This is a genomic window from Paracoccus laeviglucosivorans (assembly GCF_900182695.1).
In the GTDB taxonomy this organism is placed as follows: Bacteria; Pseudomonadota; Alphaproteobacteria; order Rhodobacterales; family Rhodobacteraceae; genus Paracoccus; species Paracoccus laeviglucosivorans.
In genome coordinates this window covers 165,322-220,209 of the sequence record NZ_FXTK01000001.1, presented here as the reverse complement: position 1 = coordinate 220,209, position 54,888 = coordinate 165,322, and the positions used below count along the sequence as shown (strand labels likewise).

Annotated in this window: 58 protein-coding genes (2 of these 58 cut by a window edge); 23 read left to right on the top strand and 35 right to left on the bottom strand. The window is 64.0% G+C overall.

Annotated features, from left to right (window positions below; translation table 11 throughout):
- Positions 1–213 carry the 3' end of a class II glutamine amidotransferase gene (locus tag FN835_RS01160; RefSeq protein ID WP_142661346.1) on the top strand. Its footprint begins 582 nt before the window's first position, so 213 of the gene's 795 nt are visible here — the last part of the coding sequence; its start codon lies beyond the left edge, outside the window; its stop codon occupies positions 211–213.
- 63 nt (positions 214–276) lie between these two features.
- Here FN835_RS01160 and ureG read toward each other — a convergent pair whose 3' ends face one another.
- The 9 genes from ureG to FN835_RS01115 form a co-directional block, all read right to left on the bottom strand.
- Positions 277–891 carry an urease accessory protein UreG gene (ureG, locus tag FN835_RS01155; RefSeq protein ID WP_142661345.1) on the bottom strand — a complete coding sequence of 205 codons (615 nt, stop codon included), beginning with the start codon at positions 889–891 and terminating at the stop codon, positions 277–279.
- A complete protein-coding gene (locus tag FN835_RS01150) occupies positions 888–1,514 on the bottom strand; it encodes an urease accessory protein UreF (protein WP_185958541.1) in 627 nt (208 codons plus the stop codon). The genes ureG and FN835_RS01150 overlap by 4 nt, the downstream gene beginning before the upstream one ends.
- Positions 1,511–1,978 carry an urease accessory protein UreE gene (locus tag FN835_RS01145; protein WP_142661343.1) on the bottom strand — a complete coding sequence of 156 codons (468 nt, stop codon included), beginning with the start codon at positions 1,976–1,978 and terminating at the stop codon, positions 1,511–1,513. The genes FN835_RS01150 and FN835_RS01145 overlap by 4 nt, the downstream gene beginning before the upstream one ends.
- 22 nt (positions 1,979–2,000) lie before the next feature.
- Positions 2,001–2,219, bottom strand: coding sequence for a DUF1127 domain-containing protein (locus FN835_RS01140; protein ID WP_142661342.1), 219 nt, complete (start codon positions 2,217–2,219; stop codon positions 2,001–2,003).
- 105 nt (positions 2,220–2,324) lie between these two features.
- Positions 2,325–4,025 (bottom strand): urease subunit alpha, encoded by a 1,701-nt coding sequence (gene ureC, locus FN835_RS01135; RefSeq protein WP_142661341.1) that lies wholly within the window; start codon positions 4,023–4,025, stop codon positions 2,325–2,327.
- Complete coding sequence (locus FN835_RS01130) at positions 4,025–4,330, bottom strand: urease subunit beta (RefSeq protein WP_142661340.1); 306 nt, start codon at positions 4,328–4,330, stop codon at positions 4,025–4,027. Before FN835_RS01130 ends, ureC begins: the two co-directional genes overlap by 1 nt.
- A complete protein-coding gene (locus FN835_RS01125; RefSeq protein WP_142661339.1) occupies positions 4,327–4,875 on the bottom strand; it encodes a HupE/UreJ family protein in 549 nt (182 codons plus the stop codon). Before FN835_RS01125 ends, FN835_RS01130 begins: the two co-directional genes overlap by 4 nt.
- Before the next feature lies 1 nt (position 4,876).
- The gene (locus tag FN835_RS01120; RefSeq protein WP_142661338.1) at positions 4,877–5,182 is read right to left on the bottom strand and encodes an urease subunit gamma; all 306 of its coding nucleotides are present in this window, start codon (positions 5,180–5,182) and stop codon (positions 4,877–4,879) included.
- A gap of 15 nt (positions 5,183–5,197) precedes the next feature.
- The gene (locus tag FN835_RS01115; protein ID WP_142661540.1) at positions 5,198–5,998 is read right to left on the bottom strand and encodes an urease accessory protein UreD; all 801 of its coding nucleotides are present in this window, start codon (positions 5,996–5,998) and stop codon (positions 5,198–5,200) included.
- Between the two features lie 189 nt (positions 5,999–6,187).
- On the opposite strand from FN835_RS01115, the gene FN835_RS01110 reads away from it, so the two are divergent.
- From FN835_RS01110 to FN835_RS01100, 3 genes are read left to right on the top strand one after another with little or no spacing between them, the layout of a single operon-like run.
- Positions 6,188–7,480: an adenylosuccinate synthase gene (locus tag FN835_RS01110; RefSeq protein ID WP_142661337.1), complete on the top strand. Its 1,293-nt coding sequence runs from the start codon at positions 6,188–6,190 to the stop codon at positions 7,478–7,480.
- Between the two features lies 1 nt (position 7,481).
- The gene (locus FN835_RS01105) at positions 7,482–7,694 is read left to right on the top strand and encodes a DUF2842 domain-containing protein (protein ID WP_142661336.1); all 213 of its coding nucleotides are present in this window, start codon (positions 7,482–7,484) and stop codon (positions 7,692–7,694) included.
- Positions 7,691–8,365, top strand: coding sequence for a thiamine diphosphokinase (locus FN835_RS01100; protein ID WP_142661335.1), 675 nt, complete (start codon positions 7,691–7,693; stop codon positions 8,363–8,365). Before FN835_RS01105 ends, FN835_RS01100 begins: the two co-directional genes overlap by 4 nt.
- On the opposite strand, the gene FN835_RS01095 is transcribed toward FN835_RS01100, so the two are convergent.
- Genes FN835_RS01095 through FN835_RS01085 form a run of 3 tightly spaced genes read right to left on the bottom strand, consistent with a single transcriptional unit; the run spans position 8,331 to position 11,762 of the window.
- A complete protein-coding gene (locus FN835_RS01095) occupies positions 8,331–9,125 on the bottom strand; it encodes an ABC transporter permease (RefSeq protein WP_246098618.1) in 795 nt (264 codons plus the stop codon). The two genes, FN835_RS01100 and FN835_RS01095, sit on opposite strands and share 35 nt — an antisense overlap.
- On the bottom strand, positions 9,118–10,116 hold the full coding sequence (locus FN835_RS01090; RefSeq protein ID WP_142661333.1) for an ABC transporter permease: 999 nt from the start codon (positions 10,114–10,116) through the stop codon (positions 9,118–9,120). Before FN835_RS01090 ends, FN835_RS01095 begins: the two co-directional genes overlap by 8 nt.
- Positions 10,068–11,762, bottom strand: coding sequence for a peptide ABC transporter substrate-binding protein (locus tag FN835_RS01085; RefSeq protein WP_142661332.1), 1,695 nt, complete (start codon positions 11,760–11,762; stop codon positions 10,068–10,070). The genes FN835_RS01090 and FN835_RS01085 overlap by 49 nt, the downstream gene beginning before the upstream one ends.
- 149 nt (positions 11,763–11,911) lie before the next feature.
- On the opposite strand from FN835_RS01085, the gene FN835_RS01080 reads away from it, so the two are divergent.
- Positions 11,912–13,081 carry a M20 aminoacylase family protein gene (locus tag FN835_RS01080; RefSeq protein ID WP_142661331.1) on the top strand — a complete coding sequence of 390 codons (1,170 nt, stop codon included), beginning with the start codon at positions 11,912–11,914 and terminating at the stop codon, positions 13,079–13,081.
- A gap of 45 nt (positions 13,082–13,126) precedes the next feature.
- On the opposite strand, the gene lpdA is transcribed toward FN835_RS01080, so the two are convergent.
- From lpdA to queA, 4 genes are all read right to left on the bottom strand, one after another.
- A complete protein-coding gene (gene lpdA, locus FN835_RS01075; RefSeq protein ID WP_142661330.1) occupies positions 13,127–14,518 on the bottom strand; it encodes a dihydrolipoyl dehydrogenase in 1,392 nt (463 codons plus the stop codon).
- Between the two features lie 42 nt (positions 14,519–14,560).
- On the bottom strand, positions 14,561–15,145 hold the full coding sequence (locus tag FN835_RS01070; protein WP_142661329.1) for a DUF924 family protein: 585 nt from the start codon (positions 15,143–15,145) through the stop codon (positions 14,561–14,563).
- 72 nt (positions 15,146–15,217) lie between these two features.
- Positions 15,218–16,468 carry an MFS transporter gene (locus FN835_RS01065; RefSeq protein WP_142661328.1) on the bottom strand — a complete coding sequence of 417 codons (1,251 nt, stop codon included), beginning with the start codon at positions 16,466–16,468 and terminating at the stop codon, positions 15,218–15,220.
- Between the two features lie 12 nt (positions 16,469–16,480).
- Positions 16,481–17,530, bottom strand: coding sequence for a tRNA preQ1(34) S-adenosylmethionine ribosyltransferase-isomerase QueA (gene queA, locus FN835_RS01060; protein WP_142661327.1), 1,050 nt, complete (start codon positions 17,528–17,530; stop codon positions 16,481–16,483).
- Between the two features lie 122 nt (positions 17,531–17,652).
- Here queA and FN835_RS01055 point away from each other — a divergent pair, with 122 nt between their 5' ends.
- Together FN835_RS01055 and bfr are read left to right on the top strand one after the other, a co-directional pair.
- The gene (locus FN835_RS01055; RefSeq protein ID WP_142661539.1) at positions 17,653–17,943 is read left to right on the top strand and encodes a (2Fe-2S)-binding protein; all 291 of its coding nucleotides are present in this window, start codon (positions 17,653–17,655) and stop codon (positions 17,941–17,943) included.
- Positions 17,891–18,376, top strand: a complete 486-nt coding sequence (bfr, locus tag FN835_RS01050; protein WP_142661326.1) for a bacterioferritin — start codon at positions 17,891–17,893, stop codon at positions 18,374–18,376. The genes FN835_RS01055 and bfr overlap by 53 nt, the downstream gene beginning before the upstream one ends.
- Here the strand turns inward: bfr and FN835_RS01045 are convergent, their stop codons facing one another.
- Entirely contained in the window at positions 18,377–19,051 is a 675-nt protein-coding gene (locus FN835_RS01045; protein WP_142661325.1) for an HAD-IA family hydrolase, read from the bottom strand.
- Between the two features lie 103 nt (positions 19,052–19,154).
- On the opposite strand from FN835_RS01045, the gene glmU reads away from it, so the two are divergent.
- Both glmU and glmS read left to right on the top strand, forming a co-directional pair.
- Positions 19,155–20,495, top strand: a complete 1,341-nt coding sequence (gene glmU / locus FN835_RS01040; protein ID WP_142661324.1) for a bifunctional UDP-N-acetylglucosamine diphosphorylase/glucosamine-1-phosphate N-acetyltransferase GlmU — start codon at positions 19,155–19,157, stop codon at positions 20,493–20,495.
- A gap of 2 nt (positions 20,496–20,497) precedes the next feature.
- Complete coding sequence (gene glmS, locus FN835_RS01035; RefSeq protein ID WP_142661323.1) at positions 20,498–22,315, top strand: glutamine--fructose-6-phosphate transaminase (isomerizing); 1,818 nt, start codon at positions 20,498–20,500, stop codon at positions 22,313–22,315.
- A 35-nt stretch (positions 22,316–22,350) separates the two neighbouring features.
- On the opposite strand, the gene aqpZ is transcribed toward glmS, so the two are convergent.
- The 6 genes from aqpZ to FN835_RS01010 form a co-directional block, all read right to left on the bottom strand.
- On the bottom strand, positions 22,351–23,094 hold the full coding sequence (aqpZ, locus tag FN835_RS01030; protein WP_142661322.1) for an aquaporin Z: 744 nt from the start codon (positions 23,092–23,094) through the stop codon (positions 22,351–22,353).
- Positions 23,095–23,328: 234 nt separating this feature from the next.
- Complete coding sequence (locus FN835_RS21140; protein WP_185958540.1) at positions 23,329–23,481, bottom strand: hypothetical protein; 153 nt, start codon at positions 23,479–23,481, stop codon at positions 23,329–23,331.
- Between the two features lie 147 nt (positions 23,482–23,628).
- On the bottom strand, positions 23,629–25,146 hold the full coding sequence (locus tag FN835_RS01025; protein WP_142661321.1) for a tripartite tricarboxylate transporter permease: 1,518 nt from the start codon (positions 25,144–25,146) through the stop codon (positions 23,629–23,631).
- A gap of 3 nt (positions 25,147–25,149) precedes the next feature.
- Positions 25,150–25,644, bottom strand: a complete 495-nt coding sequence (locus tag FN835_RS01020; RefSeq protein ID WP_142661320.1) for a tripartite tricarboxylate transporter TctB family protein — start codon at positions 25,642–25,644, stop codon at positions 25,150–25,152.
- Positions 25,641–26,582 (bottom strand): Bug family tripartite tricarboxylate transporter substrate binding protein, encoded by a 942-nt coding sequence (locus tag FN835_RS01015; RefSeq protein WP_142661319.1) that lies wholly within the window; start codon positions 26,580–26,582, stop codon positions 25,641–25,643. Before FN835_RS01015 ends, FN835_RS01020 begins: the two co-directional genes overlap by 4 nt.
- Positions 26,583–26,774: 192 nt before the next feature.
- Positions 26,775–27,842 (bottom strand): ABC transporter substrate-binding protein, encoded by a 1,068-nt coding sequence (locus FN835_RS01010; RefSeq protein ID WP_142661538.1) that lies wholly within the window; start codon positions 27,840–27,842, stop codon positions 26,775–26,777.
- Between the two features lie 70 nt (positions 27,843–27,912).
- On the opposite strand from FN835_RS01010, the gene FN835_RS01005 reads away from it, so the two are divergent.
- From FN835_RS01005 to FN835_RS21135, 5 genes are all read left to right on the top strand, one after another.
- Entirely contained in the window at positions 27,913–28,584 is a 672-nt protein-coding gene (locus FN835_RS01005; protein ID WP_142661318.1) for a response regulator transcription factor, read from the top strand.
- Positions 28,581–29,954, top strand: a complete 1,374-nt coding sequence (locus FN835_RS01000; protein ID WP_142661317.1) for a sensor histidine kinase — start codon at positions 28,581–28,583, stop codon at positions 29,952–29,954. The genes FN835_RS01005 and FN835_RS01000 overlap by 4 nt, the downstream gene beginning before the upstream one ends.
- 177 nt (positions 29,955–30,131) lie before the next feature.
- The gene (locus FN835_RS00995; RefSeq protein WP_142661537.1) at positions 30,132–31,211 is read left to right on the top strand and encodes a DUF475 domain-containing protein; all 1,080 of its coding nucleotides are present in this window, start codon (positions 30,132–30,134) and stop codon (positions 31,209–31,211) included.
- Positions 31,212–31,325: 114 nt separating this feature from the next.
- Complete coding sequence (locus tag FN835_RS00990; RefSeq protein WP_142661316.1) at positions 31,326–32,348, top strand: hypothetical protein; 1,023 nt, start codon at positions 31,326–31,328, stop codon at positions 32,346–32,348.
- Between the two features lie 79 nt (positions 32,349–32,427).
- The gene (locus tag FN835_RS21135; RefSeq protein WP_185958539.1) at positions 32,428–32,595 is read left to right on the top strand and encodes a hypothetical protein; all 168 of its coding nucleotides are present in this window, start codon (positions 32,428–32,430) and stop codon (positions 32,593–32,595) included.
- On the opposite strand, the gene FN835_RS00985 is transcribed toward FN835_RS21135, so the two are convergent.
- From FN835_RS00985 to FN835_RS00960, 6 genes are all read right to left on the bottom strand, one after another.
- Positions 32,592–33,425: an alpha/beta fold hydrolase gene (locus tag FN835_RS00985; protein WP_142661315.1), complete on the bottom strand. Its 834-nt coding sequence runs from the start codon at positions 33,423–33,425 to the stop codon at positions 32,592–32,594. The genes FN835_RS21135 and FN835_RS00985 overlap by 4 nt on opposite strands.
- Positions 33,426–33,444: 19 nt before the next feature.
- Positions 33,445–34,233 (bottom strand): enoyl-ACP reductase FabI, encoded by a 789-nt coding sequence (locus FN835_RS00980; protein WP_142661314.1) that lies wholly within the window; start codon positions 34,231–34,233, stop codon positions 33,445–33,447.
- A gap of 6 nt (positions 34,234–34,239) precedes the next feature.
- Positions 34,240–35,469 carry a beta-ketoacyl-ACP synthase I gene (fabB, locus tag FN835_RS00975; protein WP_142661313.1) on the bottom strand — a complete coding sequence of 410 codons (1,230 nt, stop codon included), beginning with the start codon at positions 35,467–35,469 and terminating at the stop codon, positions 34,240–34,242.
- Between the two features lie 40 nt (positions 35,470–35,509).
- Positions 35,510–36,019 carry a bifunctional 3-hydroxydecanoyl-ACP dehydratase/trans-2-decenoyl-ACP isomerase gene (gene fabA / locus FN835_RS00970; RefSeq protein ID WP_142661312.1) on the bottom strand — a complete coding sequence of 170 codons (510 nt, stop codon included), beginning with the start codon at positions 36,017–36,019 and terminating at the stop codon, positions 35,510–35,512.
- Between the two features lie 173 nt (positions 36,020–36,192).
- Complete coding sequence (locus FN835_RS00965) at positions 36,193–37,068, bottom strand: glycosyltransferase family 2 protein (protein WP_142661311.1); 876 nt, start codon at positions 37,066–37,068, stop codon at positions 36,193–36,195.
- On the bottom strand, positions 37,065–37,715 hold the full coding sequence (locus FN835_RS00960; protein WP_246098617.1) for a hypothetical protein: 651 nt from the start codon (positions 37,713–37,715) through the stop codon (positions 37,065–37,067). The genes FN835_RS00965 and FN835_RS00960 overlap by 4 nt, the downstream gene beginning before the upstream one ends.
- 158 nt (positions 37,716–37,873) lie before the next feature.
- Here FN835_RS00960 and infC point away from each other — a divergent pair, with 158 nt between their 5' ends.
- From infC to FN835_RS00935, 5 genes are read left to right on the top strand one after another with little or no spacing between them, the layout of a single operon-like run.
- Positions 37,874–38,473: a translation initiation factor IF-3 gene (infC, locus tag FN835_RS00955; protein ID WP_185958538.1), complete on the top strand. Its 600-nt coding sequence runs from the start codon at positions 37,874–37,876 to the stop codon at positions 38,471–38,473.
- 2 nt (positions 38,474–38,475) lie between these two features.
- Positions 38,476–38,937 (top strand): dUTP diphosphatase, encoded by a 462-nt coding sequence (gene dut / locus FN835_RS00950; protein ID WP_142661310.1) that lies wholly within the window; start codon positions 38,476–38,478, stop codon positions 38,935–38,937.
- 22 nt (positions 38,938–38,959) lie between these two features.
- Complete coding sequence (locus tag FN835_RS00945; RefSeq protein WP_142661309.1) at positions 38,960–39,934, top strand: HesA/MoeB/ThiF family protein; 975 nt, start codon at positions 38,960–38,962, stop codon at positions 39,932–39,934.
- A gap of 30 nt (positions 39,935–39,964) precedes the next feature.
- Positions 39,965–42,001 carry a M3 family metallopeptidase gene (locus FN835_RS00940; protein WP_142661308.1) on the top strand — a complete coding sequence of 679 codons (2,037 nt, stop codon included), beginning with the start codon at positions 39,965–39,967 and terminating at the stop codon, positions 41,999–42,001.
- A gap of 19 nt (positions 42,002–42,020) precedes the next feature.
- Positions 42,021–42,458 carry a hypothetical protein gene (locus FN835_RS00935; protein WP_142661307.1) on the top strand — a complete coding sequence of 146 codons (438 nt, stop codon included), beginning with the start codon at positions 42,021–42,023 and terminating at the stop codon, positions 42,456–42,458.
- A gap of 55 nt (positions 42,459–42,513) precedes the next feature.
- On the opposite strand, the gene FN835_RS00930 is transcribed toward FN835_RS00935, so the two are convergent.
- Positions 42,514–43,002 carry an SH3 domain-containing protein gene (locus FN835_RS00930; protein ID WP_246098628.1) on the bottom strand — a complete coding sequence of 163 codons (489 nt, stop codon included), beginning with the start codon at positions 43,000–43,002 and terminating at the stop codon, positions 42,514–42,516.
- Between the two features lie 219 nt (positions 43,003–43,221).
- On the opposite strand from FN835_RS00930, the gene FN835_RS00925 reads away from it, so the two are divergent.
- The gene (locus tag FN835_RS00925) at positions 43,222–44,223 is read left to right on the top strand and encodes a 2-hydroxyacid dehydrogenase (RefSeq protein WP_142661305.1); all 1,002 of its coding nucleotides are present in this window, start codon (positions 43,222–43,224) and stop codon (positions 44,221–44,223) included.
- 162 nt (positions 44,224–44,385) lie between these two features.
- Positions 44,386–46,881 carry a GcvT family protein gene (locus tag FN835_RS00920; protein WP_142661304.1) on the top strand — a complete coding sequence of 832 codons (2,496 nt, stop codon included), beginning with the start codon at positions 44,386–44,388 and terminating at the stop codon, positions 46,879–46,881.
- Between the two features lie 48 nt (positions 46,882–46,929).
- Here the strand turns inward: FN835_RS00920 and FN835_RS00915 are convergent, their stop codons facing one another.
- On the bottom strand, positions 46,930–47,346 hold the full coding sequence (locus FN835_RS00915; protein WP_142661303.1) for a hypothetical protein: 417 nt from the start codon (positions 47,344–47,346) through the stop codon (positions 46,930–46,932).
- Here FN835_RS00915 and FN835_RS00910 point away from each other — a divergent pair.
- The gene (locus FN835_RS00910; RefSeq protein WP_142661302.1) at positions 47,339–48,640 is read left to right on the top strand and encodes a mechanosensitive ion channel family protein; all 1,302 of its coding nucleotides are present in this window, start codon (positions 47,339–47,341) and stop codon (positions 48,638–48,640) included. The genes FN835_RS00915 and FN835_RS00910 overlap by 8 nt on opposite strands.
- Positions 48,641–48,672: 32 nt before the next feature.
- Here the strand turns inward: FN835_RS00910 and FN835_RS00905 are convergent, their stop codons facing one another.
- From FN835_RS00905 to lipB, 4 genes are all read right to left on the bottom strand, one after another.
- Entirely contained in the window at positions 48,673–49,101 is a 429-nt protein-coding gene (locus tag FN835_RS00905) for a DUF2244 domain-containing protein (RefSeq protein ID WP_342778569.1), read from the bottom strand.
- A 47-nt stretch (positions 49,102–49,148) separates the two neighbouring features.
- Positions 49,149–50,825: a cytochrome c oxidase subunit I gene (gene ctaD / locus FN835_RS00900; RefSeq protein ID WP_142661300.1), complete on the bottom strand. Its 1,677-nt coding sequence runs from the start codon at positions 50,823–50,825 to the stop codon at positions 49,149–49,151.
- A gap of 169 nt (positions 50,826–50,994) precedes the next feature.
- Positions 50,995–51,492 (bottom strand): c-type cytochrome, encoded by a 498-nt coding sequence (locus tag FN835_RS00895; protein ID WP_142661299.1) that lies wholly within the window; start codon positions 51,490–51,492, stop codon positions 50,995–50,997.
- Positions 51,493–51,645: 153 nt separating this feature from the next.
- Positions 51,646–52,302, bottom strand: a complete 657-nt coding sequence (lipB, locus tag FN835_RS00890; protein ID WP_142661534.1) for a lipoyl(octanoyl) transferase LipB — start codon at positions 52,300–52,302, stop codon at positions 51,646–51,648.
- 145 nt (positions 52,303–52,447) lie between these two features.
- Here lipB and metH point away from each other — a divergent pair, with 145 nt between their 5' ends.
- On the top strand, positions 52,448–54,888 hold the 5' portion of the coding sequence (metH, locus tag FN835_RS00885; RefSeq protein ID WP_142661298.1) for a methionine synthase. 1,297 nt of this gene lie beyond the right edge of the window; 2,441 of the gene's 3,738 nt are visible here — the first part of the coding sequence; its start codon is at positions 52,448–52,450; its stop codon lies beyond the right edge, outside the window.

Sequence of the window (54,888 nt, the reverse complement as noted above, 5' to 3'; positions counted from 1 at the left end):
CTTTATGCGCTGCGCTATGCCAGCGACGAATTCGCCCCGACGCTTTATCACCGCTGGTCAGATACGCGCGGCGGCAGGGCGGTCGTATCCGAGCCGTTGGAAAGCGACGAATCTGACTGGCAGGAAATCCCGGCACAAAGTTTCTGCGTCTTTGATGGTGCCGATCTGAATATCACACCCTTTTTGCCCGCCAGTCTGCGGTCCGCGGCCTGACGGGGCACGGCCCCGCGCTTTCCCGGCCCCTAAATGGGGTGGGGAAAGCGGACCTTGGCGGGCCTAAAGGTTCAATCCGCCCTCGGCCATTAGGAAATCGACGACCTCGGCCACGCCTTTGCCATGCCGCAACTGCGCCATGACGAAGGGTCGTGCGCCCCGTGCGGCGCGGGCATCGCTTTCCAGCAGCGTGACATCGACGCCCACATGCGGCGCAAGGTCGGTCTTGTTCACCACCAGCAGGTCGGAACGCGCCAGCCCCGGCCCGCGCTTGCGAGGAATGTCCTGCCCGGCGGCGGTGTCGATGACATAGATCGTCAGATCCGCCAGTTCGGGTGAGAATGTCGCTGCAAGATTATCGCCGCCGGATTCGATCAGGATCAGCTCCAGATCCGGAATGGCCGTCCGCAGATCCGCAACTGCGGCAAGGTTGATGCTGGCATCTTCGCGGATCGCGGTATGCGGACAGCCGCCTGTTTCCACGCCCCTGATACGTTCGACGGGCAGCACCTGCGCGCGCATCAGCGCTTCGGCATCTTCGCGGGTATAGATGTCATTGGTGATGACGGCCATCGACAGGCGCGGCGCAAGGGCGCGGGCCAGTTGCTCGGTCAGGGTGGTTTTTCCTGCGCCGACGGGGCCGCCGATGCCGACGCGGAGGGGGCCGTTATGGCTCATGTGCGGAAAATCCTTACATCCAGTGTTTCGTGCCGCATCGCCGCAAGATCGGCGGAAAAGGTGGCGGTTTCCAGCGATGTTTCTGTAGCTTGGGCGGCGTGGTTGGCCAGTTCTGCGATCAGTCCGTGAAGCCCGGCCAGCGCCGCTTGCGATTGCGCCTGACCCAAAGGCAGGAAACGGGTCGCTGCCGAAATCAGGTTGGCTGCAAATGCGTGCAGGTAATGCGCGATCACCTCGGGCACGGGCAGGCCCAGATCCCGCGCGGCCACGCCGACCGCGACGGGCAGGGGACGCGGGGGCATGGTATGGCCCAAAGCGGAAAGGGTGGCGGCCAAGGCGCGGCCCTGATCCATCGTCTCGGCCAGCCGCTCGGACGTGCCGGACATGGCACGACAGGTATCGGCCAGCGCATCTGCATCGCCGCCGCGCAAGACCAGCGACAGCAGCACCGCGTCGGTCCAGCCGCCGCCGTGACGCAGCACCTGCGCGACCCAATCGGCCACCGCATCGGCATCGCGCAGCCCATCGGACATGGCCTGTTCAAGCCCATGGGAATAGGCAAAGCCCCCGGTCGGGAACGCGGGGGAAAGCCATTGGATCAGGGAAAGCCGTGCCTGCATCAATGCGAATGGAAGCCGGGGCCGTGGTCGTGGCCCATCGTGCGCCCATGTCCGTAGGCGCCGCATTCGGGGGCGAAAGCGGCCATGGTCGGGGTCACCCGCGCACCAAGGCCGCGCAGCATACCTTCCAGCACGTGATCAGCGCGGATCAGCAGATGATCGGCACCGATCTGGCAGGGTGTGTGGCGGTTGCCAATATGCCATGCCAGCCGTGGCAGCGGGCCTTCGATGCGCAGGCAGGGTTCCATCGCGGCTGTGACGCCGATCAGGCGACCATCATCCAATTGGAACGCATCGCCGGGATCAAGGCTGACCGTTTCGGCCAGATCGACAAGGAATGACACGCCCCCGCGCGATGTCAGGCGTTTGCGCCGCAAAAAACGGCCTTCGTAATCCAGCACGACCGAATCATCGGCGGCTGTCGCACGCAAGACGGTGCCCGCGCGCAGGCTGAGAAGGGCGGTCATACCCGCCCCCCCTGCGCTGAAATCAGATCAGGTCGCGAAAGACGTGATGCACGATCCGGTCGCGGGTCAGGCCCATTTTGGCCAGTTGTTCGTCGGATTTCGCCTGAAGCTCTTCGACTTGTTTCCGGCGCGATTGCGCATCGACGCAAGCTGAAAAGACGGTGCGCACGGCGCCGAAGAATTTGTCGAACAGCGTCGGAACGGAAAGCGCCGGGCTGAATTCGGTGGTTTGTAGTGCCATTGGAAACCCTTTCGGTATTGGCGAACGGTTTCCCCCCATGCATTTCAGGATATATCATCCAATCCTCTGGAACCATTTCGGAATCTGCAACGCTGCATTGCAGCGTCAGAAAAGGAAGTAGCGCTGCGCCAGCGGCAATTCGGTCGCGGGCTGGCAGGTCAGCAATTCGCCGTTCGCGCGAACCTCGTAGGTTTCGGGATCGACCTCGATCACGGGGGTCGCGGCGTTCAGGCGCATGTCAGCCTTGCCGATGCCGCGCGTGCCGCGCACGGCGACCGCAGCTTTCAGCATGCCGTCACCGACCCCTGCATCCAGCCCCGCCTGCGACAGGAACGTCACGGATGATGCGTGACGCGCGCGTCCCATCGCCCCCCACATTGGCCGCATATACATCGGCTGAACAGGGATTGAGCCGTTCGGATCGCCCATCTGCGCCCATGCGATCATGCCGCCGACCAGCACCATTTCGGGCTTCGCGCCGAACATCGCAGGATCCCAGATCACCAGATCGGCGCGTTTGCCCGGCTCGATCGAGCCGATCTCATGGGCGATGCCATGCGCGATGGCCGGGTTGATGGTGTATTTCGCAACGTATCGCCGGGCGCGCAGATTGTCGTTTTCGCCGGTTTCATCCGCCAGCCGCCCGCGCTGGACCTTCATTTTGTGGGCGGTCTGCCATGTGCGGGTGATGACCTCGCCGACGCGGCCCATGGCCTGACTGTCCGAGGAGATCACCGAAAACGCGCCCATGTCGTGCAGGATGTCTTCGGCTGCGATGGTCTCGCGGCGGATGCGGGATTCGGCAAAGGCCACGTCTTCGGGCACGCGCTTGTCCAGATGATGGCAGACCATCAGCATGTCCAGATGCTCCTCCAGCGTGTTGCCGGTAAAGGGGCGCGTGGGGTTCGTGGAACTGGGGATGACGTTCGCCGCACCCACCAGCTTGATGATGTCGGGGGCATGGCCGCCGCCCGCGCCCTCGGTATGGAAAGCGTGGATTGTGCGGCCCTTGATCGCGGCAAGGGTGTTTTCGACAAAGCCGGATTCGTTCAGCGTGTCTGTATGGATCGTGACCTGCACGTCCATCGCGTCCGCCACCGTCAGGCAGCAGTCGATGGCGGCGGGGGTGGTGCCCCAATCCTCGTGCAGCTTCAGGGTCGATGCCCCGGCGCGGACCATCTCCTCCAGCGCCTCGGGGCGCGAGGCATTGCCCTTGGCCGAGATCAGCATGTTCACCGGCACATCATCCATCGCCGCGATCATGCGCCCGATATGCCATGGCCCCGGCGTGCAGGTTGTGGCCAGCGTGCCATGCGCCGGACCCGTGCCGCCGCCCAGCATGGTGGTGATGCCGGATGCGATGGCGTCCTCGACCTGCTGGGGGCAGATGAAATGGATATGCGCGTCGAAGCCGCCGGCGGTGACGATACGGCCTTCGCCTGCGATGATCTCGGTTCCCGGCCCGATGATCAGCGTGACGCCGGGCTGAGTGTCGGGGTTGCCTGCCTTGCCGATCCCGGCGATGCGGCCGTCGCGCAGGCCAATGTCGGCCTTGTAGATGCCGGAATGGTCAAGGATCAGCGCATTGGTGATGACCGTATCCATCGACCCGCCCGCACGGCTGATCTGCGACTGGCCCATGCCGTCGCGGATGACCTTGCCGCCGCCGAACTTTACTTCCTCGCCATAGGTGGTCAGGTCGCGTTCGACCTGAACGATGATTTCGGTATCGCCCAGACGGATACGGTCGCCCGTGGTCGGGCCATACATCTGCGCGTAATCGCCGCGCGAAATGGTCGTTGCCATTACAATGCCCCCATGACCTTGCCGTTGAAGCCCCAGATTTCGCGCTTGCCCGCAAAGGGGATCAGCCGCACCTCGCGCATCTGGCCGGGTTCGAACCGGACCGCCGTGCCCGCCGCAATGTCCAGCCGCATCCCCCGCGCCGCATCGCGGTCGAATGACAGGCCGGGATTGGTTTCGGCAAAGTGGTAATGGCTGCCGACCTGCACCGGACGGTCGCCGGTATTGGCGACCATCAGCGTGATCGCCTGCCGGTCGGCGTTCAGGGTGATGTCGCCAGCCGCGGGAAACACCTCTCCGGGGATCATGGCATCACCGCCAGCGCGATGCCCGCCGCCGCCGTCATGCCGCCCAGCACCCGTGCCATGCCCATGCGGCCAAGGCCGATGCCCGCCAGATGCAGCGCCCCTGTCGCCAGAACGAAGCCCGCTGCATAGGCGACCAGCCCATGCGCCGGACCTTCGACCCCATGCGCATGGCCGTGCATCAGACCGAACATCGCCACCACCGGCAGCGCAAAGCCCAGCGAAGGCCGCAGAGCCAAGGCCACCGCCAGCCCCAGCACGATGCCGGATGCCAGGATCACCGGCTCGACCCCCGGCAGATGCAGGCCCGCGGCACCCATCGCGCCGCCCGCCACCATCGCCGCGACAAAGGCCAAAGGCAGCGCCCAAAGGCCACGCTTGTCCGCAGCGGTCGCGGCCCACAGGCCCACCGCGACCATCGCCAGCACGTGATCCGCGCCGCCCAAGGGGTGCATCCACCCTTCGGCAAAGGGGTTGCCGTGGCCGTGATGGCCGGGATGGGCAAAGGCGGCCGTGGGCATCAGAAGGAAGGGGAGAATGCGTTTCATCTTAGCCTCGGATAGGGTCGTGAACGGTGACAAGTTTCGTGCCGTCGGGAAATGTCGCCTCGACCTGCACAGAGTGGATCATCTGAGGAATGCCGGACATGCACTGATCGCGGGTGATGACATGCGCGCCCGCCTCCATCAGGTCGGCGACACTGCGACCGTCGCGGGCGCCTTCGACCACGAAATCGGTGATGATCGCGATGGCTTCGGGGTGGTTCAGCTTGACGCCGCGCGCCAGCCGCCCCCGCGCCACCATGGCGGCGACCGAAATCAGCAGCTTTTCCTTTTCGCGTGGGCTTAGGTTCATGCGTTCCTCATGGTTTCAGATTTGCCAGACGCGGGGCAGGGGGCCGGGGCGCAGCGCCCGGATCAGCCGCATCAGGGCTTGTCGCAAAGGCCAGCCGTCGCCCGCCATCAGCCGCGCGACCAGCTTGCCGTCAAAGGCGCTGGCCGCACCCGCATCCCCCAGCGCCGCGCGGGCCGTGCCAAGGCGGTCCGCGGCATCGGGCGCGACCAGAACCAGCGTGGCAAAGGCCCGGCATCCCGCCAGCGTGGCCAAGCCACCCGGCAGCAAAGCGTCGTCCAGTCGTAGGTTTTCGATGAACACCGGGCGACCATCGCGGGTCACACGGCGGCGGTCGTTCACGTCCAGCCGTGTCACCACCTCGCCCATGGCGGCGCGGCCAAGGATCAGGGTTTCCGCCCAAAGGCAGGTGGCGGTCCCCGTCAGCGCGATTTCCTGTTCCCGCAGCAAGGCGGCGCGGTCGAACAGGATGGTTTCCTGCGGCAGCAGGTCCAGATGCGCCGCGTCCGCCACCTCATACCGGGCGGTGACATGGGCCTGTCCCGTCACGCTGCGATAGGCGCGTTCTGCCGTCTGCGTCGTGGCGGTCAGATGCGTGCCGGGGTCCTGGGTCACCGAAATCTGCATCCGGTCGCCGCCGGTCAGCCCGCCCGAGGTGTTCAGCATCACCAGCTCGCACCCCGCGCCCGGCGGCAGCATCGCCTTGGTGCTGCCGGCCTGATGCAGTCGCGCCAACCGCGTCTCGTCGCCCGAATATGCGAATCCGGCGCGCAAAACGCCATGCGCGCGGGGCAGTGAAAGGGGCGACGGGTTATCCAACATGCCCGAACCATGGGCAAATCAGGGATAGATGCGCAATCTTGCAGCCGCATTTGCCGCACGCCATGCACAAACAGCCTGTAACGGCAGCATATGCTTAAAATTACGGCAGCACCAATTCAGCTTTCCCCGCGCGGCTTCGCCCATTATACCGTGGGCGGCATTCAATGACGGCGGAAGGGAAGCAATATGGCCAATGTGGTGGTCGTCGGCGCGCAATGGGGCGACGAAGGCAAGGGCAAGATCGTTGACTGGCTCAGCGAACGTGCCGATGTGATCGCGCGTTTTCAGGGCGGCCATAATGCGGGCCACACGCTGGTCATCGGCAATCAGGTGTTCAAACTGTCGCTGCTGCCCTCGGGCATCGTGCGCAAGGGCAAGATGGCGGTGATCGGCAACGGCGTCGTGCTGGACCCGTGGGCGCTGTTTTCGGAAATCGACAAGCTGTCGGCGCAGGGCGTGGAAATCAGCCCGGAAAACCTGATGATCGCGGAAAACACCCCGCTGATCCTGCCGCTGCATCAGGATCTGGACCAGCTGCGCGAAGCGGCTGCCGGTGCCTCGAAAATCGGCACGACCGGGCGCGGCATCGGTCCGGCCTACGAAGACAAGGTGGGCCGTCGCACCATCCGCGTCGCCGATCTGGGCGATGAGGAGACGCTGGACGCCCGTCTGGACCGCCTGCTGGCCCATCACGAGCCGCTGCGTCAGGGTCTGGGCGCAACGCCCATCGACCGCGATGAGCTGAAAGCCAAGCTGATGGAGATCGCCCCCAAGCTGCTGCAATACGCGCAGCCGGTCTGGAAGGTGATGAACGACTATCGCAAGGCAGGCAAACGCATCCTGTTCGAAGGCGCGCAGGGCAGTCTGCTGGACATCGACTTTGGCACCTATCCCTATGTTACCAGCTCGACCACCATGTCTGGTATGGCCGCGTCGGGCACGGGCATGGGGCCGTCGGCGATCGGCTTCGTTCTGGGTATCGTCAAGGCATATACGACCCGCGTGGGCTCCGGCCCGTTCCCGTCCGAACTGGACGACGAAGACGGCCAGCGTCTGGGTGAGCGGGGCCATGAATTCGGCACCGTCACCGGGCGCAAGCGTCGCTGCGGCTGGTTCGACGCGGTTCTGGTGCGTCAGACCTGCGCGATCTCGGGCGTGGACGGCATCGCGCTGACCAAGCTGGACGTGCTGGACGGCTTCAAGACGCTGAAGATCTGCACGGGCTACGAAATCGACGGCAAGCATTACGACCACCTGCCGACCGCCGCCGCGCTGCAGGAAAAGGTCAAGCCGATCTATGAGGAGATGCCGGGCTGGGAACAATCGACCCAAGGCGCGCGCAGCTGGGCCGATCTGCCCGCCGAGGCGATCAAGTATGTCCGCCGCATCGAGGAGCTGATCCAGTGCCCCGTCGCGCTGCTGTCCACCAGCCCCGAGCGTGACGACACGATCCTTGTCACCGACCCGTTTGCGGACTGACATGGACCTGAAGACACGCAAACGCTGGTCTTTGGTCATCCTGCTGATCGGCCTGCCGCTTTACATCGTGGTAGCCGTGACGCTGATGAACTGGCTGGACGCCCGTTTCGGGCGCCAGCCGATCCTGATCGAGCTTGCCGTCTATGCGGGTCTGGGCATTCTTTGGGCCGTGCCGTTTCGCCGGATGTTCACCGGCATCGGCAAGGGCGAATGACCGCCCCAGCACCGGCTCTGACAAGCGACCGGCCCGTGACGCTGATTGGCGGCGGGCCGTTTTCGCAAGCCGATCTGGAACTGGCCCTGCCGCTGGCGCCGCTGGTCGTGGCGGCGGATGGCGGCGCAGATGCGGCGCTGGCACATGGGCTGGACCCCAGCGCGGTGATCGGCGATTTCGATTCCCTGTCCGAGGCCGCGCGCAATGCCATCCCCGATGCGCGGCTGCACCGCGTTAAGGAACAGGAAAGCACGGATTTCCAGAAATGCCTGTCACGGATCGCCGCGCCTTTGGTGCTCGCGGTGGGGTTTTCGGGTGCGCGTCAGGATCATTTCCTTGCGGCGCTGAACGCGCTGGCGCGACGGATCGGACCGCCCTGCATCCTGATCGCTGGGTCTGATCTGATCGCGCTATGCCCGCCGGACATGGCGCTGGACCTGCCTGCCGGTGCGCGGGTGTCGTTGTTTCCGATGGGCGCGGCGCGTGGACGCTCGACCGGGTTGCAATGGCCGATCGATGGACTGGAATTCGCGCCAGATGCGGCAGTCGGCACGTCGAACCGGGCGACGGGGCCGGTGACGCTTTCGATTCAGGGGCCGATGTTGATCTGCCTGCCGCGCGATTGTCTGGCGGCGCTTATCGCGGCACTTTCACCTGCGCCAGCGCGTTGACGGCCAGCACGGTCAGCAGGATCAACCCGCCGGGCAGCAGGACGCGCGCCGGGTAAAGCTGCATCTGTTCGACGCCTTCGGCCAGCATCCGGCCCCATGTGGGCAGGTCGGGCGGAAAGCCGAAACCCAGAAACGACAGCGCGCTTTCGGTCATGATGGCCGAGGCAAAGCCCAGCGACGCCGCCACGCCGATCTGCGGCGCGATGTTGGGCAGCAGGTGCCGCACGATCAGCCGTCCCGACCCATTGCCGACCATCCGCGCCGCGACGATGAATTCGCGCCCCCGCAAGGCCATCACCTCGGCCCGGACGACGCGGGCAAGCTGCATCCACGAGGTCAGGCCGATCGCCCCCACGATCAGCACGAATGCCCCCGCCGCAGGCCCGATGGCGCGCGCCAGCGGTTCGCGAAACAGCATGACGCCCAGCAGAAGCAATGGCAGCAGCGGCAGCGCCAGAAACAGATCGACCAGCCGCATCAGCGCCCCGTCCAGCCGCCGGAACCAGCCCGCGGCAACGCCGACGCCCGTGCCCAGCACCACCGCCAGAACGCTGGCGCAAAAGCCCACGGCCAGCGACACGCGCCCCCCGGCCATCAGGCGCGCCAGCATGTCGCGGCCCAGTTGATCGGTGCCTAGCGGATGGCCCAAACCCGGCCCCAGATTGCGCGCGCGCATGTCCAGCAGGCCGGGGTCGATCCGCCATAACAGCGGACCCAGCAGCATCAGCGCCAGGATCAGGACCAGCACCCGCTTAGCCAAGGCGCGGGTCCAGCCAGCGATACAGCGCATCGGCCACAAGGTTGCACAGGACGATCAGCGCGCCGAACAGGAATGTCAGCGTCAGCACCATCGGCAGGTCGTTGGCCTGCACCGCGCCGATCAGCAATTGCCCCAGCCCGTTCACACGAAACACCTGTTCGGTGATGATCGCGCCGCCAAAGACTCCGGGCAATCCCAACGCCACGACCGTCACCACCGGCAGCAGCGCATTGCGCAGCATGTGCCACAGCACGACGCGCGTGGGCATCCCCTTGGCCCGCGCGGTGCGGATATAGTCCTGCGCTGCGGCCTGAACCATCGCGGCGCGCAGGACGCGGCTCAGCTGCCCGGCGTTGTAAAGGGCCAGCACGGCCACGGGCATGACCATCTGCCGGGCCTGCTGGGCAAGCCCCTCCCACCCCTGAACCCGCAGGGTCGTGTCATAGACCGAGGGCAGCCAGCCCAGCCACACGCCGAAGATCAGGACCAGCAGCACCCCGGTCAGGAATGTCGGCAACGACCAGCCCAGCATCGCCAGCCCGGTGCAGGCGCGGTCCAGCCAGCCGCCTGGACGCCAGCCCGCGATCAGCCCCATGGGCAGGGCCAGCGCCGCGCCCGCCAGATAGCCGCCGCCCACCACCCACAGCGTCTGGGGCAGGCGTTCCGCGATCACGTCGAAAACCGGCGCGCGGCTTTGGTAGCTGATCAGACGCTGGCCCGCATCAATGCCCAGCCAGTGCAGCGGCTCGATCCAGAAAAGCTGCTTCAGCCACAGCAGATAGCGCAGATGCCACGGCTGATCCATGCCAAGGGCGGCGCGCATCCGGTCGCGCACCTCGGGCGAAAGCGTCAGCGGCACTTGCCCCAAGGGATCGCCGGGCGCGGCCTCGATCAGCAGAAAGATCACGCCCGAGATGACCAGCAGCAGCGCCAGCCGTCCGATCAGCGTGCCCGCACCCAATCCGCCGCGTTCCACAATTCGCTGTCCCATGCGTTCATCACCACGCCGCCAAGCGCGTTGGAATGGGCCGAGACGCGGCCGCGATCAACCAGCGGCACGACCACCATGCCATCCTTGGTCAGCATGTCATTCAGCTTTTTGGCAATCGCCCCCCGCGCCTGCACCCCCGAGGTCCGGCCCAGTTCCGCCAGCAGCTTGTCGAATTCGGCATTGCAATAGCGGTTGATGTTTTCGCCCTGCCACTGCGTGTCCGGCGACGGTGCCTTGTCGCAGGTATAGCGCGCCAGATAGGGCTCGGGATCGGTGCCGTCGAAGTTGTTGGCGAACATTTCGACATCGGCGTTGAAGCGGATGAAGGTGTCAGGCGAGTTGGCATCCGCGCCAAAGAAGACCGCAGGCTCGACCACCTTCAATTCGACCGAGACGCCGATATTCTGCCACCATTGCTTGATCAGCGCCTGATAATCCTGCCGGATCGGATTGGCCGAGGTCTGAAACAGCAGATGCAGCTTGCGCCCATCCTTTTCGCGCACGCCGTCCGTGCCGGGAACCCAGCCCGCCTGATCCAGCAAGGCCATCGCGCCCTCGCTGTCCTGCGCGATGCAGCCGGTATTGTCCGAGGCGAATACCTCGGGCGCGGGGACCAGATTGCAGGTGGCGCGGCCCGTGGGCCCGTAACCCACATCGCTGAGAAGCTGCCGGTCCAGCGCCATCGACAGCGCCCGCCGCACCCTTTCGTCCGACAGGATCGGGTGGGGGTGTTTGATCGTCGCACGCTCGGTCTCGGGCAGGTCGGGCGAGGGGTCGGACAGGTTCATCTCGACCCGTTCGACCAATGTGCCGAATGCGGTGACAACGCGACCCTTGCCCGCCGCCTCCATGCTTTTCAGCAGATCGGGCGGCACTTGGGTGTTCCACGCATAGTCGAATTCGCCGGTTTCCAGCACCGCCGTCGCCGCGCCTGCCGCATCGCCGCCGCCCTTGACGGTGACCGTCGCGAAAGCGGGCTTGGCCGGGTCGCGGTAATTCGGGTTCGCCTCAAGCGTCAGGGCGTCATTGGTGCGAAATTCGGTCACGCGGAACGGGCCGGTGCCGATGGGGCGGAAATTCTGGTCGGTGCAGGTCGATGCCGCAGCGCCCATGCAACCCGCGAATTGGGCCTTTTGCAGGATCGGGCTTTGCGCCCCCGTGAATGCCGTGAAGGGATTGGGGCGCGGCGCGGCGTAATGGATCACCACCGTCAGCGGGTCCGGCGCTTCGACCCGGTCGATGCCTTCGTAACGGCCAAGCTGGGCGCAACCGCCATCGGGGTTCATGCAATAATCGGCAGTGAATTTCACGTCCTCGGACGTGACGGGCGTGCCGTCGGACCATTTCAGGCCGGGCTTCAGCCGCCATGTCACGGTTTTCAGATCCGCCGAGATACCGCCGTTTTCAGCACTGGGAATTTCGGCGGCAAGGCGGGGGAAAACGTCACCCTTTTCATCGAAGCCCGCCAACGGCTCGATCACCAGGGATGACGGCTCAAGATCCTTGGTCCCCGAGGACAGATAGGGGTTCAACGTCGATGGGGCCTGCCAATAAAGGATATTCAACTGCCCATCCGCGCCCCTTTCGGCATGTGCCATAGGCGCAAGGACCGTGCAAAGCGCGGAAATCATTGCCACGTTTCTCATCAAAACCGCTCCTTAAGGGAACCTGATTTCACAGAATCGTGAGGGATTTTCCGAAGCAACGCTAATGAAAGCAAGCGCGATCTTGCGCGCCGCGCGGCCTTGCGGCGGCATGGCAAAACAGCCAATCTTCCGCGCGAAGGAGATGTCACATGCCCGTCAAGAACCGCTTCGCCGAAATGTTGCCAGAAATCACCGCCTGGCGACATGACTTTCACCAGCATCCCGAACTGCTTTACGAAGTGCATCGCACGGCGGGAAAAGTGGCCGAATTGCTGCGCAGCTTTGGGCTGGACGAGGTGGTCGAGGGGATAGGCCGCACCGGCGTCGTGGGCGTGATCCGCGGTCGCAGCGACAAATCGGGCCGCGTGATCGGGCTGCGCGCCGATATGGACGCGCTGCCGATCCGCGAGGCGACGGGTCTGGACTATGCCTCGGTGACGCCGGGGGTGATGCATGCCTGCGGCCATGACGGGCATACGGCAATGCTGCTGGGCGCGGCGAAATATCTGTCCGAGACGCGGAATTTCGACGGCACGGCCATCGTCATCTTCCAGCCCGCCGAGGAGGGCGGCGGCGGCGGTCTGGCGATGATCGAGGATGGGCTGACTGACCGCTGGCAGATCGACGAATATTACGGCATCCACAACATGCCCGGAATGCCGACCGGCCAGTTTGCCATCAAGCCCGGTGCGATGATGGCCGCGACCGATCAGTTCGACATCGTGGTGACGGGCAAGGGTGGTCACGCCGCCAAGCCGCACGAGGGGATCGACACCACGCTGGTTGCGGCGCAGATCATCGTGGCGTTGCAATCTATCGTGTCGCGCAACGTGGACCCGCTGAAAAGCGGTGTCGTCTCGGTCTGCGTGGTCGAAACGGACAGCACGGCGCATAATGTCATCCCCCAGACGGTGCTGCTGAAAGGCACGGCGCGCAGCCTTGATCCCGGCGTTCGCGACCAGCTTGAGGACGGGGTAAAGCGCGTGGTTGACGGCATCGCTGCGGCGTTCGGCGCGCAGGCCACCGTCGAATACGATCGCGGCTATCCCGTCACGATGAACCATCCCGACGAGACGGGCTATGCGGCGGATGTCGCGCGTCGGATCGCGGGCGATGTCGATCTGGACATGCAGCCTTTGATGGCGGGCGAGGATTTCAGTTATATGCTGGAAAGCCGTCCGGGGGCCTATATCTTCATCGGCAACGGCGATTCAGGCAGGCTGCATTCCGCGAATTACAATTTCGACGACAATGCCATTCCGGCAGGATCAAGCTGGTTTGCCGGCATGGTCGAGGCGCGGCTGCCTGCGGCGGGATAACGGGCCGGGACCGAAAAAAGGGGGCCATTCCGGCCCCCTTTCGCATCAGAAGTGGATGGCGCGGCCATAGGCCGAAAGCGTGGCTTCGTGCAGCATTTCCGAAAGCGTCGGGTGCGGGAAGACGGTTTCCATCAGCTCGGCCTCGGTCGTTTCCAGCGTGCGGCCGACGACATAGCCCTGGATCAGTTCGGTGACTTCCGCGCCGATCATATGGGCGCCCAGCAACTCGCCCGTCTTGGCATCGAAGACCGTCTTGATCAGCCCTTCGGCTTCGCCAAGCGCGATGGCCTTGCCGTTGCCGATGAAGGGGAAGCGGCCGACCTTGATGTCGTAGCCGGCGGCCTTGGCCTTTTCCTCGGTCAGGCCGACGGATGCGACCTGCGGGTTGCAATAGGTGCAGCCGGGGATCGAGTTCGGCTTGATCGGGTGGGGGTGACCGCCCGCGATCAGTTCCGCCACCATGACGCCTTCATGGCTGGCCTTATGCGCCAGCCAGGGCGCGCCCGCCACGTCGCCGATGGCAAACAGCCCTTCGACGCCGGTGCGGCAATATTCGTCGGTCACGACATGGGTGCGGTCGATCTTGGCGCCCAGCTTTTCAAGACCCAGATTTTCGACATTGCCGACGATCCCCACGGCCGAGATCACGGTGTCGAATTCCTGCGTCTCGGTCTTGCCGTCCTTTTCGATATGGGCGGTGACCTTGCCCTGACCGCGATCCAGTTTCTTGACCGTGGCCTTTTCGATGATCTTCATGCCCTGCTTGACGAATTGCTTCTTCGCATGGGCCGAGATTTCCGCATCTTCGACCGGCAGCACGCGGTCCATCACCTCGACCACGGTGGTATCGGCGCCCAGCGTGTTGAAGAAGCTGGCGAATTCGATGCCGATCGCGCCCGAGCCGATGACCAGCAGGCGTTTGGGCATCCGCGGCGGTTGCAGCGCGTGCTTGTAGTTCCAGACCAGATCGCCATCCGCCTCAAGGCCGGGCAGGTTGCGGGCGCGCGCGCCGGTGGCCAGCACGATGGACTTGCCCACGACTTCCTCGGTGCCCTTGTCGGTCTTGACGCTGACCTTGCCGGGGGCGGTCAGGGTCGCTTCGCCCATGATGACGGTGACCTTGTTCTTTTTCAGCAGATGGCCCACGCCGCCCGCCAGTTGCTTGGCAACCCCGCGTGAGCGTTTGACGACTTCGCCCAGATCATAGCCGATGCCGTCGGCCTTCAGGCCGAATTCCTTGGCGCGGTGCATCAGGTGGAACACCTCGGCCGAACGCAGCAGCGCCTTGGTCGGGATACAGCCCCAGTTCAGGCAGATGCCGCCCAGATGTTCGCGTTCGATCACCGCGACTTTCAGACCAAGCTGGGCACCGCGAATGGCGCAGACATACCCCCCCGGCCCAGAGCCGATCACCACCATGTCGAAGGACTGCGCCATGGAATTCTCCCTCTCGCAAAAGATAGTTCAGCGTTAAACCAATTACCCGAGGTCAGCAAGCAACAGCTTGCCCGAGACCAGCGCACCATAGCCGCCAGCCTGCATCACGCGGTTTTCCGCCTCGGTCGGGGTGCGGCCAAGGGCGGCGTTGCGCCACGGAAAGCGCCCGAACAGGGCGATGGTGTCGCGATGCAGTTCGGCATGGCGCAGGTTTTCGCCGGGCATGAATTCGGCGAACAGCTCGACCGCGCGGTTCTGGTCGTCGATATTCTCGCTATGCTCGAATGGCAGGTAAAAGAACTGCCGGGCAGGCGGGTCGATGCGCAGATCGAAGCCTGCGGCTATCGCGTCATTCGCAATCGCGCGGGCCAGGTCGTCGGTCGCAAAGGCGCGGGCATCTTCGCGGAACATATTGCGCGGGAACTGATCAGTCAGGATCAGCGACGCAAGCGCGCCTTCGGGCGTTGTCTGCCATTCGCCGACCAGCCGCTCGGCCTGTTGCCAACTGGGCATGAAACGGTCGCGGATTTTCTGGTCCAGCGCGTCCGAGCGTTCATACCAGCCTTTTTCTCCAACCTCGTCCAGCCAGAAACGGTTGATTTCCTCGGGTGTCTTGCTTTGCGGCATCAGACGCCTCCTGTTCCCTTTGTGTTGCGGGGATGCTGGCAGAGCCGGCGCGGGGCTGCAAGGCGCTTCGGGTCAGGGCGCAGGCTTGGCGGTGATGTCGTCCGAACCGGCATTTTCCAGCGCGGCTTCGACCGCGATGGGCGTGGCCGAGGGCGCGATGACGGCGAAGTTCTGATCCTGCACGGGTGTCGGGCGCCGCGTCCGACGCCAGCCGGTATAGATGGCCAGCATGATCAGCAGCGCTGCCAGATAGGCCCAGAAGCCGTCCGGTCCCATGACCGACATCAGCCAGCCCGTGATCAGCGGCCCGGTGATCGCGCCGACGCCGTTGATGAACAAAAGCCCCGCCGAGGCCGCAGCCATGTCGGATTGTTCCAGAAAATCGTTCGTATAGGCCAGCAGCAAGGAATAGACGGGATTGGCCACACCGCCGACGATTGCCGCCGTTGCCAGCAGCCCCCAGATTCCGGGTTGCGCGAAGAACGTGAACAACGCGGTCAGAAACCCCAGCGCGGACAGGCCCATCACGATAAAGCGCCGGTCGCTGTGATCCGACAGCCAGCCAATCGGATATTGCAGCACCAGCCCCCCGGCATAGATCGCCGCCACGAAGGCCGAGATTTCGGTCACCGTCAGCCCCTTGGTCGATCCCCAGACCGAAGCCATGCCGAACAGCGCCGAAAACACCCCGCCCATCAGAAATATCCCGACGCAACCCAGGGGCGAGACGCGGTAGAGCTTGGCAAAGCTCATCGGTTTGATGGTCGAGAATTGCGGTGCAGGCTGGCGCGACAGCAGGATCGGCAGGAACGACACGCTGACCAGAACCGAAGGGATCACGAACAGCAGATAGCCTGCCGGGTCCGCCGTGTTCATCAACAGCTGTGCGCCGATGATACCCAGCATCTGCACGATCATATAGGCTGACAGCGCCTGCCCGCGCGTTTCGTTGCGGGCACTGGCGTTCAGCCAGCTTTCGGCCGTGATATACACCCCCGAGAAGCAAAAGCCGATCAGCAGCCGCATCACCGCCCACAAGATCCAGTGCGGGGCCACCGCATAAAGGATCAGCACGGACGAGATGATCGACCCCAGCGCGGCAAAGACGCGGACATGGCCGACCTTCTGGATCATGTTCGGCACGATCCGCGATCCCAGCAGGAATCCCCCGAAATACGAGGACATGACCACGGACATATGCGTCGTGGAAATCCCCTCGATCTTGCCGCGGATGCCCAGAAGCGTTCCCTGCATCCCGTTGCCGACCATCAGCAGCAAGATACCCAGAAGCAGCGGCCAGGTGGTGCGCAGCACGGTCAGCATGATCTCTCCCCCTTAGGGTATCAGCAGCGAGGCATCGCCATAGCTGAAAAAGCGATAGCCCGAATTCACGGCGTGGCGATAGAGGGTGCCGATCCGGTCCTGCCCCATCAATGCGCTGACCAGCATCAGCAGCGTCGATTTCGGCAGGTGGAAATTGGTCATCAGTGCATCGGTCACACGGAAGCGATAGCCGGGATAGATGAAGATTTCGGTAACGCCCTGATAAGGGGCGATGGTCCCGTCTTCGGCCGCAGCCGATTCAATCAGGCGCAGGGCGGTGGTGCCCACGGGGATGATGCGGCCACCATTGGCGCGGGTGGCGTTGATGGCCTCGGCGGCCTCGGGCGTGACCTCGCCCCATTCGCCGTGCATCTTGTGGGTGGTCACGTCCTCGACCTTGACGGGGAGGAAGGTGCCCGCGCCGACATGCAGCGTGACATGGGTAAACCGCACGCCGCGGTCGCGCAGCGCCTGCAGCAGGGCGTCGTCGAAATGCAGGCTGGCCGTGGGGGCAGCGACAGCGCCGGTCTTTTCGGCCCAGACGGTCTGGTAATCCTGCCGGTCGGCCTCATCCGGGGGGCGCAGGGCGGCGATATAAGGGGGCAGGGGCATTGCACCGACCTGTGCCAGCGCGGCATCGAACGCCTCGCCCACCGCGTCAAAGCGCAGCGACAGATCGGTGTCCGACATCGCCGCGACTTCGGCGGAAAGCGTGTCGCCAAAGCGGATCACTTCGCCCGGCTTGAGCTTGCGCAGGGGCTTTGCCAGCGCCCGCCACGTGCCATCGGCCTGCGGCTCCAGCAGTGTGATTTCGACCTTGGCCGTCGCATCGCCCTGCGGGGTGTGGCGCGTGCGGTGCCCGGTCAGGCGCGCGGGGATCACCTTGGTGTCGTTCAGCACCAGCAGATCGCCAGGACCCAGCAGGTCGGGCAGGTCGCGCACGTGCAGATCGCGCAGGTCGTCCCCCTTGGCCACCAGAAGGCGGGCCGATGTGCGCGGGCGCGCGGGACGGGTGGCGATCAGCCCTTCGGGCAGGTCGAAATCGAAATCATCAAGCTTCATGGCCGGGTTGTCGCGCCGCCACCGTGCAGCGTCAAGCCGCCCAGTAATCACAAAGTGAAAACGTCAGGCTTTACTTGTCCAACGAAAATGCTAAGGCACTAGGGCGAGCCATGGGTGATTCAATGATCGTCTGCCACTGCACACAGATTTCCGACCACGACATCCGCGCGGCTGTCGATTGGATGCGTGCAGCCGATCCCGACACCATCATCACCCCCGGCAAAATCTATCACGCCCTTGGCAAGCGCGCCGATTGTGGCGGATGTATGCCCTTGTTTCTGGACACGATGCGCCGATGCGATAATCTGGCAGTGCCCCCCATCCTTCGGGGTCTGAAAGCCAACCGCATCGAGGTGAGCCATGAAGGGCGACGCAAAGGTCATAGAATATCTCAACGCAGCGCTACGGTCTGAACTTACGGCCGTCAGCCAGTATTGGCTGCATTACCGGCTGCAGGAAGACTGGGGCTATGGTCGCATTGCCGACAAGTCCCGCGCTGAGTCGATCGAAGAGATGCACCACGCCGACCGGCTGATCCAGCGCATCATCTTTCTTGAGGGCCATCCGAACCTGCAAAAGCTGGACCCGCTGCGCATTGGCCAGAACCTGAAAGAAACGCTTGAGGCCGATCTGGCCGGCGAACACGATGCCCGCACGCTGTATATCGAGGCGCGCGACCATTGCGAAAGCGTCGGCGATTACGTCAGCAAGCTGCTGTTCGAGGATCTGATCCAGGACGAAGAAGGTCATATCGACTTTCTGGAAACCCAGTTGCAGCTGCATGACCAGATCGGCGCCCAGAACTATGGCCATCTGAACGCCAAGCCGGCGAGCGAGGCCGAGTAATCAGGCCAGCCAGTCGGCGGCAAGCGCGGGCAGGTCGTCGAAATGGGCCAGCATCGCTTCGGGGGCAAGGCGCGTCAGCGCCTCGCCTTCGGGACCGAAAGCAACCAGCGCAACTGGAACGCCCGCCGCTGTCGCCGTCTTGCGGTCGGTTTCGGTGTCGCCCACCAGAAAACTGCGCGTGACAATGCCGCCCGCGCGTTCCACCGCTGCCTGATAGGGGCGGGGATCGGGTTTGCGGACGGGCAGGGTGTCTGCGCCGATCATCGCGGCAAAGCGGTCGCGGATGCCCAATTCGCGCAGCAGGGTTTCGGCCAGCGCCTCGGGCTTGTTGGTGCAGACCGCCAGAATATGGCCCGCATCTGCCAGGGCGTCCAGCGCCGCTTCGGTCCCCGGATACAGCTTGGTGTGAACGGCAATCGCCTCGCCGTAATGGACCAGCAAGCGGGCGTAATCCTCGTCCTCGGCACCCGGTGGCAGAAGCGTATCGGCGGCCATCCGCGCATAGCCCGCACGCAGCATGGCCCGCCCGCCGTGAAATGCGATCAGCGCATCGGCCACGGGGTCCAGCAGCGGATCAAGGCCGCGCCCGGTGAAACAGGCGTTTGCCGCAGCGATCAGGTCGCCCGAGGTATCCGCCAGCGTCCCGTCCAGATCGAACACAACCGTGCCTGCCATGCTGTAACCTTCCGTCAAGATGTTTGATCCGCCGGGGCCTTTCCCCGGTCACGGCCCCTAGGTAGAACGCGAACGACAGATAAGAAACAGGCAAGAGGCAGTCATGTCGGATAATCCCGCCGCCCTCATCGTTCTGGCAGCCGGGCAGGGCAGCCGGATGCAATCCGACCTGCCCAAGGTGCTGCACCGTCTTGGCGGCGTGCCGCTGGTCGGTCATGCGCTGGCCGCCGGGCGCGCGCTGGAACCTGAACGCATCGTCGTCGTTGCTGGGCACGGTGCGCAAGCGGTCGAAAAGGCCGTAGCCAAGCTGGAACCCGATGCCGCCATCGCGCTGCAGACCGAACAGCTGGGCACCGGCCACGCGGTTCTGCAGGCCATGCCGCTGCTGGAAGGTTTCGACGGCCGGGTGATCGTGCTTTATGGCGACACCCCCTTTATCGGCGAAGACACGCTGCTGGCGCTCTCCAGCCATCCCGCCGATGTGGTCGTGCTGGGCTTTGAAGCCGCCGATCCGGGCCGCTATGGCCGCTTGGTCGTCGGCCCCGAGGGGCTGGAGCGGATCGTCGAGTTCAAGGACGCCGATGCCGCGACCTGCGCGATCAGGCTGGTCAATTCCGGCGTGCTGGCGGCGGATGCGGCCTTGCTGCGCGAATTGCTGCCGCATGTCGGCAATGAAAACGCCTCGGGTGAATATTACCTGACCGACATTCCGGCGCTGGCCCGTGCCGCGGGTCGCCGGGTCGAGGTCGTCACCTGCGACGAATCTGAAACGCTGGGCATCAACACCCGCGCCGAACTGGCGGCCGCCGAAGCCGCGTTCCAGTCTCGCGCCCGCGAATTGGCGCTGGAGGATGGCGTGACGCTGACCGATCCCGCGACCGTGTGGTTCGCACTGGACACGGTGATCGGCCGCGATGCGATCATCGGGCAGAACGTGGTCTTTGGTCCCGGCGTCACCATCGAGAGCGGCGCCGAGATCCTGCCCTTCTGCCATCTTGAGGGCTGCCATGTCAGCGCGGGCGCAACCGTCGGCCCCTTTGCCCGCCTGCGCCCCGGCGCGGAACTGGGCGGCGATGTGCATGTCGGCAACTTCGTTGAAATCAAGAACTCGGTTTTGGACGAAGGCGTGAAGGTCGGTCACCTGACCTATCTGGGCGATGCCCATGTGGGCGAGCGCACGAATATCGGCGCGGGCACGATCACCTGCAATTATGACGGCGTGTTCAAGCACAAGACCGAAATCGGCGCGGATGCGTTCATCGGTTCGGACACGATGCTGGTCGCGCCGGTCCGGGTGGGCGCGCGTGCCATGACCGGATCGGGTTCCGTGGTCACCGAAGACGTGCCCGATGACGCCTTGGCCATCGGCCGTTCGCGTCAGGTCACGAAGCCGGGTCTGGCCACGCGCCTCATGCAGGCACTGCGCCAGAAGAAAGGGAAATAACCATGTGCGGCATCATTGGCATTCTGGGCAATCACGAAGTCTCGCCGCAACTGGTCGAGGCGCTGAAGCGGCTGGAATATCGCGGCTACGACAGCGCGGGCGTGGCGACGGTGGATGCGGACGGCAAGCTGTCGCGCCGCCGTGCCGTGGGCAAGCTGGTCAACCTGTCCGACCGTCTGGTGCATGAACCGTTGGCGGGGCACGCGGGCATCGGCCATACGCGCTGGGCCACGCACGGCGCCGCGACCGAGGCGAACGCCCACCCCCATAAACGCGGCCCCGTCGCCGTCGTGCATAACGGGATTATCGAAAACTTCCGCGAATTGCGCGATGAGGTGATTGCCCTTGGCATGACGCCGGAATCCGAGACCGACACCGAAACCGTAGCACTGCTGACCGCTTGGCACATGTCGCAGGGCCTTGGTCCGGTTCAGGCCGCCCGCGAGACGCTGGCGCGGCTGCATGGCGCGTTTGCGCTGGCGTTCCTGTTCGAGGGCGAGGGCAATCTGATGATCGCCGCCCGCAAGGGCAGCCCCCTGGCCGTGGGCACCGGCGATGGCGAGATGTTCATCGGCTCGGACGCGGTGGCGCTGGCACCGTTCACGGACCGCATCACCTATCTTGAGGATGGCGATCATGCCGTCATCACCCGCGCAGGCGCCGAGATTTTCGACGCCGAAGGTCTGCCTGCCAATCGCGAGATCCAGCAGATCGACGTGGGCGCGACGCGGATCGACAAGGGCGGTTTCCGGCACTTCATGGCCAAGGAAATCGCCGAACAGCCCGTCGTGCTGGGCGATGCGCTGAACCATTACATCAAGGGCGACCGGATCGTTCTGCCCGACGCCATCGACTTTCGCGACGTGGACCGCCTGACGCTGGTGGGCTGCGGCACCGCCTTTTACGCGGGCTATGTCGCGCGTTACTGGTTCGAGACCTTGGCGGGCATCCCCTGCGATCTGGATGTGGCGTCGGAATTCCGTTACCGCGAGCCGCCGCTATCGCCCAAAAGCTGGGCGATGTTCGTCAGCCAGTCGGGCGAAACCGCCGATACGCTGGCAGCCCTGCATTACGCCCGCGACAAGGTGGCGAAAACCGTGGGCGTGGTGAACGTGGGCACCTCGGCCATTGCGCGGGATGCCGATATTGCGCTTCCGACGCTGGCGGGGATCGAGGTGGGGGTGGCCTCCTCCAAGGCGTTCACCTGTCAATTGGCCGTGCTGGCCGTGCTGGCCCTGAAGGCCGCGCATGATCGCGGGCGGCTGGACGATGCCGGCCTTGCCGCGCATCTGGCCGATCTGCGCGCGATTCCGGGCCTGCTGAATCAGGCGCTGGCGGTCAGCGACGGCTGCCGGAAGCTGGCGGGCTGGCTGTCCGAGGCGCAGGACGTGCTGTATCTGGGGCGCGGCTCGTTCTATCCGGTCGCGCTGGAAGGCGCGCTGAAGCTGAAAGAACTGAGCTATATCCATGCCGAAGGCTACGCCTCGGGCGAGTTGAAGCACGGCCCCATCGCGCTGATCGACCGAAATGTGCCGGTCGTGGTCGTGGCCCCGCGCGATGCGCTGTTCGAAAAGACCGTCTCCAATATGCAAGAGGTCATGGCCCGTCACGGTCAGGTCTTGCTGATTTCGGATGTCGAAGGGATTGAGGCGGGCGGCGACGGCGTTCACGCCAGCCTTGCGATGCCGCAGGGGGGCGGGTCGTTCCAGCCGATCCTTTATGCGGTGCCGATGCAATATCTGGCCTATCACACGGCAGTCGCCAAGGGGACTGACGTGGACCAGCCCCGCAATCTGGCGAAGTCGGTGACGGTGGAATAAGCAAAGGCCCGGCCATGACGGCCGGGCCTTTCATTTCAGTGATTGGGGCTAAGCGGCGGCTGCGGCGTCGGAAGATCACCGATGATCGCCGCGTCATCATGTTCGCCCACCGCGTTCCAGACCATCGCGCCGATGATCGCGCCAAGGATCGGGGCCGCCCAGAACAGCCAAAGCTGCTGGATCGCCGCGCCGCCTGCAAACAGCGCCTGACTTGTCGAACGCGCCGGGTTGACCGAGGTATTGGTCACCGGGATCGAAATCAGGTGGATCAGTACAAGAGCCAGCCCGATGGCGATGGGCGCAAAGCCCTTGGGCGCGCGGCCATGCGTGGCGCCCAGAATCACGATCAGGAAAAAGGCGGTCAGGATCACCTCGATCAGAAAGGCCGACATCATCGAATAGCCGCCGGGCGATTGCGCGCCATAGCCGTTCGACGCAAAGCCCCCCAACTGGAAGTCCGCCTTGCCCGAGGCGATCAGGTAAAGCGCGCCCGCGGCCACGATGGCACCGGCAAGCTGCGCAAGGATATAGGGCACGACGCGCGCACCCGGAAAGCGGCCCGCCACGGCCAGCCCGATCGAGACGGCGGGGTTGAAATGCCCGCCCGAAATCCCGCCCACCGCATAAGCCATGGTCAGCACAGTCAGACCAAACGCGATCGAGACGCCGACAAAGCCGATACCCAGATCCGGGAAGGCAGCGGCCAGAACCGCGCTGCCGCATCCGCCAAAGACAAGCCAGAAGGTTCCAAGGGCCTCAGCGGCCAATTGCTTCTGCATGACGACAACTCCACAACATGCTCATTAACCACGCCTGCGGAAACGGCCGCAGCGTGATTTCCTTATGCCATGCAGTGGGTTGTCCCAGAAATGAAATCGCTGCGGCGCGGGCGATGGCAGCGATTGCACTGTGGCAGAACCGCTTCACGGATGCGTGATCACCTGGTCTTGGTGCAAAGAAAAAGGCGAAGGGGCCAGCCCTTCGCCTTTTGACAGGGTGGTCCGTGCCGGGACTTAAAGCTGGATGGCGCGGAAATCGGCTTCGCGGATACCCAGCTTTTTCAACGCGCCGGTTTCCGGCATGCGGTGCTGGCGAACCGCCGAGGTTGCGGCGATGGCAGCGTTCAGGATGCTGAAGACGTTGCGGATAAAGCTATAAGCGGTCATGTCCTTGCCTATGGGATGAATGTTTCGTCCCGTTAGACATGGGCCTGCGCCGCTCTTTCTGCAACGCAGCATTACGTCATTGCCGCCATGCAGTGCCCGCATGGCGATCCCGGCCCAAGGGGGAGACGAGGGCCGGGACCGCTTGCGTCAGTCTTCGTCGCCCGCCATCTGCGTCAGCACCTGACCCTTGCCGCGCGCGCGCAGGATCAGGGGCACGATCAGCGCCAATGCGGCCAGCGCCAGCAGCGTCGCGGCGATGGGGGACTGCACCAACACCGTCCAGTCGCCCTGGCTGATCGAAAGCGCGCGGCGCAACTGCTGTTCGGCCATGGGGCCAAGGATCAGGCCGACGACGATGGGCGCGATGGGATAGCCGAACAGGCGCATCACATAGCCCAGCACGCCAAAGCCCAGCAGCATCCCCAGTTCGAAGCTGGAGGGGTTGGCCCCGATGGTGCCCAGCGTGGCGAACAGCAGGATGCCCGCATACAGCCACGGCTTCGGCACGGTCAGCAGTTTGACCCACAGCCCGATCAGCGGCAGGTTCAGGATCAGCAGCATCGCGTTCGCGATCAGCAGCGATGCGATCAGACCCCAGACCAGCGTCGGGTTGGTGGCGAACAGCAGCGGCCCCGGTTGCAGGCCGAATTGCTGGAAGCCCGCCAGCATGATCGCCGCCGTGGCCGAGGTCGGCAGGCCCAGCGTCAGCAGCGGCACCAGCGTGCCTGCGGCGGATGCGTTGTTCGCAGCCTCGGGGCCGGCGACGCCTTCGATAGCGCCATTGCCGAATTCCTCGGGGTGCTTGCTCAGTTTCTTTTCAGTGGCATAGGACAGGAAGGTGCCGATCTCGGCCCCGCCTGCGGGCATGGCCCCGATGGGGAAACCGATGGCGGTGCCGCGTAGCCACGGCTTCCACGACCGCGCCCAGTCCTTGCGGCTCATCCAGACCGAGCCCTTGACCGCCGTGACCGATTCGTCGGCCTGAACGCGGGTTCCGGCAATCGCCAGCGCCTCGCCCACGGCGAACATGGCGACGGCCATGGTCGTGACCTCGATGCCGTCCAGAAGTTCGGGCACGCCAAAGGACAGGCGCGCCTGACCCGTCAGCTGGTCGATGCCCACGCAGGCCAGCGCAAGGCCCAGAAACAGCGATGTCAGACCGCGCAGCGCCGAATCCCCCAAAGCGGCAGAGACGGTGACGAAGGCCAGAACCATCAGCGCAAAGTTTTCGCGCGGCCCCATCTTCAATGCGATCTGCACGATGCTGGGCGCAAGAAAGGCCAGCAGCAGCGTGGCGATCAGACCGGCGACGAACGACCCGATGGCGGCGGTGGCAAGTGCCGGACCGCCGCGCCCCCGGCGGGCCATCTTGTTGCCTTCCAGCGCTGTGATGATCGAGGCGCTTTCGCCCGGCGTGTTCAGCAGGATCGAAGTGGTCGAGCCGCCATACATCCCGCCGTAATAGATGCCCGCGAACATGATCAGCGAACCCGCAGGGTCCAGCCGATAGGTGACGGGCAGCAACAGGGCCACGGTCAGCGCCGGGCCGATGCCGGGCAGCACGCCGACGGCGGTGCCCAGGGTGACGCCGATCAGCGCATAAAGCAGCATCATCGGCTCGGCAGCGGTCGCAAGACCCTGCATCAGGAAATCGAAGGCGCCCATGGCTTAGCCCCCCGGAAAAAACAGATGCTCAAGCGGGCCGGGCGGCAGGTGCAGCATCAGAAGTTTCGCAAAAATCACCCAGACCGCGAAGGCAAAGACGATGCCTATGGGCAGCGTCATGGCCAGATTGCGCTTGCCGAATGCGCGTGCGGTAAAGGCGAACAGAATGCCCGTCGCGATGGAAAAACCCGCGATGTGCAAAAGCATCAGCTGGGCCGCAAGACCCGCCACGATCCACAGGATCGGGCTGGGGTTCTGCGGCTCTCGTTCAGGGAAATCGCCGCGAAAGGCCGCAAGCGCGGTCCAGCCTGCCAGACCCAGCAGGCAATAGGCCACGACGCGCGGCACGCTGGCGGGGCCGACGCCCGAATAGCCGCCCAGATCGGCAAGGCGCGCGCTGTCCCACAGCATCACGCCCGCGACAAGGGCCAGAAAGACCGCGATGACAAGCGCCGCCCAGTCGGGGCGGCGCTGCGGTTCGGGGCGAAAATCGCTCATTTCACCAGACCGATGTCTTTCAGGATGGCTTGGGTCGCGGTCACGTCGGCTTCAAGCTGGGCATCGAATTCGGGCCCGGCCAGATAGGTGTCCATCCAGCCCTTGTCCGAAAGCTGCTTTTGCCAGTTTTCCGATTTGGCCATCTTTTCGATGTCGGCGGTCACTTTGGCTTTCTGTTCGTCCGACAGGCCGGGTGCTGCGGCGACCATGCGCCAGTTCTGCAGGTCGATGTCCAGACCGGATTCCTTCAGCGTGGGCGCGTCCACGCCTTCGATCCGCTCGGGCGCCGACACGGCCAGCAGGCGCAGCGTGCCCGCCTTGACCTGCGCTTCGAATTCGCCCAGCGACGACACGCCTGCGGTCACCTGATTGCCAAGGATCGCGGCCAGCGCCTCGCCACCGCCGGAATAGGCGATGTAGTTGATCTTGGTCGGATCGACGCCGGCAGCCTTGGCGATCATGCCCACTGCGATGTGGTCCGTGCCACCGGCCGAGCCGCCGGCCCAGCTGACCGCGCCAGGGTTTTCTTTCAGCTTGGCGACCAGACCGGCCATGTCCTGGATGTCGGAGGCGGCGGGAACCACGATCGCTTCATATTCGCCGGTCAGGCGGGCGATGGGGGTCACGTCCTTCAGCGACACGGGTGAATTGTTGGTCAGGATCGCGCCAACCATGACATAGCCGCCGACGATCAGCGCGTCGGGATTGCCCTTGTTCTGGCTGCTGAATTGCGCAAGCCCGATGGTGCCGCCGGCGCCCGGCACGTTCTGCACCTGCGCCGAGGGCGAGATGCCGTCTTCCTGCATGACCTGCTGCATGGTGCGCGCGGTCTGGTCCCAGCCACCGCCGGGGTTCGCGGGTGCGATGATGGTGTAATCGGCCATCGCGGGCAGCGCGATTGCGCTGGCGAACAGGCTGGCGAGAACGAGATGCTTCATGACATTCCTCCGCTGGCGAATGGGCGCACCGCAGCGCCGTTCGCTTGATGTCTTGTTTTCCGTGAACGTCCCCGCCTCTCCCAAAGCGCGGGACGCATCCTCCTGAAACCCGCGAGACTGCGGGCCTGACGGCATTTCCACCACAGAAACCTGTCATGGACCTGACACTGCGGAAAAAATTTGTGCGGAAGTCTATTCGCCCGCCAAAGCCTTGTTCCAGCGCGCCAAAAGCCGCACCCGCGTCGCTTGATCCAGATAGGCCAGCAGTCCGGGGCTGACGGGAACGGGTTTCAGCCGCAGCCCCGCCAGATCCTGCATCCCGCCCGCAGGGGTTTCCTGTCCCGCCACCTCAAGGCTGACGGCGGACAGGCGCAGGGTGCGCGACAGCAGGCTTTGTCCCTGTGGCGACATCAGATATGCCAGAAACTGCGCACCCAGTTCCGGGTCACGTGCCGCAGTGGGCACGACGGCCACCCGCGATACGACCACGGTGAAATCCTGCGGCAGGATCATCCCCACATCCGGGTCGCGCCGCGTCCATTCCGCGACGTATGAGCCAAGCAGGTTATAACCCACCGCCAGCCTGCCATCGGCGATCCGTTCCAGCAGGTCGCTGGTGGTGAGGTATTGCTGCACGCCTGCGCGGCCCATGGCGGCGACGACCGACCAGATGCCGGGGTAAAGTTCCTGATCTCGGGCCAGAAACAGATAGCCCACGCCCGACCGTGCCACGTCATAGGTGCCGATGCGTCCCCGTGCCTGATCCGGGTGTTCGGCCATCCAGCGGATCAGGTCGGCACGTGTGGCGGGCGGCGCATGTCCCGCGAAGCTGGGCTTGTGATAGGCGAAGACCGCGGGCTCGAACGTCAGGGCGTATGCCGTGTCGCGCCAGTTCGCCCAATCGGGCCAATCGGGGGTGTCGGGCGTGACCACGGGCCGCGCGAAGCCGTCATTCGCCAGCTTGACCTGCAAATCCATGGCCGAGGAGAAGGCGAAATCCGCCGTGCCTTGCCCCGCGCGTGTTTCGGCCACGATGCGGTCGTGCAATTCGCCCGTCAGCAGGTTTTCATAGGTCACGGCAACATCGGGATGGCTGGCCTGAAAGGCCGCGATGACCGGCTGCGCCAGATTGTCGTCCAGCGACGAATAGATCACCAGCTGTCTCCCGTCGCCCGCAGGTGCGGGAAACAGCGTGGGCTGGGCCATTGCCGGACCAAGGCAAAGGGCGACGAGGGCTGGCAAAAGGGCGTGCAGGCGCATCGCCAAAGATTGCCCCAGCCGTTGCCCGCCCGCAAGCGCGGCGCTAGGGTCGCGCTCAGGGGGGGAAGCTATGCGTATCTTGCTGGTCGAGGACAATATTTCGCTGGCCGAAGGGCTGGTGACGCTGCTGCGCCAGACCGGCTATGCAGTCGATGTGGTTCATGACGGCGCCTCGGCCGAGGCATTGGCACGGGCGGAAAGCTTCGATCTGGTGATCCTGGACCTGAACCTGCCCCAGATGGACGGGCTGGAGGTGCTGCGTGCGATGCGCGCCCGCAAGAACCCGGCTGCCGTGATGATCCTGACCGCGCGCGGCACGCCCGAGGAGCGGGTGCGGGGTCTGGACCTTGGCGCGGATGACTACCTGATCAAGCCCTTCGACATCGGTGAATTCGAGGCCCGGATCAGATCCCTGCTGCGCCGTCAGGCGGGGCTGCGCACCGCGACGGTCAGCTTTGGCGGGCTGACATTCGATCAGAACAGCCGCAGCTTTACCGTGGCGGGACATCTGCTGGACCTGCCCTTGCGCGAACGCGGGCTGCTGGAATTGCTGATCACCCGCGCGGGCAAGGTCGTGCCGCGCGAAACCATCGTGCAATCGCTGACCAGTCTGGAAGACGACCTGTCCGCCAACGCGATCGAGCAATATGTCAGCCGCCTTCGCAAACGCCTTGGCCCGGCGGGGCTGACGGTGAAAACCGCGCGCGGCATCGGCTATTTTCTGGACCGGGCCGAACCGTGAGCCGCCCTTTCTCGATCCGCCGCAGGCTTCTGGTCTGGCTGCTGGTCGCGACCGCCGTATTCGGCACGCTGGCGTTGATCGACACATGGCGCGAAGCCGTGCGAATGGCCAATGCGCTGGCCGACCGCGTGCTGGCCGGATCGGCGCTGGTCATCGCCGAACGCGCCTCGTTGGATGAAGACGGGCTGATTGCCATCGAAATCCCCTATGGCGCGTTGGAGATGCTGAGCTCGGCCGCCGAAGACCGCGTGTTCTACCGTGTCGATGGCCCGCCGGGGCGGTTGGTCACCGGCTATGACGATCTGCCGATGGCCCGTGCGGTGCAGGGCGGCGTGCCGGTCTTTGCCGATGACACCTTCCGCGGAGAGCCGGTGCGGGTCGCAAGCCTTGCCCGTGCCGCCTCGACCGGGATCGACGAGGTGCCCTTTGTCGTGACGGTGGCGGAAACGACCAATGCGCGGCGGGAATTGACGCAGACCATCCTGATGCGTTCTGCGCTGCGGCTGGCGCTGATGATGCTGGGGGCGGGTCTGATCGTGGGGATCGCAGTGACGGTATCGCTGCGCCCGCTGCATCGGCTGGGCGAGGCGATCGCGACCCGCAGTCCCGACGATCTGGGGCCAGTGGAAACCCCGGTTCCGTCCGAGGTGCGCGGCCTGGTCGGCACGATCAACCTGTTCATGTCACGCCTGAAGACGGCATTGGACGGTTTGCGCAATTTTACCGGAAATGCCGGGCATCAGCTGCGCACGCCCTTGGCCGTCGTCCGCACCCAACTGGCGCTGGCCGCCCGCGCAGGCACTCTGGCCGAAGCGCAGGAGGCCGCGCAAAAGGGCGATGCCGCCGTCGCCCATGCCGAACGCATCCTTGCCCAGTTGCTGCTGCTGGCCAAGGTCGATGCGGCAGCGGGTCATGATCCGCAACCGCTGGAACTGTCAGGCTTCGCCCGTGACGTGACCGCCGACAGTATCCCCGCCGCCGCGGATGCGGGCATCGATCTGGGTTTCGAAGGAGATGCCCCCCTGATCATCCGGGCCGAACCGCTGCTGTTGGCCGAGGCGTTGCAGAACCTGATCCGCAACGCGATCCTTCATGCCGGCACCGGCGCAGTCGTCACCGTCCGGGTGCGCGGCGAAGGCCCCGATGCCATCCTCGAGGTCGAAGATGACGGCCCCGGCATCCCCGAACCCGCCCGCCCCGCCGCCTTTGGCCGCTTTGCGCGCGGGGTGACGCATGGCCCCGGCATGGGGCTGGGCCTGCCCGTGGTCGAGGAGATCGTGCATCTGTTCGGCGGCGCGCTGACCCTTCATGCGGGACAGGAAGGACAGGGGCTGTGCGCCCGGATCCGCTTTCGCGCACAACCCACCTAAGCCGTCATTATGCGTCCAGCGAAGATCAGGCTTGCGTTTTGAACACGAAAACGTCATCTTCGCCCCATTCGCGAATGCGTGAATGACTTTTGGTGCCGGGCCCCTCTGGCGAACGTGGCGGCACGTTCGTGATGTCGGCATTGGATTTTGACCAGCCGCCTGGATCTTGTTCTGAACATGCAGCAAGAAAACAACCTCTCCGCGGGGGGCACCCGCGCATCCACCCTCAGCTATTTCCGCTGGTCCTTTATCGTCACGGTCCTTGGTCTGGCGCTTGGCGCATTCCTTGGCTGGGAAATGACGGGCACGGTCGGCGGCACGCTGTCGATCTTCTTCATCTGCGCCGTTCTGGCCGTGCTGGAGATTTCGCTGTCTTTCGACAACGCCATCGTGAACGCCAACAAGCTCAAGGACATGACGCCCGTTTGGCAGCGTCGCTTCCTGACCTGGGGCATCCTGATCGCCGTCTTCGGCATGCGGATCGTCTTTCCGCTGCTGATCGTGGTCATCGCGGCCAATATCGGCCCGTGGCAGGCGATGGTTCTGGCGGCGACCCAGCCCGACGAATATTCGCGCATCATGCATGACGCGCATCTGCCCATCGCCGCCTTCGGCGGAACCTTCCTGATGATGGTCGGCCTGTCGTTCTTCTTCGATCACGAAAAGGACGTGCATTGGGTCAAATGGCTGGAAGGCAAGATGCAGCGCTATGCCACGATTCGCGGCATCGAAGTCGCGATCGTGCTGATCACCGTGCTGATCTTCTCGCGTTTCCTTGAGCCTGCCGAATCGCAGATCTTCTTCAGCTCGGCCATCTGGGGGCTTCTGACCTTCCTGCTGGTCGAGGTGCTGGGCGGACTGCTGGACAGCAGCCAGGAGGCGCTGCAAGCCGGTGCCAAAGGCGGTCTGGGCGCGTTCCTGTATCTGGAAGTGCTCGACGCCTCGTTCAGCTTCGACGGCGTGATCGGTGCTTTCGCGCTGACGCATAACCTGTTCGTCATCGCCATCGGTCTGGGCATCGGCGCCATGTATGTGCGTTCCATGACCATCATGCTGGTCGAACGCGGCACGCTGGCCGAATACCGCTTTCTTGAACATGGCGCGTTCTATGCCATCGTTGCCTTGTCGATCATCATGTTCATCCAGCCGCTGATGCATATTCCCGAGGTCATCACCGGCCTTGGCGGTGCGACGCTGATTGGGATTTCGCTCTGGGCGTCGATCCGCTGGAACCGGCAGAACCACGAACACGGCTGATCCGCCGCGACCTGAAAAACCGGGGGCCGCTGTCCGAAAGGATAGCGGCCTTTTTACTGCGCGGGTGGGCGGGGTTTGCTATAGAAAACCCAATGGTAAAAAACGGGTTTGGTGATGCGGTATCTGGTTCTTTTGGTTGTTCTTTTGGTGGCGGTTGCCGCGTTTTACGCCGCATGGCGATGGCGGGGCGGTATGCTGCCGCGCACGGGGCTGGTGCTGGCCGGGCTGGCTGTCATGGCGGCGGGCGCGTGGTCGCTGAAACCCAAGGGCCTGCCCAGCCATGATGACGGTGCCGATGTGCAGGCGCTTTACGACACCGGGCGCGCCTTGCCACAGGCGCCGCTGAAGGTCTTTCACCTTGGCCACAGCCTTGTCGGACGCGACATGCCCGCGATGCTGGCGCAGATGGCCGGGCATGACTACAACCTGCAACTGGGCTGGGGCACGGCCTTGGGGGAGCATTGGCAGGGGCGTCAGGCCATCAACGGCTTTGATCAGGAAAACGCCACCCCCCGTTACCGCGACGCGCATGAGGCGCTGAAAAGCGGCGAATACGATGCCTTTGTGATGACCGAGATGGTCCGGCTGAAAGACGCGCTGCTTTACAAGGACAGCGTGGCCAGCGCCCGGAAATGGGCGGCCGAGGCGGTCGCGGGCAATCCCGACATTCAGGTATTCCTGTATGAAAGCTGGCACGCGCTGGACGACCAGCCCGAATGGTTGTCGCGCCTGCCCACCGATCTTGACGCGATGTGGAGCCAGATCCTGTGGCCCGCCAGCCGCGAAACCGCCAAGGCTACGGGTCGTCCGGTCTGGCTGATCCCGGCAGGTCAGGTGATGGCCGCCGTCGTCACTGAGGCCGAGGGCAAGGGTATCGCCGAACTGACAAATCGCGAACAGCTGTTCAACCGCAATGCCGACGGTTCGCTGGACACGATTCATATCAACGATCTGGGCGTCTATCTGGTGGCGCTGACCCATTACGCGGCGCTTTACGGCAAAAGCCCGGTAGGGTTGCCGAACCAGCTGATACGCGCGGACGGCACGTCTGCGACTGCACCATCGCCCGAACTCGCGCACAGGATGCAAGAGATCGTCTGGGACGTGGTGCAGCGCCAAAAGCTGACGGGTCTGTAAGCCAAGTCACGGAACCAAAAGCCGCTTTCCGGCGTCATTCCCCCATAAGCGGCGTGTTGCCGCATCTGGGGAGAATGCCATGAAATACCTGAGCGCCGCCCTTTTGGGCGGGATGATGCTGGCTGTCGCGGCCTGTGGGAACAACCCGACCGAACGCGCCGCGACCGGCGGTTTGGGCGGGGCCGTCGTGGCCGGTCCGGTGGGTGCCGTTGCGGGTGCGACCGTGGGTGCCGCAACCGCCGATTAAGGTTGGGGGATCAGCGCCAGCCACGCGCGGATCGCGGCCAACGCCTCGGGTTCGTCAAGAAACGGGATATGTCCGCGATCCGGAACTTCTGCAAAGATCATGTCGGGGCGACGCTGGCACATCTCGGCGGCGACCTCGGCGGACAGCAGATCGGAATTTCCGCCACGGATCAGCGCCAGGGGCAGATCATGGGCCGCGTCGAAAAGCGGCCAAAGGTTGATCTCGGGCCCTTCGAAAGCTGATAGAAACGCCTCGCGCAGTTGCGGATCATAAGTGATCCTAAGACCGTTTTCCGTTTCGGTGTAATGCAGTTTGGCCTCGGCCAGCCAGCGTTCCGGCGGGACACTGCGAAACTCGGGCATGACCTTGGGCAGCTTGCGCGCCAGATCGGCATGGCTGGACGCCACGGGATTGCGCCCGACATAATCCATGATCTTGGCCAGCCCCGGCTTGTTCAGGATCGGCCCCACATCGTTCAGGCACAGCCCATGCAGCCGATTGCGAGATGTGGCGGCAAGATACATGCCGATGATCCCACCCCGCGACGTGCCCAGCACGGCGGCCTGTTCGACATCCAGATGATCCAGCAGGTCGATGGCGTCCTGCGCCTCTTGCTGGACGGTATAGCTGGCCGCGCCCGTCCATTCCGACTGACCGCGCCCGCGATAGTCGGGGCGCAGCAGCCGCACGCCGTCCAGATGCGGCGCAAGATAGTCGAAATCCCGACCCGTGCGCGTCAGCCCGGACAGCGCCAGAACCACCATACCTTGGCCCTGGTCGCGATAGGCAAGACGGGTTCCGTCCCCCGCGGTGAAATGTCTGACATCCATCGCGGGGCTCCTTTATCCTTTACAGGTTTTCCGACTGCGGCATTCCAAGGACGTGATAGCCGCCATCGACCAGCACGGTCTCGCCTGTCGTGCAGGCGCCCCAGTCCGAACACAGCCAGACCGCCGTGCCGCCAATCGCCTCAAGCGTGGCATTGGCGCGCAGGGGGGCGTTCGCCTCGGTGTGGCGATAGGTCTTGCGGCCGCCGCCGATGGCTGCGCCTGCCAGCGTCTTCATCGGGCCGGGGCTGATCGCATTGACACGGATGCCGTCGGGGCCAAGGTCGTTGGCCAGATAGCGCACCGCCGATTCAAGCGCTGCCTTGGCCACGCCCATGACGTTATAGAACGGCGTCACCCGGTTCGAGCCGCCATAGGTCAGCGTGATGATCGAGCCGCCTTCGCGCATCAGCGGGGCCGCGCGACGTGCCACCTCGATCAGCGAATAGCAGGAAATCGTCAGCGAATTCTTGAAATTTTCGCGCGAGGTGTCGACGAAACGGCCCGTAAGTTCGTTCTTGTCGGAAAACGCGATGGCATGGACCAGAAAGTCCAGCTTGCCCCAGCGTTCGGTCAACTGCGCGAATGCCGCATCAAGCGAGGCGTCGTCGTTCACATCCACGTCCAGCAGCAGATCCGACCCGACGCTGGCAGCCAGCGGCTCGACCCGCTTGCCGAATGCATCGCCCTGATAGGAAAAGGCCAGTTCCGCGCCCTGATCGGCCAGTGCTTTGGCAATGCCCCAAGCGATCGAACGATCGTTCGCGACCCCCATGACAAGGCCGCGCTTACCCTTCATCAAATCCGACATCTGTTCTTATCCGTTAAATCTGGACAGCAGCATCGAGCCGTTGGTGCCGCCGAAACCGAATGAATTGGTCATTACCGTATCCAATCCGGCATTTTCGACAAGGCTTGTTGCGATTTCCCCGGCGTGAATGGCGGGGTCCAGCGTATCGACGTTGATCGAGGGCGCGATGAAGTCGTTTTCCAGCATCAGCAGGCAATAGATCGCCTCTTGCGCGCCGGTGGCTCCCTGGCTGTGGCCTGTCATCGACTTGGTCGAGGAAATCACCGGGGTCGAACCTTCGCCAAAGACGCGGCGCACGGCCTGCACTTCGCCCACATCGCCCACTGGCGTCGAGGTGCCGTGGGCGTTGATATAGCTGACCTTGCGACCGTCGCGCAGGGTTTCCAGCGCCAGACGCATCGCCCGTTCGCCGCCTTCGCCGGACGGGGCCACCATGTCATGTCCGTCCGAGGTCGCGGCATAGCCCGTCACTTCGGCATAGATCTTGGCACCGCGCGCCTTGGCGTGTTCCAGTTCCTCAAGCACGACGATGCCGCCGCCGCCGGAGATGACGAAGCCGTCGCGGTTCGCATCGAACGCGCGCGAGGCTTTCTCTGGCTGGTCATTGTATTTCGACGACATCGCGCCCATCGCGTCGAACAGGCAGGACAGCGTCCAGTCCAGTTCCTCGGCCCCGCCTGCGAACATCACGTCTTGCCGGCCCATCGCGATCTGTTCGGCCGCATTGCCGATGCAGTGCAGCGAGGTCGAGCAGGCCGAGGTGATCGAATAGTTCACGCCCTTGATCTTATAGGCCGTCGACAGGTTCGCCGAGATGGTCGAGGACATGCATTTCGGCACCGCGAACGGCCCGATCCGCTTGGGCGAGCCGGACGACAGCACCGTTTGATGCGCCGCGAACATGCTGGAGGTCGAAGGCCCGCCCGATCCGGCGATCAGGCCGGTGCGGGGGTTCACCACCTCGGCTTCGGTCAGGCCCGCATCGCGGATCGCCTGTTCCATCGCGATATAGGCATAGGCCGCACCCGGACCCATGAAGCGCAGGATGCGCTTGTCCACGGCTTCCTTGATGTCCAGCTTGACCGCACCGGCGACCTGGCTGCGGAAGCCGTATTCCTTCATGTCTTCATTGGCGGTGATGCCGGATTTGCCTGCTTTCAGCGAGGCAAGAACTTCGTTGCGGTCGTTTCCAATGCTGGAAACGATCCCGAGACCGGTGACGACGACGCGGCGCATGGGCGTTCTCCTGAATTCGTTGCACGGAACCGAAGCGAAATCAGCTTTCCGACAGCGCGACCTTCATATCCTTGACTTGGTAGATGACTTCGCCATCCGCCTCGACGCGGCCATCGGCCACACCCATGGTCAGACGGCGGGTCTGCACGGCCTTGGTGAAATCGACGTAATAGCGCAGCATCTTGCGGTCGGGGCGGACCATGCCGGTCAGCTTCACCTCGCCGACACCCAGCGCGTAGCCGCGACCCTGCCAGCCGCGCCAGCCCAGATTGAAGCCGGTCAGCTGCCACAGCCCGTCAAGGCCAAGGCAACCCGGCATGATCGGATTGCCGGGGAAGTGGCAGGAAAAGAACCACAGGTCGGGGGTGATGTCGAATTCCGCCACGACATGGCCCTTGCCATGCAGGCCGCCATCGGCCGAGATGTCGGTGATCCGATCCATCATCAGCATCGGCGGTTCGGGCAGTTGCGCATTGCCGGGGCCGAACAGCTCTCCGCGGGCGCAGGCCAGCAGATCGTTCTTGTCAAAGCTGGTCCGGGTCATCGTCATATGCGTCTGGTCTCCATTGGTCCGACGTGGCGTCAATTCGTGGCACCCGCATCGGGACGACCCGGCGCGAAACCTTGGCCCTCGGTCTATCATTGGGCCACGTCTGGGTGCAAGGCCCGCAGCTTATTGCGCGATTTCGTCCGTGATTGCCGCGCGAAAGGACAGGTCGGGCTTCAAAACCACTGGCCCGGCTCCATCAGGCCGAAATCCATCAACTGCTGCGAATGCCAGCGGAAGGGATGCGAATTACGCCAGGAAAAGCTGTGGATCTGGTGGCGCGATCCGGGGTTGCGCGCCAATGCCTTTGCGACACGGAACGACGCGATGGCCGCTGTCAGATTGTGGTGCCACGGGCAGGAATAGGTGTTGTATTCCTCGACGTTGAAACGGTGATCGGGCAACAGGCGCAGTTCGGGCTGGGTGCGAAACAGTGCGATGCGGTCGATACGGCGGCGGTCGGCAGGCACGTGTTCTTCGAAGCGCCAGCGCAGGCCGCCGTGAAAATCCAGCTGCCGGTCCAGGAAATTGCCGTCGCGATCCGTCCGGCCAAGCGCGAAATATCCGGTGCGGTCGAACATCGCCTCGTTCATGCTGACCGCGTCGGGAAAGCGATTCAGGTCCGGCGCGTAAAGGTCGATCACATAGGTCAGCATCGAGCGGCGGCGTTCCTCGGTATGGAATGCCAGCATCTCGCCGACCGTGCGGCTTTCCGAGAAGGGATAGAACAGGAATTCGGCGTTATAGCCGTAATAGATCCATGTATTGGGCGGCGCCGCATCGATCACCGCATTGACTGCCGTGACATGTGCGCGTCCGTTGCGCGCGTCGTGGCGCAGGTTCACGATGCGGTCCGCGCCATCTTCGGGCAGGACATGGGCGGGCAGGGGTTCCGCCGAAAGCGCAATGATCAGCTTGAACCCGGCCTTTATGTGATGCGTCAGCGTGGGGCCGACGGCCACCGCATCTTCGATCAGCAGGATCGCGATGGGGCCTTTCGCCAGCCGGTCCGGTGCGTTCTTCAGAAACTCGGCAAGCGGCGGATGGCTCATGGCAGGTCGGTTCCGATCCGGCCAAGCAGTTCGGAAATGCGGGCCGGGTCGTCGCTGGCCGCCTGCAGGGCCGCGCGCAGCTCAGACTTGCGGGCATCCGGCAGGTCGGCATCGTCGATCATCTGGCCGATGCGCGCCGCGTCGAAACCGGCGGGCGTCAGCGCGGGATCGGTCTGGGCAGCCTCGGTCGCGGCAGAGCCTGCTTCGCGCGTCGCGGTTGCGGCGGCCAAGGCTGCGGCCCCGGCGGCATGGGCTGCGGCCTCGGCCTGGGCGCTGTTATCTGCCCCCGCGCTGGCGGCTGCGGCATCTGCGGCGCGGTCCGCTGCGGCAATCGCTTCCTCGGCGGCGGCTTCGGCCTGTGCGGCGGCGGGATTGTCGTTGCCTTGCGCGGCGGAATGGGCCTCGGCCGCGATGTCTGCGGCAATCGCCGCCGCGTCTGCGGCAGCATCGGCCGCATCCCCTGCGGCGGCCGCGGCTTCGGGCTGGACGGGTTCGGCAGGCACCGGCGCGGGGTCGGTTGCATCATTTGCGGGGACCAGAGGTTCTTCGCCGATGCGCAGGAACTTGGCGGGGTCGCCACCGCTCCAATACCATGCGCCGCCAAGCAGGGCGGCCACCATCAAGGCAAGGGCTGGAACGATCCTCATCCGTGTCTCCGTCGCGGTCTTTGCGACATCTATGACATGGGGCCGCGACCATCGTAAAGGATCGGCCACGACAATCGTTCAACCATCGGCTGAATGACCCGCCAAGACAGCGATTCGGCTGCAGAACCGCGGTGTTTGGCTGCGAATCCGGTTGAATTATGGCGTTTGCGCGACTATCTAACCGCGCAAACCCTTTAGGCGATACAAGGAAGATAGCCATAGCTCGCAGACCGCATAACGCTCCGCCCACCCGTGACACCGGCCCGCGCGTCAACGAACGCATCCGTGTTGCTGAAATCCGTCTGATCGGTGCGGAAGGCGAAAACATCGGGGTCGTGACGCCCGCGCGCGGATTGGAGCTGGCCGAGCAGGCCGGGCTGGATCTGGTCGAGATCTCGCCCAACGCCGTGCCGCCGGTCTGCAAGATCATGGACCTTGGCAAGTTCAAGTATGAACAGCAAAAACGCGAAGCCGAGGCGCGGAAAAAGCAAAAAGTCATCGAGATCAAGGAAATCAAGTTCCGTCCTGGCACGGATACGCATGATTACGACGTCAAGATGCGCTCGGTCATGAAATTCCTGGGGGAAGGCGACAAGGTGAAGGTCACCCTGCGTTTCCGCGGCCGGGAAATGGCGCACCAGCAGCTTGGTCTGGAACTTCTGAACCGCGTGGCCGGCGATGTCGGCGAAGCGGGCAAGATCGAATCCATGCCCAAGCTGGAAGGCCGCCAGATGGTCATGATGATCGCGCCGAAATAAGCATGACAGCGCCGGTGACGATTCAGGTTCTGCGCGAACCCGGTGCCGATCCGGCGCTGCCCTTGCCCGAATACCAGACGGCGGGCTCGGCTGGTGCCGACCTGCGCGCCGATCTTGGCGGGGCCGAGCTGGTGCTGGCCCCCGGCCAAATCGCCTTGGTGGCGACTGGCCTGCGCGTCCAGATCCCCGAAGGATATGAGATGCAGATCCGCCCCCGCTCCAGCCTGGCGCTGAAGCATGGGGTGACGCTGCCCAACACCCCCGGCACGATCGACAGCGATTATCGCGGGCCGCTGGGCGTCATCATGATCAACCTTGGTGCCGCCCCCTATACCATCCAGCATGGCGAACGGATCGCGCAGGCGGTCATCGCGCCCGTCACCCGCGCGGCCTATGTCATCGTGGATGCGCTGGACGGCACGGCGCGCGGCGCGGGCGGTTTCGGCTCGACCGGGCGGGGATGATCGCTTGATCTGGCTGATTCTCATGGCCGCTCTGCTTGTTGCAGGGCGGCTTTTGCATTGGCCCGCGCGCTATGTCTGGGCCGGTGTCGCGCTGGTCTGGCTGGCGGCCCTGAGCGTGGCGCGCGATCCGCGTCTGTGGCTGGTCGGGGGCGTCGTTGCCGCGCTGGTGCTGGCCTATGGCGCCGGGCTGCGGCATCTGCACCGCAAGGCGCGGCCCGTGGCCGAAAGCCCGACGATCCCCGATGCCGAAATCGACCGCTACGCCCGCCACATCGTCCTGCGCGAATTGGGCGGGCCGGGGCAGGCGGCGCTGAAGCGTGCCCGCGTGCTGGTCGTGGGCGCAGGCGGCCTGGGCGCCCCGGTGCTGCTGTATCTGGCGGCGGCGGGCGTCGGGCGCATCACGGTGGCCGATGACGACCGTGTCAGCTTGTCGAACCTGCAGCGGCAGGTGATCTTCGCAGCCCGCGACGAAGGCCGTCCTAAGGTCGAGGCCGCGCGCGACGCGATGCTGGCGCTGAACCCGCATGTTCAGGTGCAGACGTTGGACAGGCGCATCGGACCTGAGGATACCGACCTGATCGCGCAGCATGATCTGGTGATTGACGGCACGGACACATTCGCCGCGCGTCAGGCGGTGAACGCGGCCTGCGTGGCGGCAGGCGTGCCGCTGGTCGCCGGTTCCATCGCGCAATGGGAAGGTCAGTTGACCGTCTGGGATCCCCGCCGCGATGCGCCCTGCATGGCCTGCATCTTTCCCGACGCGCCCGCGCCAGGCCTTGCCCCAAGCTGCGCCGAGGCGGGCGTGGTCGGCCCCTTGCCCGGCATCCTTGGCAGCATGATGGCGCTTGAAGCGATCAAACTGATCGCAGGCACCGGAGAGGCGCTGCGGGGTCGGATGATGATCTTTGACGGCCTTTATGGCGAAAACCGCACCGTGAAAATTCGCCGTCGCGTCGATTGCCCGGTCTGCGGCTCTGGACATTTCCGGCAGGGGTGAAAGACTCGGGCCAACTTTACGGAGGCTCGCATGAACCCGGAAATCACCAACTGGACCGGCCCGCTTGGCCTGCCGCGCTTTGACCTGATCGCGGATGGGGACTTTGCCCCGGCATTTGATGCCTGTCTGACCAAGGCTGCTGCCGCGGTCGAAGCCATCGCCTCCAACGCGGCGCCCCCCGATTTCCAGAACACCGTCGCCGCGTTGGAAATGGCCGAAGAGCCGCTGAACCGGCTTTGCGCAATTTTCTACACCCTGACCGGCGTTGATTCGAACCCGGCGCGCGAAGACCTGCAACGCCAGATCGCGCCGCGTCTGGCCGCGCATGGCAGCAAGGTCAGCATGGACCCGCGCCTGTTTGACCGCGTCGAGGCAGTGATGCAGGACCGTGACGAGCTTTCGCCCGAAGATTGCCGCCTGACCGAGCTGACGCTGCGGGGCTTGCGCCGCGCTGGCGCAGGGCTGACGGGCGCGGCACGCGACCGCATGGCCGCAATCCGCGAAAGGCTGGCGGTGCTATCCACGCAATTCGCGCAGAACATGCTGACCGACGAACGCGATTTCACCATGGCAGTTGCCGATGACGGGCTGGCCGGGCTGCCCGATTGGCTGGTCCGGTCCATGCGCGCCGCGGCCAAGGAACGCGGGCTGGACGGGCAGATCGTGACGCTGAACCGGTCGCTGATCGTGCCGTTTCTGGAATATGCGACCGACCGGGCCTTGCGTGAAACCGCGTGGCGGGCATGGGCTGCACGGGGTGACGGTTCGGGGGCAGGGGGTGCGGCCACCGACAACCGCCCCATCGCCGCCGAAATCCTTGCGCTGCGCCATGAACGCGCCACGCTGCTGGGTTACGCCGATTTCGCCAGCTATAAGCTGGAGCCGGAAATGGCGGGCAATGCCGACAACGTCCGGGCGCTGCTGATGCAGGTCTGGGAACCGGCCAAGGCGCGTGCCGCCGCTGATGCCGCCCGCTTTGGCGAAATGCTGAACGCCGACGGCATCAATGGCGCGCTTGAGCCCTGGGACTGGCGTTTCTATGCAGAACGCCGCCGCAAGGCCGAACACGATCTGGATGAGGCCGAGGTCAAACCCTATCTGACGCTTGAGGCGATGATCGGCGCGGTCTTTGACACCGCGCACCGACTGTTCGGGATCGAGATGCGGGAATTCGACGCGCCGCTTTGGTCGCCCGATACCCGCGCATGGGAGGTGACGCGAAACGGCGAACGCCTTGCGGTCTTTCTGGGCGATTTCTATGCGCGGCCCTGCAAACGCTCGGGGGCATGGTGCTCCACGCTGCAATCGCAGCACAAGATCGGCACAGGCCAACGGCCCATTGTCATCAACGTGTGCAACTTCACCCCGCCCGAGGAAAAAGGCGCGCCCGCCTATCTGTCCTGGGATGACGCGCATACGCTGTTTCACGAATTCGGCCACGCGCTGCACAATATCCTGTCGGATGTGACATGGCCCTCGATCTCGGGCACTTCGGTCGCGCGGGATTTCGTGGAACTGCCCAGCCAGCTTTTCGAACATTGGCTGGAACAGCCCGAGGTGCTGGACCGCCATGCCCGCCACGCGGAAACCGGCGCGGCCCTGCCCGCCGATCTGCGCGACCGTATTCTGGCCGCCGGAAATGCCGATCAGGGATTTGCCACGACCGAATATCTGGAAAGCGCGCTGGTCGATCTGGATTTCCACAGCGGCTTGCCGCCCAAAGATCCCATGGCCCGGCAGGCCGAAATTCTGGCCGAACTGGGCGCGCCCGCTGCCATTCCAATGCGGCACGCGACGCCGCATTTTGCGCATGTCTTTTCTGGGGATGGTTATAGCGCGGGTTACTACAGCTATATGTGGTCCGAAGTCATGGATGCCGACGCCTTCGAGGCGTTCATGGAAAAAGGCAGCGCGTTCGACCCCGAAACTGCCCAAAAACTGGAGGAATGGATCCTTTCAAAAGGGGATTCTTTGCCCGCAGATGAACTTTGGCTGAAATTTAGGGAACGAAAACCGGGGGTTCACGCTTTGTTGAAAGGACGCGGCCTTTTGACCGACGCTTCCTGAAACAAAGGGAGAAGTAGCAATGAAAATGAACAAGCCCCTGCTCGCGCTTGTTGCGGTGACGGCGTTGGGTGCGATTGCGGCATGCGATCAGATCGCCCCCGCCGTGCCCGAAGATACGCCCGGTCCGATGGCGCAATCCAGCGCGCTGAACGGCACGTATAACCTGCTCGCCTCGGATTGCGGCGACCCGACCAGCGATAAAAGCCTGGTGATCGACGGCAACAAGTTCATGTTCCCCGGTGCATCCTGCACGATCGCCAGCTCCGAACGTCAGGTGAACCGCACCCGCGTCACGCTGGCCTGCGAAGGTTCGCCCGCTGCGGGCAACCGCATCGTGGACCTGCAGACGCGCCCCGACGGCACGCTGCGCATGACCGAGGATTCGATCACGCTGACCTATTTCCAGTGTATGAAAGCCAGCGCCAGCACCGACTCGCTGGTGGGTCAGTCGATGTAACCGACGACCTTGCCGCGACAAGGAAAGGGCCGCCCACTGTGGCGGCCCGTATTTTTCAGTCACGCAGTTCGTCGGGATCGACGCCCCAGATCGCCGTCTTGGGCACCCAGCCCTTTTCTCCGCCGCCTGAAACGCGGCACCAGTCCTTGGTGCATTCGTGCAGCCGCACGATCGCCCCGGCTTCGGCGCGTGCCACGACATTGGCATGTTCTTCGGGCTTGGACAGCAATTCCAGCATATCCTGCTGCACGATGGCCGTGCGCACACCTGACAGCAGGGCGTAATGGACCCAGCCGCCCGCGCCGTCCTGATCCTCGACCCGGCGCCAATGGCCGAATTCCGCAACCACGCGCAGCGGCATCCCGGCATGGCGGAATACCCAATCGACGCGATGCGACAGGCTTGGGCCGCGCCTTGCATTGCCCTCGCCGCCCTTCAGGCTGACATAGCGCGGCAGGGGCAGGTTGGTGACAGCCCCCCGGTTCGGGTCGCGTTCCTCGCCCTGATGGCGCTGGATTTCGGCATCTGCCGAAACATCGGGCATCTCATTTTCGATATTCTCGCCCGGATCGGTGGCCTGCGCGAGCGTGGGCCCCGCGAAGCATGACCAAAGGGCCAGCGCGGCGGCGCCCAGCAAAGCCTGTTGATACGTCATCTGCCGTTCCTGCAATTCCGGGGTCTTGTGCCGGCCCCTCAACGCGGGCACTTTGCCAAAAGCCACCCGGTTTGGAAAGACGGGATGGCCCGGACAAGGGAGAGCCTGATGTCAGCAGCCGATCCGGCCCGCGTGCGCCTGAAGGTCACCGTCACCCGCCGCCTGCCCGAGGCGGTCGAGACCCGCATGGCCGAACTATTCGACCTGTCGCTGAACCATGAAGACCGCAAGATGACGCGCGAACAACTGGTTGCGGCCATGCAGGACAGCGACGTGATCGTGCCGACCGTCACCGACCGCATCGACGCGAACATGCTGGCGCAGGCGGGGGAACGGCTGAAGCTGGTCGCCAATTACGGCGCAGGCGTCGATCACATCGACGTGCAGTCGGCCCGCCAGCGCGGCATCCTCGTCTCGAACACGCCGGGGGTCGTCACCGAAGACACTGCCGACATGACCATGGCGCTGATCCTTGCCGTTACGCGCCGCATTCCCGAAGGGCTGGCCGAAATGCAGGCCGGGCGCTGGCAGGGCTGGGCACCCACGGCGCATCTGGGCGGGCGCGTCGGCGGGCGCCGTCTGGGCATTCTGGGCATGGGCCGCATCGGTCAGGCCGTGGCGCGGCGCGCGAATGTCTTCGGGATGCAGGTGCATTACCACAACCGCCGCCGACTGCGCACTGAAACCGAACGCGAATTGCAGGCGACCTATTGGGAAAGTCTGGACCAGATGCTTGCGCGCATGGACATCATCAGCGTGAACGCGCCACACACGCCCTCGACCTTTCATCTGCTGAATGCGCGGCGGTTGAAGCTGCTGAAACCGACTGCGGTGGTCATCAATACCTCGCGCGGAGAGGTGATCGACGAAAACGCCCTGACCCGGATGCTGCGCGCCGGAGAGATTGCCGGCGCCGGCCTTGACGTTTTCGAACACGGTCACGAGATCAACCCGCGCCTGCGCGAACTGCCCAATGTCGCGTTGCTGCCCCATATGGGCAGCGCCACGATCGAGGGTCGGATCGAAATGGGCGAAAAAGTGCTGATCAATATCAAGACCTTCGCGGACGGACATCGCCCGCCGGATCTGGTCGTGCCGTCCATGTTGTAAGCCGTCGCGCCCCGCTTTCCGGCGGGGCGGTTGCGTCTGAAATATCGGCTAAATGCGACATGTCGTTTTTCGCCGGAAATATGTCGCAGAAATCATGCCAGCTTACATAGGCTCTGGCAGAAATCGCGAACGGTAGCCACGCGCGAAAAGGAGTCGCTTGCCATGAAAACCCATGTGAAGGCCCTGGTGGTCGGAGGCGGCGCGGTTGGCTGCGGCATCGCGCTGCACCTTGCGCGCGCAGGCTGGGACACCATGCTGGTCGAACGTGACGAGTTGACGGCCGGTTCGACCTGGCATGCCGCCGGTCTGCTGCCTTTGTTCAACATGGGTTACGCGACCAGCCACATCCACAAATACTCGGTCGAGCTTTATGCGGGCCTTGAGGCGGAAACCGGCCTGAACGCAGGCTTTACCCGCTGCGGCAACCTGCGCATGGCGCAGACCCAGGACCGGATGGACGAATTCGAGCTGTATTCCTCGATCGCGGAAACCGTGAACGTCCCGCATGAATTCATGACGCCCGCGCAGATCAAGGAACGCTGGCCGCTGGTCAATGTCGATGGTCTGAAAGGTGCGCTGTTCCACCCGACCGACGGCTATATCAACCCCGCCGACGTGACGCAGGCGATGGCCCGCGCCGCACGGATGGCGAACTGCACGATTGAGCGCAAGATCCAGGTCAACGGTTACAAATGGACCGGCGACGAATGGATCGTCACCTGCGAAAAGATGATCGAAAAGGGCGGCAACCTGATCCCCTCGGGCGAGATCTTCGAGATCCGCGCCGAACATGTCGTGACCGCGACCGGCAACCACGCCCAACGCACCGCCCGTCTGCTGGGCATCAAGATCCCCGCGATCCCGGTCGAACATCAGTTCGTCGTGACCGAGCCCGACCCCGCCTTGCTGGCTTGGCGCGCCGCCGGAAACCCCGAACATCCGGTCCTGCGCGATGCCGACGCCAAGTGGTATGTCCGCGAGGAACGCGGCGGCTGGATCCTTGGCCCCTATGAGGCAGGCGCCCCCGCGCGCTTCCCTTACGGCGTGCCCGACAGCTTCCGTGCCGACCTGTTCCCGCTGGATCTGGAGCGCATCGAAGAAGAATACATGTCGATGATCCACCGTCTGCCGTCCTCGGAAACGGTTGGTCTGAAAGACGACTTCAACGGCCCGATCTGCTACACCCCCGACGGCAACCCGCTGGTCGGTCCCGCACCGGGCCTGCGCAATATGTGGCTGGCCGAAGGCTTCAGCTTCGGCATCACCGCTGCGGGTGGCGTCGGCCATTATCTGGCGCAGATGATGACGCAGGGCGAAGCCGAAATCGACATGGCGTCGCTGGACCCGCGTCGTTATGGCCGCTGGATGACCACCGAATACGGCGTCAAGAAGAACGAAGAATGCTATGAGCACGTCTTCATCCTGCACCACCCCGACGAAGAGCGCGAAGCGGCCCGTCCGCTGCGCACCGCTCCGGCCTATGACCGTCAGGCAGCCGCCGGCGCGCAATTCGGCCAGGTCAATGGCTGGGAGCGTCCGAACTATTACGCGCCGGTCGGTTTCGACGACCATGCCGCGCGCAGCTTCCGTCGCGGCGGCTGGTGGGAACATGCCAAGGCCGAAGCCGAGGCGATCCGCAACACTGCGGGCCTGATCGACGCCTCGGCGTTCACCAAGCACCGGGTTTACGGCGAAGGCGCGACGGCATTCCTGGACTGGTTCACCGCCAACAAGCTGCCCAAGGTCGGTCGCATCAACCTGACCTATGCGCTGACCGAGACCGGCACCACGCATACCGAGTTCACCATCGTCCGCATGAAGGAAGATGACTACTACCTGATCTCGGCCGGTGCATGGACGGACTATGATGGCGACAACCTGAAAAAACTTGCGCAGGAAATGGAAGGCGAGTTCGGCCAGGTCATCGTGCAGGACATCACCACGCAATGGGGCGTCTATGCCATTGCGGGCCCGAAATCGCGCGACATCCTGAAGGAAATCGTCCGCGATGCCGATCCGGAAACAGTGCTGGGCAACAAGCGCTTTCCGTGGCTGTCGATGCGCGACATCGAGCTGGGCATGTGCCCGGTCCGCGCCATCCGCGTCGCCTATACCGGCGAGCTGGGCTGGGAACTGCATTTCCCGATCGAGTTCGGCCGCTACCTGTGGGATCAACTGGTCGCTGCCGGTGAAAAGCACGGCATGAAGCTGGTCGGCGCCCGTGCCCAGAACTGGCTGCGTCAGGAGAAATCCTATCGCGCCTTCGGCACCGAACTGGGCCGCGACGCGACCCCGCTGGAAGCCGGTCTGGACCGCTTCGTCGATCTGGGCAAGGAATTCCGCGGCAAGCAGGCGATGCTGGACACCGGCGTGCGCTTCAAATGCGTGACCGTGCTGATCGACGGTCCCTCTGACGCCGATCCGTGGGGCCGCGAGGCGCTTTATACCGAAGACGGCGCGACCAGGATCGGTCGTCTGACCTCGGGCGGTTGGTCTGCGGCCTTCGGAAAATCCATCGGCATGGGCTATGTCCGTCCCGATCTGGCCGAGCCGGGCACCAAGCTGAAAGTGCGGATGCAGCGCCAGCTTTGGGAGGTCACCGTGACCGAAGACAGCCCCTATGACCCGGAAAACAAGGTCATCCGCATCGACGGCTGATCCTTGCTAAAAAACCCGAAAGGCCCGCATCACGCGGGCCTTTTTTTGTTATCGCAGCGGCCTTGCGGGGATACCGATTGAACGGTCGGGGTGGGTGAAACCGAAACGCACCGCCGCCAGCACCAGCACAAAAACCATCCCGATCAGGATATGGCGCACCAAACGTTTGCCGGACGGCGCCAACTGGCCGCGCCAAAGCAAGATCAGGCCAGTCCCAAGGATCGCCAGCACACAAACCGCGATGGCAGCCAAGAAAAGATCGGTCAGGGTGTCGCTATACATACCACGTGCCGAATGCGTTTTCCGGCGCGCTCGCAGCGGCAGTTCGCAACCATTTCGTGCTTGGCTTTGGCCGTAAAATGGCTGTGACACAAGCCCGCTAATCTGCGCCAAGTTGATTGGCAGCAAAGGGACAGCCAAGGTGTTTACGATTGCAAGGTTTTTGACCACCGCGCTGGTGGCCATACTTTTTCTGGCGACGCTGCCAGTCCACGCTCAGGATGCCGCGCCTGCCGAGGCGGTCGCCGCCGCCCCCGCCCCGGAGGCTGAGGCCGGAGAGCTGGACGGTCTGGAAAATCCAAACATTGACGCGGCCACGCTGACGCTGCGTCTGATCCCCCTGACCGCCGAGGAGCTGGAAAAGCTTTCTGCCGATTGGCTGGCCATTGTCCGTGCCAGCACGGTCGATGTGGTCGATGAACAGATCCGCATCAACAACACCAGCGCCGAGCTGGTCGAGGAAGCCGCCCGCGCCCGCCTGACCGAGGTGACGGAAAGCCGCCGTGCGCTTTTCGACAAGTATTCGACCATTCTGGATGCATGGGAGCTGAAAGGCGGCGACGCCGCCAAGATCGCCGGGTATCGCACCTATCGCAGCGCCATCATCGTCGAGGAAACCCGCAATACCGACTGGCGCACGCTGCTGGCGCAGGCCACGTCATGGGTGGTTTCGGCCGATGGCGGTCTGCGGGTCGCGACCAATGTGGGGATCGTGCTTGCGTCGTTTCTTGGGCTTTTGCTGCTGGCGCGGCTGGTGCGGCGCACGGTGCGTCACTGGGCCGGGCGCATTCCGAATTTCTCAAAGCTGCTGGTCGGGTTTTCGGCGCTGGCGGCCTATTGGCTGACGCTGGCCATCGGTCTGATGGTGGTGCTGGCTGCGCTGGGGGTGAATATCACGCCGCTATTCGCGCTGATCGGTGGTGCGTCCTTCATTCTGGCCTTTGCGATGCAGCAGACCTTGGGCAACCTTGCATCGGGGCTGATGATCATGGTCAACCGCCCCTTTGACGAAGGCGACAGCGTTGACATCGGCGGCGTCAGCGGCACGGTGCGCGATGTCTCGATCGTATCGACGACTGTGATCACGCCCGACAATCAGATCGTCGTGGTGCCGAATTCCTCGGTCTGGGGGAACGTCATCACCAATTCGACCGCCAGCGAGACGCGGCGCGTCGATCTGATGTTCGGCGTGTCCTATAAGACGCCGATCGCCCGCGCGCAGGCGGAGCTGGAAAAGGTCGTACGCAGTCACGCGCTGGTCCTGTCCGAACCTGAGCCGGTGGTCCGCGTCAACGCGCTGACCGATAGCGGGGTCGAATTCATCCTGCGTCCGTGGACGAAAAGCGAAAATTACTGGGCCGTCTATTGGGATCTGACGCGCGAGGTCAAAGACGCGCTGGACCGTGCAGGCATGGAAGAGGTCGAGGCGGGCGCACCCCCGGTCGTGGCTCCGCCAACCGGGGTAGCCGCCGCAAGCTGATCCAGGATGGGGGCCGTCATGCGCGGCCCCCGTCAATGACCAAGCCGCCCCGACAATTCGCGATGCAGTGCCACGCGCTCATCCGGGGAAAGAAATGCGCCAAGCTCAATCTCGCGTTGGCCATCGGTCAGGACAAGGTAGTCCTCGACCGGGCCATCGGAACGCAGGCTTGCACGCACCCAATATGGGTTGGTGCGCCAGACCCGATCCGCCCGACCCGGATCACGACGGATCAGCGTCAGACTGTCGCGGGTCAGGCGCATTTCCTCGGACGGGGCGCGATAGCTGTGGCGAAGCGCGCGCCATAACGCCCAGACCGCCAGCGCCGCAAAGGGCAGCAGCCCCCACAGCACGTCCGATCCGATGACGGCCAGCAGCGGCAGCGCCAGAAATCCCGCCGTCAGTCCGATGACCCATGCAAAACCGCCCGGCGGCAGCGAGCGATGCGGCCAGATACGCAAAACGGCCCCGGAATCCTCCGGGGCCGTGTCTTGCCATGTATATGGCATCAATGTGCGTGGCTGCGGTCCCAGTCCTCGCGCTTGGGCAGCTGCTCGAACGTGTGTTCGGGCGGGGGCGAGGGCAGGGTCCATTCCAGCGTGTCGGCGTGTTCGTTCCAGTAGTTCGGCACATTCACGCGCTTACCGGCAAACAGCGTGTAGAAGACGATGCCGATAAAGAACAGGAACGAGGCAAAGGACAAATAAGCGCCCATCGACGAAATATTGTTCCAATAGGCGAATTCCACCGGATAATCGATGTAACGGCGCGGCATGCCCTGACGGCCCAGGAAGTGCTGCGGGAAGAAGGTCAGGTTCGCGCCGATGAACATCATCCAGAAATGCAGCTTGCCCGCCCATTCGGGATACTGACGGCCCGACATCTTGCCGATCCAGTAATAGACGCCCGCGAAGATACCGAAAACCGCACCCAGCGACATCACATAATGGAAGTGCGCGACGACGTAATAGGTGTCGTGATAGACGCGGTCCAGCGGTGCCTGGCTCAGCACCACGCCCGTCACGCCGCCGACGGTGAACAGGAACAGGAAGCCAAAGGCCCAAAGCATCGGCGTCTTGAACTCGATCGAGCCGCCCCACATCGTCGCGATCCATGAGAACACCTTGATGCCCGTGGGCACGGCGATCGTCATGGTGGCCAGCATGAAATAGCTTTGCTGGGTCAGCGACATGCCCACGGTATACATGTGGTGCGCCCAGACGACGAAGCCCAGAATGCCGATGGCCGCCATGGCCAGCACCATCGGCAGATAGCCGAAGATCGGCTTGCGCGCGAAGGTCGAGATGACGTGGCTGATGATGCCGAAGCCCGGCAGGATGATGATATAGACCTCGGGGTGGCCGAAGAACCACAGGATATGCTGATACAGGATCGGGTCGCCGCCACCTGCGGGATCAAAGAAATGCGTGCCGAAGTTGCGGTCCATCAGCAGCATGGTGATGGCACCGGCCAGAACCGGCAGCGACAGCAGGATCAGCCATGCGGTGATAAAGACCGACCATGCGAACAGTGGCACCTTGAACAGCGTCATGCCGGGGGCGCGCATGTTCAGGAAGGTGGTGATGATGTTGATCGCACCCAGAATCGAGGACGCGCCCGAGACGTGGACCGCGAAGATCGCCAGATCCATCGAATAGCCCGACTCGGTCGTGGATAGCGGCGGGTAAAGCACCCAGCCCACACCCGAACCCGGCTGGTCGCTTCCCCCCGGCGCCAGCAGCGATGCGATGCCAAGCGCGACACCGCAGACATACATCCAGTAGGACAGGTTGTTCAGCCGCGGAAACGCCATGTCCGGCGCGCCAAGATGCAGCGGCATGAAGTAGTTGCCGAAACCGCCGAACAGCGCCGGGATGACGACGAAAAACATCATCAGGACGCCGTGATAGGTGATCATCACGTTCCAGAGGTGACCGTTCGGCGTGCATTCCGCGCTGGCGTCTGCAATGAAACGTGCCCCCTCAAGGCACATGTATTGCACGCCCGGATGCTGCAGCTCCATCCGCATATAAACGGTAAACGACACCGAGATCAGGCCGACGATGCCTGCGGTGAACAGATAGAGGATGCCGATATCCTTGTGGTTTGTAGACATGAACCAACGGGTAAAGAACCCGCGGGTGTCATGATGGTCCCCGTGGCCGTGAACGGCTGCGTCTGCCATGCTGAACTCCCTAAACATGCGGCTAGCCGGCCTTAGGGGCCGACGGACTCGGATCAATTTCTAGAACACAATCTTGCGACCGGCAATCGTGGCGACCGGAGCATCTCCCTTCAAGCTCCGGTCTGGTCCGCGTCTGTGGCCCGGTCGCGACAGATTGCGCCCGAGTCCCTTAGTTCGAGGCGGGGGCGGCAGGCTCGGCGGCTGGGGCATCCGCTGCTGCGGGGGCCGCATCTGCGGCAGGTGCCGCGCCGCCCGCATCGGGTGAATGCTGGGCCAGGAAAGCGACCACATCGGCCTGGTTCTTGGCCATCTTGAAGGTCATTTTGGTCTTGAGGGATTTGTCGCCGACCTTTTCCTCGACATATTTGTTGGGGTCGGTGATGTAGCCCGCCAGATCTTCCGGGGTCCAGACCTCACCGGCCTCGCCCAGTTTCACCAGTGCGTCGGAATATTTGAAACCTTCCTGCGTGCCAGCCTTGCGCCCGACGATATTGAAAAGGTTCGGCCCCGTCTTGCCGCCCTTCACCACATCGGTGCCATCAGGCGACTGGATCATGTGGCAGGCTTTGCACTTGCGGAACTCTTTTTCGCCATTGGCAGCATCCTGAGCCACGGCGGGCAGCGCAAACGTCGCTGCGGCAAGCGTGGCGTAGATTGCGATCTTCATGGTTCTTCCTCATAGGTCGTTTTCCAGAAAACGGATGGGACCTCTCCCCTCCCTGAGGTTGACGGCTAGCATGGGTCAACCCTGGCTGGATACGACCAAAAGGTCGCACATCCTGCAAGCACTAAAATGTAATCGTTTGCAGGTGCGCCGAATTCAGGCGGAAAGCGGCGGGAAATTCTGCGTGAACGTGCGGCGCAGCGCGACGTCCAGATCGGCCATTTCGACCGGGCGGCCCAGATCGACAAGGCTGGTCACCCCATGGCCCGCGATGCCGCAAGGAACGATTCCCGCATAATGGTTCAGGTCCGGTTCGACATTGATCGAAATGCCGTGGAAGCTGACCCATTTGCGCAGCTTGACCCCGATGGCCGCGATCTTGTCTTCGCGCATGGTGCCATCGGGCAGCGGAGCCTTGTCGGGCCGCGCGATCCAGACGCCCACGCGACCATCGCGGATTTCACCAGTCAGGGCGAATTCGGCAAGCGCGTCGATGACCCAGCTTTCCAGCCCTTTGACAAAGGCGCGGATGTCGCGGCCCCGGCGGTTCAGGTCCAGCATGACGTAAATCACCCGCTGACCCGGCCCGTGATAGGTATATTGCCCGCCGCGCCCGGTTTCATGGACCGGAAACTGCGCGGACAGCAGATCGGCGGATTTGGCGCTGGTGCCTGCGGTGTAAAGCGGCGGATGTTCGACCAGCCAGATCAGTTCCTCGGCCTCGCCTGCCGCGATGGCTGTGGCACGCGCCTCCATGAAGGCGGTGGCCTGCGCATAATCGGTCAATCCGGGGGCGGTGATCCATTCGGTCATACGCGCCATTTGGCCCCAATCCGCTGCCGCCGCAAGAGGGCCACTGTCATCATGAATTTGCTGCATGATCATTGTGCGGATGTTGAATTTCCCTAAAACACCCTCAGCCCCTATATGAGTGGCCTGAACCTGCCCGGAGTCCGTCATGACGCTGAAAAAATCGCCCGTCTTCGAAGCTCTCGCCGCTGCGGCGCGCGAGCGTATCCTGATCCTTGACGGCGCGATGGGCACGCAGATCCAGGGGCTGGGCCTGACCGAGCCGGATTTTCTGGGTCAAGGCAGCGGCGTGGCGCTGTCCCATGCGACGAACCATCCGCAACAGGGCAACAACGATCTGCTGATCCTGACCCAGCCCGACGCGATCGAGGGTATCCATTACCGCTATGCCAAGGCGGGCGCTGATATTGTGGAAACCAACACCTTCAGTTCGACCACCATCGCGCAGGCGGATTACGGGTTGCAGGCGGCGGTCTATGACCTGAACTTCCACGGCGCACGGCTGGTCCGCAAGGCGCTGGACCGCGCCACGGCCGAGGATGGCCGCCCGCGCTGGGTCGCGGGCGCGCTTGGGCCGACCAACCGCACCGCGTCGATCAGCCCCGATGTGAACAATCCCGGCTACCGCGCCGTGACCTTCGACGATCTGCGCATCGCCTATGCCGAACAAATCCACGGATTGATCGACGGCGGTGCCGACCTGATCCTGATCGAGACGATCTTTGACACACTGAACGCCAAGGCCGCGATCTTTGCCGCCGAGGAGGTGTTTGAGGAAAAGGGCCTGCGCCTGCCCGTCATGATCTCGGGGACCATCACCGATCTGTCGGGCCGCACGCTGTCGGGCCAGACGCCGACCGCCTTCTGGTATTCGGTGGCGCATTCGCAGCCGGTCACGGTGGGCCTGAACTGCGCCCTTGGCGCTGCGGCAATGCGTCCGCATCTGGCGGAACTGTCCACCGTCGCCGACACGCTGATCTGCGCCTATCCCAATGCAGGTCTGCCCAACGAAATGGGCCAATACGACGAATCGCCCGAAGATATGGCCGCGCAAGTCGTTGAATTCGCCCGCGAGGGGTTGGTGAACGTGGTTGGCGGTTGCTGCGGTTCGACCCCCGAACATATCGCGGCGATTGCCCGCGCCGTGGCCGACATTCCGCCCCGTGCACTGCCCGAGATCGAGCCGCGCCTGCGCCTGTCGGGCCTTGAGCCGTTCACCAAGACCGACGACATTCCGTTCATGAACGTGGGCGAACGCACAAACGTCACCGGCTCGGCCAAGTTCCGCAAACTGATCACCAATGGCGATTATGCCCCGGCGCTGGACGTGGCCCGCGATCAGGTCGAAAACGGCGCCCAGATCATCGACATCAACATGGACGAGGGGTTGATCGATTCGAAGCAGGCGATGATCGACTATCTGAACCTGATCGCCGCCGAACCCGATATCGCTCGCGTGCCGATCATGATCGACAGTTCCAAATGGGAGGTGATCGAGGCCGGGCTGAAATGCGTTCAGGGTAAGGCCATCGTGAACTCGATCAGCCTGAAGGAAGGCGAGGAAGCGTTCCTGCACCATGCCAACCTTTGCCGTCGCTACGGCGCGGCGGTCGTGGTCATGGCATTCGACGAAACCGGGCAGGCGGATACCGAAAACCGCAAGGTGGAAATCTGCGCCCGCGCCTATGACATTCTGGTCAACAAGGTCGGCTTCCCACCGCAGGACATCATCTTCGACCCCAACATCTTCGCCGTGGCGACCGGGATCGAGGAACACGACAATTACGGCCTCGACTTCATCGGCGCGACGCGGCGGATCATGCAGACGCTGCCGCATGTGCATGTCTCGGGCGGGGTGTCGAACCTGTCGTTCAGCTTCCGCGGCAACGAACCCGTGCGCGAGGCGATGCACGCCGTGTTCCTGTATCACGCCATTCAGGCGGGCATGGACATGGGCATCGTCAATGCGGGGCAGTTGGCGGTCTATGATCAGATCGACGCCGACCTGCGCGAGGCGTGTGAGGATGTGGTCCTGAACCGCAAGCCCGCCAAGGGTGGAACGGCAACGGAAAACATGCTGGAAATCGCCAGCCGCTTCCACGGCCAGGGCGGCGGCAAGGCGCGCGAGAAAGACCTGACCTGGCGCACCTGGCCCGTGGACAAGCGGCTGGAACATGCGCTGGTCAACGGCATCACCGAATATATCGACGAGGATACCGAAGAAGCGCGGTTGTCCGTCGAACGCCCGCTGCATGTCATCGAAGGCCCGCTGATGGCTGGAATGAACGTGGTGGGCGACCTGTTCGGGTCGGGCAAGATGTTCCTGCCGCAGGTCGTCAAATCGGCGCGCGTGATGAAACAGGCCGTGGCGCATCTGCTGCCTTTCATGGAGCAGGAAAAGGCCGGGGGCGGCGCCTCCAGCGCGGGCAAGGTGCTGATGGCGACGGTCAAAGGCGACGTGCACGACATCGGCAAGAACATCGTCGGCGTCGTGCTGGCCTGCAACAATTACGAGATCATCGACCTTGGCGTCATGGTCCCCGCGACCAAGATCCTTGAGGTGGCCAAGGCCGAGAATGTGGACATCAT

Excerpts from the sequence above, each read along its gene's own strand:
- FN835_RS00990 (WP_142661316.1), top strand. The coding sequence starts at position 31,326 with ATGCGGTATCTGGTTCTTTTGGTTGTTCTTTTGGTGGCGGTTGCCGCG.
- FN835_RS01005 (WP_142661318.1), top strand. The coding sequence starts at position 27,913 with ATGCGTATCTTGCTGGTCGAGGACAATATTTCGCTGGCCGAAGGGCTG.
- FN835_RS00920 (WP_142661304.1), top strand. The coding sequence starts at position 44,386 with ATGAAAACCCATGTGAAGGCCCTGGTGGTCGGAGGCGGCGCGGTTGGC.
- FN835_RS01145 (WP_142661343.1), bottom strand. The coding sequence starts at position 1,978 with ATGACCGCCCTTCTCAGCCTGCGCGCGGGCACCGTCTTGCGTGCGACA.
- FN835_RS00915 (WP_142661303.1), bottom strand. The coding sequence starts at position 47,346 with ATGGCCACCAGCGCGGTGGTCAAAAACCTTGCAATCGTAAACACCTTG.
- FN835_RS01045 (WP_142661325.1), bottom strand. The coding sequence starts at position 19,051 with ATGGCAGGCACGGTTGTGTTCGATCTGGACGGGACGCTGGCGGATACC.
- FN835_RS00925 (WP_142661305.1), top strand. The coding sequence starts at position 43,222 with ATGTCAGCAGCCGATCCGGCCCGCGTGCGCCTGAAGGTCACCGTCACC.
- lpdA (WP_142661330.1), bottom strand. The coding sequence starts at position 14,518 with ATGGCGCAGTCCTTCGACATGGTGGTGATCGGCTCTGGGCCGGGGGGG.
- FN835_RS01065 (WP_142661328.1), bottom strand. The coding sequence starts at position 16,468 with ATGCTGACCGTGCTGCGCACCACCTGGCCGCTGCTTCTGGGTATCTTG.
- FN835_RS01130 (WP_142661340.1), bottom strand. The coding sequence starts at position 4,330 with ATGATCCCCGGAGAGGTGTTTCCCGCGGCTGGCGACATCACCCTGAAC.
- FN835_RS00895 (WP_142661299.1), bottom strand. The coding sequence starts at position 51,492 with ATGAAGATCGCAATCTACGCCACGCTTGCCGCAGCGACGTTTGCGCTG.
- FN835_RS00960 (WP_246098617.1), bottom strand. The coding sequence starts at position 37,715 with ATGAGGATCGTTCCAGCCCTTGCCTTGATGGTGGCCGCCCTGCTTGGC.
- FN835_RS00980 (WP_142661314.1), bottom strand. The coding sequence starts at position 34,233 with ATGTCGGATTTGATGAAGGGTAAGCGCGGCCTTGTCATGGGGGTCGCG.
- FN835_RS01100 (WP_142661335.1), top strand. The coding sequence starts at position 7,691 with ATGACCGCCCCAGCACCGGCTCTGACAAGCGACCGGCCCGTGACGCTG.
- dut (WP_142661310.1), top strand. The coding sequence starts at position 38,476 with ATGACAGCGCCGGTGACGATTCAGGTTCTGCGCGAACCCGGTGCCGAT.
- queA (WP_142661327.1), bottom strand. The coding sequence starts at position 17,530 with ATGAAGCTTGATGATTTCGATTTCGACCTGCCCGAAGGGCTGATCGCC.
- FN835_RS01085 (WP_142661332.1), bottom strand. The coding sequence starts at position 11,762 with ATGAGAAACGTGGCAATGATTTCCGCGCTTTGCACGGTCCTTGCGCCT.
- FN835_RS21135 (WP_185958539.1), top strand. The coding sequence starts at position 32,428 with ATGAAATACCTGAGCGCCGCCCTTTTGGGCGGGATGATGCTGGCTGTC.
- bfr (WP_142661326.1), top strand. The coding sequence starts at position 17,891 with ATGAAGGGCGACGCAAAGGTCATAGAATATCTCAACGCAGCGCTACGG.
- FN835_RS01070 (WP_142661329.1), bottom strand. The coding sequence starts at position 15,145 with ATGCCGCAAAGCAAGACACCCGAGGAAATCAACCGTTTCTGGCTGGAC.
- FN835_RS01120 (WP_142661338.1), bottom strand. The coding sequence starts at position 5,182 with ATGAACCTAAGCCCACGCGAAAAGGAAAAGCTGCTGATTTCGGTCGCC.
- ctaD (WP_142661300.1), bottom strand. The coding sequence starts at position 50,825 with ATGGCAGACGCAGCCGTTCACGGCCACGGGGACCATCATGACACCCGC.
- glmS (WP_142661323.1), top strand. The coding sequence starts at position 20,498 with ATGTGCGGCATCATTGGCATTCTGGGCAATCACGAAGTCTCGCCGCAA.
- fabA (WP_142661312.1), bottom strand. The coding sequence starts at position 36,019 with ATGACGATGACCCGGACCAGCTTTGACAAGAACGATCTGCTGGCCTGC.
- FN835_RS01110 (WP_142661337.1), top strand. The coding sequence starts at position 6,188 with ATGGCCAATGTGGTGGTCGTCGGCGCGCAATGGGGCGACGAAGGCAAG.
- FN835_RS00945 (WP_142661309.1), top strand. The coding sequence starts at position 38,960 with ATGGCCGCTCTGCTTGTTGCAGGGCGGCTTTTGCATTGGCCCGCGCGC.
- glmU (WP_142661324.1), top strand. The coding sequence starts at position 19,155 with ATGTCGGATAATCCCGCCGCCCTCATCGTTCTGGCAGCCGGGCAGGGC.
- FN835_RS01140 (WP_142661342.1), bottom strand. The coding sequence starts at position 2,219 with ATGGCACTACAAACCACCGAATTCAGCCCGGCGCTTTCCGTTCCGACG.
- FN835_RS01125 (WP_142661339.1), bottom strand. The coding sequence starts at position 4,875 with ATGAAACGCATTCTCCCCTTCCTTCTGATGCCCACGGCCGCCTTTGCC.
- FN835_RS01010 (WP_142661538.1), bottom strand. The coding sequence starts at position 27,842 with ATGCGCCTGCACGCCCTTTTGCCAGCCCTCGTCGCCCTTTGCCTTGGT.
- FN835_RS01090 (WP_142661333.1), bottom strand. The coding sequence starts at position 10,116 with ATGGGACAGCGAATTGTGGAACGCGGCGGATTGGGTGCGGGCACGCTG.
- FN835_RS00995 (WP_142661537.1), top strand. The coding sequence starts at position 30,132 with ATGCAGCAAGAAAACAACCTCTCCGCGGGGGGCACCCGCGCATCCACC.
- FN835_RS00935 (WP_142661307.1), top strand. The coding sequence starts at position 42,021 with ATGAAAATGAACAAGCCCCTGCTCGCGCTTGTTGCGGTGACGGCGTTG.
- ureG (WP_142661345.1), bottom strand. The coding sequence starts at position 891 with ATGAGCCATAACGGCCCCCTCCGCGTCGGCATCGGCGGCCCCGTCGGC.
- FN835_RS00940 (WP_142661308.1), top strand. The coding sequence starts at position 39,965 with ATGAACCCGGAAATCACCAACTGGACCGGCCCGCTTGGCCTGCCGCGC.
- ureC (WP_142661341.1), bottom strand. The coding sequence starts at position 4,025 with ATGGCAACGACCATTTCGCGCGGCGATTACGCGCAGATGTATGGCCCG.
- FN835_RS01080 (WP_142661331.1), top strand. The coding sequence starts at position 11,912 with ATGCCCGTCAAGAACCGCTTCGCCGAAATGTTGCCAGAAATCACCGCC.
- FN835_RS00930 (WP_246098628.1), bottom strand. The coding sequence starts at position 43,002 with ATGCCCGATGTTTCGGCAGATGCCGAAATCCAGCGCCATCAGGGCGAG.
- FN835_RS01105 (WP_142661336.1), top strand. The coding sequence starts at position 7,482 with ATGGACCTGAAGACACGCAAACGCTGGTCTTTGGTCATCCTGCTGATC.
- infC (WP_185958538.1), top strand. The coding sequence starts at position 37,874 with ATGGCGTTTGCGCGACTATCTAACCGCGCAAACCCTTTAGGCGATACA.
- FN835_RS01055 (WP_142661539.1), top strand. The coding sequence starts at position 17,653 with ATGATCGTCTGCCACTGCACACAGATTTCCGACCACGACATCCGCGCG.
- aqpZ (WP_142661322.1), bottom strand. The coding sequence starts at position 23,094 with ATGCAGAAGCAATTGGCCGCTGAGGCCCTTGGAACCTTCTGGCTTGTC.
- FN835_RS00985 (WP_142661315.1), bottom strand. The coding sequence starts at position 33,425 with ATGGATGTCAGACATTTCACCGCGGGGGACGGAACCCGTCTTGCCTAT.
- FN835_RS00965 (WP_142661311.1), bottom strand. The coding sequence starts at position 37,068 with ATGAGCCATCCGCCGCTTGCCGAGTTTCTGAAGAACGCACCGGACCGG.
- fabB (WP_142661313.1), bottom strand. The coding sequence starts at position 35,469 with ATGCGCCGCGTCGTCGTCACCGGTCTCGGGATCGTTTCCAGCATTGGA.
- lipB (WP_142661534.1), bottom strand. The coding sequence starts at position 52,302 with ATGACCGAATGGATCACCGCCCCCGGATTGACCGATTATGCGCAGGCC.
- FN835_RS01020 (WP_142661320.1), bottom strand. The coding sequence starts at position 25,644 with ATGAGCGATTTTCGCCCCGAACCGCAGCGCCGCCCCGACTGGGCGGCG.
- FN835_RS21140 (WP_185958540.1), bottom strand. The coding sequence starts at position 23,481 with ATGACCGCTTATAGCTTTATCCGCAACGTCTTCAGCATCCTGAACGCT.
- FN835_RS01015 (WP_142661319.1), bottom strand. The coding sequence starts at position 26,582 with ATGAAGCATCTCGTTCTCGCCAGCCTGTTCGCCAGCGCAATCGCGCTG.
- FN835_RS01025 (WP_142661321.1), bottom strand. The coding sequence starts at position 25,146 with ATGGGCGCCTTCGATTTCCTGATGCAGGGTCTTGCGACCGCTGCCGAG.